Below are 55,637 nucleotides of genomic sequence, written 5' to 3' on the forward strand. Positions count from 1 at the left end.
GAACTCAGCAGTGAAACGATGCATCGCCGATGGTAGTGTGGGGTTTCCCCATGTGAGAGTAGGTCATCGTCAAGATTAAATTCCGAAACCCCTATCTGCGTATGCAGGTAGGGGTTTTGTTTTTGTCTGGAACAAAAGCAACTATTTGCAGCACAAATAGGCACAGTTATTTTCAGTTCAGGACACTAGAATAGGTCCAACTATTTCGGAGCCAGCGCCTTTATGCCAGATTCGGTTGACGCCCCCGGGCTGTCAGAATTACCGCTGGAAGACTTGGTAGCCTGTCATGAGTGCGACCTGCTGATGCGCAAGCCGCAGCTCGCCCATGGCGAGAAAGCGCTGTGTCCTCGTTGTGGCTATGAACTCTACGCGCACCGGCATAACGTCGTGCAACGCAGTCTCGCCCTGGTGATCGCCGCTCTTCTGTTGTTTATCCCGGCGAACTTTTTACCCATCATGGAGCTCAATCTACTCGGACAATCGTCGCAAGACACTGTCTGGAGCGGTGTTGTGGGGTTGTTCGACACCGGCATGCAAGGTGTGTCGGTCGTCGTGTTCCTGTGCAGCATGGCCATCCCGCTGCTCAAGTTGCTGTGCCAGCTGGCGGTATTGCTGAGCATCCGCTTTGACGTCGGCCGCAGTTACGGTTTGTTGCTATATCGCATTTATCACCATTTGCGCGACTGGGGCATGCTTGAGGTCTATCTCATGGGCGTCCTGGTTGCGATCGTGAAGCTGGCAGATATGGCAGCGATTACCGTCGGACTCGGTTTGGCATGTTTCATCAGTTTGTTGTTGGTTCAGGTCTGGCTGGAAGTGGTGATGTCGCCCCACCAGATCTGGCAGGCTCTATCAGGAGAGGATGCCCATGCGGGCGATTGATGCAGGCATTCTGATTTGCACCGAATGCCATGAGTTGAACAGGCAGGACGCTGACACCGACGAGCAGGTCTGTACTCGATGTGGTGCGTTGGTCCATGAGCGCCGTCCGAACAGCCTGGTGCGAACCTGGGCGCTACTGATTACTGCTGCGATTTTGTACATCCCGGCCAATATATTGCCCATCATGACGGTTACCTCCCTGGGGCAGGGCGATCCCAGCACCATCATGTCCGGGGTGATCCAGCTGGTTCAGCACGGCATGATCCCCATTGCAGCCGTGGTGTTCATTGCCAGCATCGTCGTGCCGACCTTCAAACTGGTAGGCATTGCATTGCTGTTGTTCTCGGTACAACGCCACCAGCCGCTGTCGGCCCGCCAGCGCATTCTGATGTACCGCTTTATTGAATTCATTGGCCGCTGGTCGATGCTCGATATCTTTGTGATCGCCATTCTCGTGGCGGTCGTGAATTTCGGACGGCTTGCCAGCGTCGAAGCCAATCTTGGTGCCATTGCGTTCGCCAGTGTGGTGATTCTGACGATGCTTGCTGCAGTTACTTTCGATCCCCGACTGATTTGGGATAACACGGAGTCGGACGACGACCATGACTGATTTGCCAACAGCTAAAACCCGACCGGCCTCGAACTGGTCGGCTATCTGGGTGTTACCCCTGATCGCCCTGATCATCGGCGGCTGGCTCGGCTGGCGAGCCTATAACGAGACCGGCATCGAGGTTCAGGTGCGGTTCGAAAGTGGTGAAGGCATTCAGGCCAACAAGACCGAAGTCGTCTACAAAGGCATGTCGGTGGGCAAGGTCAAGACCCTTAAACTCGACGACGAAGGCGCCTCCAAAGGCGTGATCGCCACCGTCGAGATGAACAAGGATGTCGAGCAATACCTGCGCACCAGCACCCGCTTCTGGCTGGTCAAGCCAAGCGTCACCCTGGCTGGTATTACCGGCCTGGAGACCCTGGTTTCGGGTAACTATGTCGCGATCAGCCCGGGCGAAGGCGAGCCCACTCGCAAGTTCAAGGCGCTTGCCGAAGAGCCACCGTTATCCGACGCCAAGCCCGGCCTGCACCTGACCATCAAGGCCGACCGACTGGGTTCGCTCAACCGCGGCAGCCCGGTGTTCTACAAGCAGATCAAGGTCGGCCAGGTGAAAAGCTACCTGTTGTCTGAAGATCAAAGCACTGTTGAGCTCAAGGTCTTCATTGAGCCTACTTACGCCAATCTGGTGCGTAAACATACCCGTTTCTGGAACGCCAGCGGCATCAGCATCGACGCCAATCTTTCCGGCGTGAAGGTGCGCAGCGAATCCCTGGCCAGCATCGTTGCAGGCGGTATTGCCTTTGCGACCCCGGAAAACCGCAAGGACAGCCCGGCAACCGATCCGAGCCTGCCGTTCCGGCTCTATGAAGATTTCGACGCTGCCGCAGCCGGTATCCGTATCAAGGTCAAGCTCAGTGATTTCGAAGGTTTGCAGGCCGGTCGTACGCCGGTCATGTACAAAGGGATACAGGTCGGCAACCTGAAGGCGCTCAAGGTCGATCCTGACCTGACGGCGGCCACTGCCGAGCTGACCCTTGACCCGCTGGCCGAGGATTATCTGGTCGATGGCACTCAGTTCTGGGTGGTCAAACCCTCGATTTCCCTCGCTGGCATCACGGGTCTGGAAGCGCTGGTGAAGGGTAACTACATCGCCATACGCCCCGGCGACAAGGGGGCGGCGCCGCAGCGTGAATTTGTCGCAAGACCCAAGGCTCCGCCTCTGGACCTGCGCTCACCCGGGCTGCACCTGGTCCTGTTCACCGAGAACCTCGGCTCGCTGGAAGTGGGCAGCCCGATTCTCTACAAGCAGGTGAAGGTCGGTTCGGTCCAGAGCTATCAATTCTCCAAGACCCGTAAACAGCTGGTGATTGGCGTTCACATCGAGAAGGAATATGAAGGCCTGGTCAATGCCTCCAGCCGATTCTGGAATGCGAGTGGCGTCACCCTCACGGGTGGGCTGACGGGTGGCATCCAGGTCAAGAGCGAGTCACTGCAAAGCCTGATGGCCGGTGGTATTGCTTTTGAGACCCCGCAAGCCAAGGCGCCGTTGCAGAAGCGTATCCCTCGGTTCCGCCTGTTCCCCAGCCACGACGAGGCCAACCAGAAAGGCACCCTGGTCACCATCAAGGTCGACCGCGCCGACGGTTTGCGCACCGGCACTCCTGTGCGGTTCAAGGGGCTGGATGTCGGCAAGATCGAGGACGTTGATCTCACCGATGACCTGCAGTCCGTGGTGCTCACCGCGCGAATTACCGAAGTGCCGGAGCGTATTGCCCGGGTCGGCAGTCAATTCTGGGTGGTCAAGCCGGAGTTGGGTCTGATCAAGACCGCGAACCTGGAAACCCTGGTAACCGGTCAATATATCGAAGTGCAACCCGCGCTGAAGAGCCAGGGGCCGCAGAAGAGTTTCGTGGCCTTGTCCAGCCCGCCAGAAATAGCCAAGGTGGAGCCTGGCTTGAGCCTGGTGTTGAGCGCGGCTCGTCGGGGCTCGTTGAAGATCGGCGTGCCGGTCACCTACCGGGAAGTGACGGTAGGCAAGGTGACGGGGTACGAGTTGGGGCAGACAGCGGATCGCGTGCTGATCCACATCCTGATTGAACCCAAGTACGCGCCGTTGGTGCGCAGCGGTACGCGGTTCTGGAACTCCAGCGGTTTCGGATTCGACTATGGACTGTTCAAGGGAGCGACGATGCGCACCGAGTCTCTGGAAACCCTGATTCAGGGTGGCATCGCGTTCGCCACCCCGGATGGCGAGCGCATGGGTAACCCTGCGCGAGCGGAACAGACATTCCCTTTATTTGATAAGTTCGAAGATGAATGGCTGACCTGGGCGCCGAAGATCGCGATCGGTAAATAATTATCGGCGGCGGTGCTGCCGTCATCGCGAGCAGGCCCTCGCATTCCCCAAGCAGCTTGGACAAAAAAGGCCGCGGTCCATTGGATCGCGGCCTTTTGTTTGGATCAGGCAAATTCAGACCGCATCCAGCTCCGGTTCATCGGCTGCCACATTGACCACAGGCTTCACTTCATCGTGACGGCGAATGTATTTCCAGTCCGCCTCGTCGATGTAAATCCCGTTCGGTCCGCTGCCGCCTTCCAGGTCAATGGCGACGCTGGCGCAAACCTGCGGTTTGACACTCGCCAGAATCGGCACGAAACCCAGTTGCAGGCTGGTTTCCAGCAAGGCTGCCTGGTTTTTCTCGTCGATGTCCGCCGCTTCGTCGAGGTAGTAGGGCAAGCGCACCCGGCCAGCCTGGTCGCGGTCCATCAAGTGCAACAACAGGTACATGTTGGTCAGCGCCTTGATGGTCATGGTGGTGCCGTTGGACGCAGCACCATCGATGTCGGTGTGGATGACGGGCTGGCCGTTGACCTTGGTGATCTCGAATGCCAGTTCAAACAGGTCCTTGAGGCCCAACTGGTTGTGGTTGGCAGCAACCAGGCGTGCCAGATACTCCTTGGCCTCCTCGTTCCTGTTGTCCTGATCGGCGCTCTGGCTGAGGTCGAATACCGAGAGGGTTTCACCTTCTTCGTACTGGCCGGCACTGTGGATGATCTGGTCAATGTGTTTCAAAGCTTCCTTGTTCGGCGCTAGCACGATGCGGAAGCTCTGCAGGTTGGACACCTGGCGTTTGTTGATCTCGCGGTTGAACAGGGCCAGTTGATGCTCAAGGCTGTCGTAGTCGCTGCGGATATTGCGCAGTGTCCGCGCGATGTCAGTGACCGCGGCGCGGCGGGCCTTGCCCAAGGTCAGCGCTTCGTCGGTGCGATGCGCGTAGGCATTGATCAGCAGTTGCAGGCGCCGCTCCATGTCGTCTTCGCTGTCGAACTTGGCAACACCCTTGAGACGCACCTGGGCGTAGAGTGCATCGATCTGTCCATCGCTGCGCAACAGTCCCTGCCAGCTGTCCTGGTAGTCATTGAGCAGCGGCAGCAGGTTGTCCATGGAATCGTCGATCGGGTCCATGAACGGCGTACCGAACGGCAGGTCTGCCGGCAGCAGTTGGCGGCGGCGCAAGGCGTCGTCGAGCGTGCGCTGCTTGGCTTCCATGTCGCCGATCTGCCGCCCTACCAGTTGCAGCTTGGCCGACAGTTGCTGGACTCGCTCGGTGAATGCATCGCTGGAGCGTTTTAATTCGTCCTGCGCGGCTTCCATCTGGGCCAGCTGTTCCAGCTTGTCGCCTTCTTCGGCGCTCAGGGTTTGCGAGCGACGGAAATCCTCCAGCGCCTTTTGCGCGTCCAGCACTTGCTGGTACAACGCTTCGGTCTGGGTCTTGCTCGCCGCGCGGTCGGCGGCCACGGCAGCTTGAGTTTTGAGTTGCTTGAGTTCTTTTTCCAGGCGCTCTTTCTGGTCGCGCAATGCGGCGCGGTCAGCCAGGGCTTGCAGGGCCGGCGGCTCGATGTGCGACATATCGATGGACAAGCCAGGCACTTCGAATCGCTCGCCCTTGAAGCTGTCCAGAATCAGCTCCATGGACTTGACCCACTGTCCGTCCTCATCCAGCGCAATACCGTGTTCACCCAGTGGCAGGCTGAACAGGGCACTGTTGAACAGGCGCATCAAGCGCTCGACGTCCTGTTGCGAGAACTCTTCGCGCAGTCGGGCGTAGCTGTTGTTGTCGGCATGATCGAGCTGCTGCTTGACCGACTTCAGGCGTTTTTCCAGGTCGCGCAGACGCTCTTCGAGGTCTTCGGCGCTGAATTGGCGGGACTGGGCCAGCGCACCGGCCAGTTCGTCGTGCGCATCCTTGGCCGCCAGCAGTTGCTGTTCCAGGACCTTGACGTCATCGACCAGGGCAAAGCGATTCTTCAGTACCGACAATTCCCCCAGCCAGCGCTGGATGCCGGAAATTTCCCGTTCCAGGCGCATCAACTCCTGAGTGCCGCCGCGCTGATCGTTTTGCAATGCGTCCTGTTCGTTGCGGTAGTGCTCGGCCTGGATGGTCAGCTCTTCCTTGCGCGCACTGGCATAGTCCGACCAGGTGCCCAGTAACGAGTCGAGCAGCGGCGAGATGCGGTGCAGTTTGCCGCGCAGGATATTGCGCTGGGTCACGCCGGCCGCAAGGGCTTCGACCAGCGGGCCGGCCGTGACCAGCGAATTGTAATCCTGCTCCATGCGGCGCACATCGCGGAACGCTTCTTCGCACGCCGCGATGTAGTCCACGCTGCCGGAGCGCAGACTGTGTTCGAACGCATCGAGGAACAGCTGCTTGAGCTTGGCCGCGGTGATTTCGCGCATGTGCAACAGGTTGATGAACAGCGCGCGGAACGTCTTCAGGCTTTGTTCGCTGGTGGAGCGCAGTGGAATCAGGGTCAGGTCCAGCGGAATCGATGTGTGACCGCCCACCAGCAAACGACGCAATTCATCCGGCTTGAGTTCGTAGGCTTTCAGGCCCTCGCGCTCAAGGTTGGTGAACAGCTCTTTCTGACGCAGGCAGGTGTCGTTCTTCTGGTAGTGCGCCAGGTCCAGTTTGCCGGCGTAGGCAAAGAACTGGTGACCAAAACCACCGCCCGGGCCGCGACCCACCACGCCGATCACGTGCGGGCCATGTGGCAGGGACACTTCAACGAGGATGTAACTGGTGTCCGAGGCGAAGTAGAAGCGCCGGGATTGTTCCAGGCTGTACTTGCCGAAACTCATGTCCGACATGCGCGCCAGGATCGGGAACTGGAGCGCGTTGATCGAGGCGGATTTGCCGAGGTTGTTCGCGCCGTAAACCGACAGCGGCTCTTCCAGCGGGAACAGACCGAGGCTGTAGCCGGCGGTATTCAAAAGGGCGAAGCGGCGAATGCCGTAGCGTTCCTTGCTCATGCGTCGGTCTCCTGTTCTTCGGCAATGGCGCGCGCCATGGCGTCTTCTTCGCTTTCTTCTTCGAAGTCAGTCAGATCCAGTGGATCATCGGTTTGCAGCAGCTTTTCATCGCTGTCGTCATCGATCAGCAATGGAACCGGCAGCGGCAACACGCTGTGCAGACTGGCCGCCAGGTCGCGGTCCTGCTGCACCGACAGGCAGACATCGAGGAAGCGGTGCATCGGCGGCAGGAAGCGATAGACGCCGTTTTCTTCGCCGGCGAAACCGAGTTGGGTCATGCGGCGCATGATTTTTTCTTCGAGCTCTTCGACAGTTTGCACTTCGGCCTGGATAAACAGGTCGCGGTACTTTTCCAGTAGCGACGGCAATTCATCGCGACCCAGGCTGCCTCCGTCAAGCACGGCGATCGGGTCCCGCCCCTGATCCGCCAGATGCTCGACCAGAATGAAAGTAAACAGCGCCAGGCGCTGGGCGGTCTTGTTCACCGCAGCGGCGGCGAGGTCCGGCACGAAGTAATAGAAGCCGCGGGTATCGCAGACCAGCTCGAACCCCAATGCCTTGAACAGCGTGCGGTACTGGTCCTGGAAGTTCGACAGTTGCGCGTACAGCTCCGGATCACGGCGGCTGACGTGGTAGCCCTTGAACAGCTCGCGGAATATCGGTGCCAGCTGGGACAGTTCGGATAGATCAAGATGCATGTGGGATGCTCGCGGAATCCTCGGCGGCGCTGTCGCGGGCCGAGAGCAGGGCGAAGGAGCGCAGGCTGACCTGGTGCTCATGAGTGTGGTAGTCGCGGCGTTCGAGACGCTCGCGCTGGAAACGTTTTTCCCGTGACAGGCGCGAGAACCAGTACAGCAACTCGTCGGTGGCGCCGTCTGGCTCCTGTTCCAGCAGCCAGGCCATCAGGTCCGGCATCGGCAGGGCGTCTTCGCAGCGTTCAAGCATTTCGCGAACGGTACGTGGCGCACGCGGGGCTTCGCCTTTCTGGGTTTTGTGAGCCTTGGGGAAACGCGCCGGTTTCGGCTCGAAACGGGCCAGTGCATACACGTACGCTTCGACCTGGCTGGCGCTGCCAAGGAAGGTGCTTTGCGGGCGGGTGAACATTGGCATGGCCGCTTGGGGGACCGCGTCCAGGCCTTTGCGCCGGATAGCCGACAAGGCCAGCGCCGCGCCACGGGTCACGGCATTGTGCCGACGGGCCTCTTCACGCAACGGCAGGAGCAGTTCGCGGGCGTGGCGCAGGGTCAACTGGGCGCTGGTCTGCATTTCGAGGATGCGCGCATGGGTGCGCAGCAGCATGTCGTCGTCGACCAGGTGGCCCAGCCGTTGCTGTTCGGTGAGCATCTTCAGCAGGACATTCTCGACCTTGCGTACGCCTTGCTCGAAAGCACCGTCGGCATTGACCAGCTGGATCATCGGCTCGACGTATTCGTCCCAGGTCGCCAGCACTTCGGCGTAACGCTGGCGCAGGGGAATCTGCCGGTCGCTGGTCTTGGCGCGCTCGGCGACGGCCACAAGAGCCTGTTCGTCGTTGGCAAGTTTCTTCAAAACGTCCCGTACGCGCATGTCCAGCAGGCGCAATTGACGTGCGAGGTCGTGGCCGTCGCGGATGTCGAACGCATCCTGGATGTAACCGGCCAGGCGCTCGAGGTGGCGCAAGTAGGCTTCGATTTCCAGACACAGACCCAGGCGGTGCTCACGGCGCAAGTAGGCGAGGAAGTCGTGAATCTGCGCATTGAGCTCGAAACGGTTCGGGCTTTTTGCCACAGGCACCAGGATGTCGAGGCGAATCCACACATCCAGCAGGCTGGTGATGTCCTGCGGCGTGCTGTCCAGTTGCTGGGCGCCCAATTGCGTGCGCAGTTCGTTGAGGCTCAACGTGCCCTGGTCGAAGTGCTCGCACAGTGGCTCCAGAAGTGCCCAGTGTTCAGCGAGGGCGCGCAAGACGCGCTTGGGTTCGATCATCGGAATGGCCGGCTGGTTGGCGATAAAAGCAGCGATTGTACTGCATCGCGCCCATTGCGATTAACTCTCGGGACGGACAGTCGGCTTTCTGTCGATCAAGCGCGGGCGATCTTGCGAGAAGGGCGGTAGAATCCACGCACTTTAGTTATCCACAAGTGGCCGACCTTTGCTTATCGAGTCCCGTCGCCGCGCTTATTTGACCGCCATGCAGGTGGTCAACTGGCTGCCGCGCACCGAATTGCCCTTCGCCGCGCCGTCGCGGCCCGAGCTGCTGGAGACACCGCAACCCGTGGTCGTCGCTCCGATAGCAACGGCCGCTGTGGCTGAGGCGCCCGTGCAGCCGCAGGCCAAGCCCGCCGAGCGGGTGAAGATCGAGGTGCCTCGGCCTTCGCTGGCCAGCACCCGCACGGATGCAAAAATCGAAGAAGTGGCCGCGCCAGTCGTGGTCAAGCCACCAGTAGTGCCGCCGCCGCGTTTCGCCCTGCAGTTGCTGCGCGCCGGTCGCTGCCTGCTGCTGGTCGAGTTACCCACAGGTGAAACCTTTCAAACCCGCGACCCTGCCTATCTGCTGCTCAAGGACATGCTGCGCGCCGCCGGCCTGCCGGACAGCCCACAGATAGTCGGTGACCCCGTGCGCTGGCCGCTGCTGGCCCGGGGCACCATGGATCAAGGCCCGGAAGCCGCTCGTGACTTCGTGCAGGGTTTCCTCTCGGCCCGACTGGAAGATGCACCGTGCGTCTGCGTATGGCTGATCGGTCTGCCGGCGGTACGTTTCGCTGGCGAGGAAAACGCCGAATCGTTCAACCGTGAACTCCAGGTCGAAGGCCTGGGCTCGGTCTGGGCCCTGCCGGGCCTGGAATTATTAATGGAAGAGCCACAGCGTAAGGCTGATGTCTGGCAAGCCATGCGTCGGCTGATGGCGCGCTGGAAAGAATCAAATGAGTGACGCTGTATCGTTTCGCCCCATGATCGAGGCGGACCTGGACGCTGTACTGAAGATCGAATACGCGGCTTACAGCCATCCGTGGACCCGCGGGATTTTTCTTGATGGGCTCGGCAAGTACCAGATCTGGCTGATGTTCGAAGGGCAGCAACAGGTCGGCCACGGCGTGGTACAGATCATTCTTGATGAAGCGCACCTGTTGAACATTACGGTCAAACCGGAGAACCAGGGCCGTGGCCTGGGCCTGACGTTACTGGAGCACCTGATGTCGATTGCCTACAAGGCCGAGGCACGGGAGTGCTTCCTGGAAGTAAGGGACAGCAATCGTTCGGCGTTTCGCTTGTATGAGCGGTACGGGTTCAACGAGATAGGGCGGCGCCGGGACTATTATCCGGCGGTTGGCGGCCGGGAAGATGCGGTGGTCATGGCCTGCACACTGGTGGATTGAACACAGATACCCCGTAGGAGCTGCCGAAGGCTGCGATCTTTTGATTTTATCCACACCAGGATCAAAAGATCGCAGCCTGCGGCAGCTCCTACACGGGAGAATTCCGTCAATCGGGTAGGTCAGCGATTCCCGTCCAGCGGATCACGCTGCGCCAGTTCCGCTTCATCCAGGCCATTGCCTCCGCCGATGTCATCTTCATCGACAATGCTCAAGTCCCAGTCTGCCTGACCTTCTTCGCCTGCTTCCAGGGCATCCCTTGCGCCGTCTTCGAGGATGAGCGTTTCCGGGCTCATGTCATCATCCGTGGGTTCGTGGTCTTTGGTGGAGGCGCCCGTCATGCCGGCCTCCCGCACCCGCTCAGGCGGCATCCGTTGTTCGCGCTCGTTGTCCGGCAGTTCGTCGCCAATCCGGGCGCCGGATTCGTCTTCGTCAAAGTCCAGTTCATGCATTGAACCCATGCGGTCTTCGTTGTCATCGATGGGCTCGGGTTGCGCCGCGTCGAAAGGACGTCGTGAATCAGTCATGGTATTTCCTCATACTGTGGGCCTTACTAGGGTGGACCCACAGGGCTGGCGAGAATTCCACCTGCCTTAGTTGCATCGATCGCGTGACCCCGACGGGTGGTTGTCTGTCATAGAAGCGCACCATTCTTGAGGCTCTACAGCATGAACGAATTACAAGATCTGATTGATAACAACGAACGCTGGGCTGAAGCGATCAAACAGGAAGATCCGGACTTCTTCTCCAAGCTGGCTCGCCAACAGACCCCCGAATACCTGTGGATCGGTTGCTCCGATGCGCGGGTGCCGGCGAACGAAATCGTTGGCATGCTGCCCGGCGACCTGTTCGTCCACCGCAACGTGGCGAACGTGGTGCTGCATACCGACTTGAACTGCCTGTCGGTGATTCAGTACGCGGTGGACGTGCTCAAGGTCAAGCACATCCTGGTGACCGGCCACTATGGTTGCGGCGGCGTACGGGCATCGATGCAGGACCGCCAGCTGGGCCTGATTGATGGCTGGCTGCGCTCGATTCGCGACCTGTATTACGAAAAACGCGAAGAGCTGGCGCTGTTGCCAACTGAAGAGGAGCAGGTGGACCGCCTCTGCGAGCTGAACGTGATCCAGCAAGTGGCCAACGTCGGCCACACCAGCATTGTGCAAAATGCCTGGCATCGTGGACAGAAACTCTCGATTCACGGTTGCATCTACGGCATCAAGGACGGTCGCTGGAAAAGCCTGAACGCAACCATCAGCGGCTTCGAGCAGTTGCCGCCACAGTACCGTCTGCGTCCGCTGTAGCGCTTTTCGCGTCTACAGCCCCTGGCCCGGTGCAACCGTGGTCGCCGAAGTTTTCAGCTGGCTGAGCTGGGACCTGATCGGTGCCGATGCACAGTTGGCGACGGCCTGGGCCGGGGGCAGGTTGCGAATCGAGGTATAGAACAGTTCGCAGGTTTTTTCCGTGCGAGTGACTTGCCAGGTCTGGGTACAGCTCTTCAATTGCGTCGCCGGATCCCTGCCGGGGGCGCTGCCCATGCCGGCCTGCCAACACGCAGCGCTCAAATCCTGGCCCATCACCTTCAGGCCTGCCGCGTCAGCCTGGGCCTGGGCATCCTTGCCGGAATAGGCGGCTGGATTGGCCGCGTACCAGATGTAGCTCGGGTGATTGGCGCCCAACACGGGTATTTTGACCCCGGCATTTGGGCTTATCGTCGCCAGCCCCAACACGCTGACGGTGGGGCCGTATTGCGCCTTGACCCAGCTGCGCACCGGCGCGCCAAACGCGATCATGGGTAATGCCGCGCCGCTGGCAGTGCGGCTGAGCTCCCTGACCATGGTGGTCTGATAGTCGGTGAAATAATTGTAAACGCCCTCCAGGTCCTTGCCCGCAGTCGCGGGTGCGGCAATCGGGGCGATGTCGATGATGGTCTGGTAAGCGGGTGTTTGCGCGGCTGGGATGCCGTTGGCGGTTAGCAGCGTGGCCCAACGATCAGTGGTGGCCGAGCGCAGGTAATCCTGGGCCTGGGTCAGCGAATAGTCCGGCGGAAAGTGCAACAGCTCGATACTTTTACGATTGTTCAGCGCCATGCCCAAAGGCAGGAACAGTGACCAGTTGTACGCCCACTTGCCGTCAGCGTTCAGTCTGTTTGCGCCGGACCAGGCCAGGTCTCCGGCGTCGAGCAGGGCTTGCAGTGGTTTGTGATAACCGGCAGGCACCCCGGTGATTTGCGCGTAAAGCTGATCGTTATCGGTTTTGACCCGCACCTTTGCCGTGGCGTAGCCATCGCGCTGCACGCTTTGGCCCAGGTAGTGCTCGACGGTTTGCTCCAGCGTCCAGTTGCGAAAGCACACGACGCCGCAGTTGTTGGGGTAGGCGAACAGACGCGTGACGCGTTCAGTGCTGCCCAGTTTCAGATCGACATCGGCGTGGGCGGCGGCACCCAGGGTGAGGGCCGCGAGGGTAAGTGCTGTGCGTTTGAACATGCTCAGATCCTTTTAAGCCTGTGATTGCGCAATTGTCGAAGGTTACTGCAGCCATCGCGCGTGCGATGTCAGCTGCAGCCTGTAATGGTGTCAGGAGATGGCGAACCGTGGGGTAGGAACAATCCACCGAACAACTCTGGATGCACCTGCTTGAACAGGTGCATCCAGCGACATTTATGGCATCACGGGCGGCGTGTAGGTCAGCGTCGTGCCCAGCGCCCACAGCAGAAACAGCACCAGTGGCGTGTGCACCAGCAACTGCACGAACGAGAATCCGATCAGGTCCCGGGCCTTCAATCCCAGTACGCCCAGCAGCGGCAGCATGTAGAAGGGGTTGATGAGGTTAGGTAACGCTTCGGCGGCGTTGTAGATCTGCACCGCCCAGCCCAGGTGGTAGTTGAGGTCGGTGGCCACCTGCATCACATAGGGTGCTTCGATGATCCACTTGCCGCCGCCGGACGGAATGAAGAAGCCGAGGATCGCCGAATACACACCCATCAACAGCGCGTAGGTGTCGTGGGAGGCGATGCTGACGAAGAAGGTCGAGATGTGGTGCGCCAGGGTTTGCGCATCGGTACCCTTGACGGTGGTCATCAGTGCGGCGATCGAACCATACAACGGAAACTGGATCAGCACTCCCGTGGTAGTCGGCACGGCTCGGGCGACTGCATCGAGGAAGCTGCGCGGACGCCAGTGCAGCAGGGCGCCGAGCATGATGAACAGGAAGTTGTAGGTGTTCAGCCCGGAGATCGCGCTGATCGCCGGCTTGGTCGAGAATTCATGGAACAACCAGCCGGCCGCCAGCAGGACCAGCAGGATGGTCAGCAGCGGGCTGTGTTCCAGCCACTCGCCAGGGCGGGTGCGCGGTTGCAGTGGCGGCAGATTGAAACTCGGGTCGATGCCGCAGGCTTTTGCGTCACGGGCCGTATTGGGGCCAGGGGCGGTGGCGTAGGCAATGATCAGAGAAATGATGATCAGCGCCAGCAGCAGTACGCCCGACTGCCAGAGAAAAATGGTTTCGGTGAAGGGAATGACCCCGGTAATCGACAGGATCGACGGCGGCAGGCTGGCCGGGTTGGCCTGCAATTGCGCCGCCGATGACGACAGACCCAAGGCCCAGACCGCACCCAACCCCAGGTAAGCAGCGGCGCCGGCAGCACGATAATCCATCTTCAGATCGGTACGGCGGGCGAGGGCACGCACCAGCAAGCCACCAAATACCAAGGACAGTCCCCAGTTCAGCAACGACGCGACCATGGAAATCAGCGCGACCCAGGCGACGGCGGAGCGGCCGTTTTTCGGGATGCGTGCCAATCGGTCGATCAGTTTCACAGCCGGTGGCGAGCTGGCGACGACATAACCGCCGATCACCACAAACGCCATCTGCATGGTGAACGGAATCAGGCTCCAGAAGCCATCGCCGAAGGCCATGGCGGCATCGGTGGGCTTGGCGCCCATTGCCATGGTGGCAAGGGCCACGATGATCACGGCCAGTGCCGCAAACACCCAGGAGTCGGGGAACCAGCGTTCGGCAAAGCTTGAGCAGCGCAGGGCAAAGCGGGCATAGCGGCTATCGTCGATATCAGCGGCCACGGGAGAACCTCGAATTTTATGTTTATTGTGGTCTTCAGGGCCTCGTGGGCCCGTCTGGACAGGTGCCAACAGTAAATCAAACGCTGTATTTTTTGTGACCAACTTTTACCGCTTTGGGACTTTGGTCTAACGGGTTGTCCGCAGACGGATTTGCGTAGACCATGGGCGCCTAGAATTTTTTGCCCGTGCCAGAGTGTTTTTTCATGACTGCCCAAACCGATGTGCGCCCGGCGCCGTTCACTCGTTCGGACTACAAGACCCTCGGCCTTGCCGCGTTGGGCGGGGCGCTGGAAATCTACGATTTCATTATTTTCGTATTTTTCGCCCTGACCCTCAGCCAACTGTTCTTCCCCCCGGAAATGCCGGAGTGGATGCGCCTGCTGCAAAGCTTCGGGATCTTCGTCACCGGTTACCTGGCGCGCCCATTGGGCGGCATCCTGATGGCGCATTTTGCTGACAGACTGGGACGCAAGAAGGTCTTCAGCCTGAGCATCTTGATGATGGCGTTGCCTTGCCTGCTCATCGGGATCATGCCGACCTACGCCCAGATCGGTTATTTTGCGCCGTTGCTGTTGCTGGCCCTGCGTATCCTGCAGGGCGCAGCGGTAGGCGGTGAGGTGCCCAGCGCCTGGGTCTTCGTCGCCGAACACGCGCCGGTCGGCCATCGCGGTTACGCGTTGGGATTCCTGCAGGCCGGGCTGACCTTCGGCTACCTGATCGGCGCGCTGGCGGCGACGTTCCTGGCGCAGGTCTTCACCCCGGAGGAAATCCTCGATTACGCCTGGCGTTATCCCTTCCTGCTAGGCGGGGTGTTTGGTGTGATTGGAGTCTGGTTGCGCCGCTGGCTCAGCGAAACCCCGGTATTCATGGCGATGCAGGCCAAGCGCGAAGCGGCGGTCGAGCTGCCATTGCGCACGGTCCTGCGCGAACATCGCCTGGCCATGCTGCCGGCGATGATCCTGACCTGTGTTCTGACCTCGGCGGTGGTGGTGTTCGTGGTGATCACCCCGACCATGATGCAGAAAACCTTCGGTATGAGCGCCAGCTACACCTTCGGGCTCAGCGCCCTGGGCATCGTGTTCCTGAATGTGGGTTGCGTGCTCGCCGGATTACTGGTGGATCGCATCGGCGCCTGGCGTACCGTTATGCTCTATAGCCTGCTGCTGCCAGTGGGCATTGCAGTGCTCTATAGCTGCCTGATCAATGGCGGGAGCTGGATTGGCCTGGCTTATGCCATTGCCGGTCTGTGTTGCGGCGTGGTGGGTGCGGTGCCGTCGGTGATGGTCGGGCTGTTCCCAGCGCATATTCGTGTATCGGGAATCTCCTTCACCTACAACATCGCCTACGCCGCATGGGCCAGTATCACGCCGTTGTTGCTGATCGGGCTAATGCCTTGGAGCCCCTGGATATGCGTAATATTCAGTGCAGTGATGGGCGTGGTCGGGGTCGCCAGCGCGGCGTATTTCGGTGCGCGCAGGACGGCGCGCAGAGGGTGGTCGACGCGGTCGGACAGTTCGCCAGTCAACTGGCGACCTGAGCAGGATTAACCCGTATCCCGCTACAATCAGCGTTTTCTCCTGGAGCAGACAGCATGCACGCTTCCCATCGCCGGCCCGTACCCTTGAACAAGGCTTATCGCCTGCTCAATCACGGGCCGACCGTACTGGTCAGCGCCGCCCACGATGGCCAGCGCAATATCATGGCGGCGGCCTGGGCTATGCCACTGGATTTCGAGCCGCCGAAAATTGCCGTGGTGCTGGATAAGTCCACCTGGACCCGACACCTGCTGGAAGCTTCGGGGACCTTCGTGCTGAACGTGCCCTGCGCCGCCCAGGCCGACATCGTCCAGACCGTCGGTTCTACATCCGGGCTGGAAATCTCCCGGGCGCCGGGCCAGGACAAGTTCCAGGCCTATGCACTGCAGACATTCAGCGGCGAGCAGGTGGCAGCGCCGATGCTCGAAGGCTGCGTCGCCTGGCTGGAATGTCGACTGTTGCCGGAGCCTGGTAATCACCAGCAATACGATCTGTTTCTCGCCGAAGTCATAGCTGCCCAGGCTGACGCGCGGGTGTTCAGCGATGGCCGCTGGCACTTCGAAGGGCACGACGAGCTGCGCACCTTGCATCACGTCGCGGGCGGGCATTTCCTGAAGATTGGTGATCCGGTGGACGGCAAGATTCTGCTGGTTTGAATCGGGTCCGCTGCCAGCCAACATTAGCCTGACCCGGATGCACTGCCTAAAAAAGGGCCTGCCACCCGGTAAGCCCTTTCCCACTCGCACAAAACGCTCAATCCCCCAACGCTTCCCCCTCGCGGCGCGGATCAGCACCGCCCGCCAATGTGACCTTGCCCTGCGCATCCTTGACCCGAACTATCGCCTGGGTGCCGCTGGTCATGTCGATCTCGTTCACGTTGTGCCCTTTGTCCTTCAACGTTTGAATCAGCTGTGTACTGAACTGCCCCCGTTCCAGTTCCGTCGGGCCGTTACGGCTGCCGAAGTTGGGCAGATTGATGGCGGCCTGCGGGTCGAGGTTCCAGTCGAGCAGGCCGATGGTCGACTTGGCGACGTACTCGATGATCTGCGAGCCGCCTGGGGAGCCGAGGGTGGCGAGGAACTCGCCGGTCTGTCGATCGAAGATCAGGGTGGGCGCCATGGAGGAGCGGGGGCGTTTGCCCGGCTCGACGCGGTTGGCGACTTTCCGGCCGTTTTCTTCCGGGATGAACGAGAAGTCGGTCATCTGGTTGTTGAGCAGGAAGCCTTGCACCATCAGGTGAGAGCCGAAGGCGGATTCCACGGTGGTGGTCATGGAGACCGCACCACCCTGGTCATCGACGGCCACCACTTGCGAGGTCGAGATGCGCAGAGGTGAACGGTCCGGTGCATAGGCCACCTGGATGCCCGGAGGTGTCCCAGGTGTGGCCGTGCCCATGCTGCGTTCGCCGATCAGGGCGGCGCGGCTGGCCAGATACGTCGGGTCCACCAGGCCTTTTACCGGGACGGGCACGAAGTCGCTGTCGGCGACGTACTGGGCGCGGTCGGCATACGCAAGTCGCTCGGCTTCGGAGATCAGGTGCACAGCTGCAGGCGCAGGTTCGATGCCGGCGGCTCGGGTGCTTTTGACCGGTTTCAGTGGCGCCAGGGCATAACGCGGGTCACGAGTTTCGAGGGCCTGCAAGGTGCCGAGGATCTGCGCCACGGCGATTCCGCCCGATGACGGCGGCGGCATGCCGCAGACCTGCCAGCGCTTGTAATCGGTGCACAGTGGTGCGCGTTCCTTGGCGGTATAGCCGATCAGATCGTTCAGCGACAGGCTGCCGGGATTGGCATGCCCCTGAACCTTGTCCACGATTTCCTGGGCGATGGGACCTCTGTACAGCGCATCGGCACCTTCCCTGGCGATCCGTTTGAACGTGGCGGCCAGCGCCGGGTTTTTCAGGGGAGTGCCTGCGGCTTTCGGGCTGCCATCGGCGTTGCGGAAATACGCCATCATGTCCGGCGAGCGCGGCATGGACGAATCCGACGCGATCAACTGATGCAGACGAGGTGAGATAGGAAAACCTTGCTCCGCGAGTCTGATCGCCGGCTCGAACAGCTGTGCCCAGGGCAGGCGCCCGTGTTTCCGGTGAGCCAGTTCCAGTGCCCGCAGCACGCCGGGTGTGCCCACCGAACGACCGCCAATCTGTGCCTGCGTGAACGGCATCGGTTGGCCGTCGGCTTGCAGGAATAGCTTCTCGGTGGCACCGGCGGGCGCGGTTTCACGACCGTCGTAGGTGCGCACTGTTTTGCCGTCCCAAAGTACGATCAAGGCGCCGCCGCCGATACCCGAGGATTGCGGCTCGACCAGCGTCAGCACCGCTTGCATCGCGATAGCGGCGTCAATTGCCGAACCGCCCTGGCGCAACATTGCTCGTCCGGCTTCGGCGGCGAGCGGATTGGCCGCTGCGGCCATATGCTTTGAGGCGTGCCGGGCCTGCAGGTCGGTGCGATAGCCCGAGGCCGCTTCCGGTGCGAGGGGTAATGTCGAAACGGGCGGAGCGTTGCACGCGGCAAGCGTTAGCGCACCGGCAATCAGCGAAAGGGCTGACAACCGATAGCGATTGCAGTTAAAGGCTGTGAACACGCGGGGCACTCCGTCCGTGGGAAAGGTCCGGGGACTTTATCGGCCTACAGCCAGTGACGCAAACCATAGGCGGTTTTAGTCCTTCATCCATTGACGGATTTTCTGTAGGGTCAAGGGCAGCAGACACGTCAGAAGATCAACAAGAGGCAGACATGCACACCGACTTCCCCACACAGCCAAGCTATGGCGCGCAGCGTCAACAGTTTCTGGCCGCAGCGAATGCCGCCGGCGCGACTGTGACCGAATATCCGCATCCCCTCAACGGCCCGTTCGGTGAACGGCTGAGTACCGATGTGGCGGTGCTCGGTGATCCGGGCGCCAAGCGCTTGCTGATCGCGCTAAGTGGCACTCACGGGGTTGAAGGCTTCTATGGCTCGGGCTGCCAGATCAAGTGGGTGCAGGAGTTGGGCAAGCGCGTGTTGCCCACCGATGTCGCGGTGGTGTTTGTCCATCTGATCAATCCCTGGGGCACAGCGTGGCTGCGCCGGGTCAACGAAGACAACATCGACCTTAACCGCAATCACCTGGATTTTGACGATTCGCTCCCGGACAACCAGGCCTATGCAGCGCTGCATGAAATCTATGCCTGTACCCAGCTGGCGGGCCCCGAGCGTGATCGCGCCGATGCGCTGCTTGACGAGCAGATCCACAAGCACGGCTGGCCGGCGGTGATGTCGATTGTCGAGGGCGGCCAACACAGTCATCCTGACGGCCTGTTTTTTGGCGGACGGGCACCGAGCTGGTCGAATCGTACGCTGCAGCAGATCCTCCAGGAGCACGTCGCCCACGCTGATGTCGCCATGTGCTTCGACTTGCACACCGGCGCGGGGGAGTACGGCCATCCAATGTTGCTGACCATCACCGAGTCCGCTTATCCAGCGTTGGCGGATGCGCAGGCAATCTACGGGCCGTGGCTCTACACGCTGCTGACCGGCGCCGACACCTTGAGCGAAACCGGCGTCGCCGCGACGGCCACCGGCTACACCTCACAGGCGCTGATCGACGCGCTGCCGCAAGTGCGATTGATGCCTTTTGTGATCGAGTGTGGGACTTATCCGGGGCCCGAAGTACATCGTCATTTGCGCGACGACCATTGGCTTCATCTGCACGGCAATCCAAGTGATGCGGTAGGGCGTGGAATCAAGCAGAACCTGCTGGAACAATTCTATCCCGCGGACGGCGACTGGCAGGCGATGGTCTGGCTGCGGACGTGGCAGATCTGGGAGCGGGGGGTGTCTGCGTTGGCGTCGATGCGGTGGTGATCCTGCTGGCGATAGCGGCCGCAAAATCGATCCAGGACTAGAGTATCTCCTTGCCGACAAGCCGCGCTCCTGCAGGATTTGTGTCAGCAGAGAAGCCTGCGTACTTTTCTCGAGGCATAAAAAAACGGCCTACCTTTCGGTAAGCCGTTTTTAGTACTTGGTGGCTACACAGGGACTTGAACCCCGGACCCCAGCATTATGAATGCTATGCTCTAACCAACTGAGCTATGTAGCCAAGTGGCGCGCATTATTCACCGGTAACGGGGATGCGTCAAGCGTAAATTTAAAATATTTCTCTACGCTTTCAACCGCTTATCCACATGGTGCTATAAAACGCGGCGGTGGAGGCTGTCAGCCGAGCTGAAACCTCCCGGTATTGGCGCTCAATGCCTTGCTGCCTTGGCTCAAGGTGTCCGCCGCAAGGTTTACGGCGCGGGCCCCTTCCAGCAGCCGCACTGCCGCCTGATCAACCTGCTGGATGTTGCCGCTGACCTCATCGGCGGTGCTGGCCTGTTCCTCTACCGCTGTCGCAATGTGCGCCAGGGTGTCGGTGACGCCTTGCACTGCGCTGGCAATTTCCCCGAGTCGTTGGCCCAGCCCGGTGACCGACTGCGCATCGTTCTGTGCCTGGCTGCAGGCCGCTTCCATCAGGCTCACCGCTTCATCCACCGTTTGCCGCAGGCTATCAACGGTCTGGGCTATCTGCGCGGTAGAGGACTGCGTGCGTTTCGACAAGCTGCGCACTTCGTCAGCCACCACGGCGAAGCCGCGGCCCTGATCGCCCGCGCGGGCGGCCTCGATGGCGGCGTTAAGGGCCAGGAGGTTGGTCTGCTCGGCCACTCCGCGAATGGTGTCCACTACCAGCTGAATCTGCTGCCCCTGTTCGCTCACCCGGCCGAGTGCCGCCGCGGTCTCGTTCAAACGCTGGTTAAGCTGCTGGATACTTGCCGTGGTGCGCTGGCTGTCGCGACTGCTGTCGGCAGCAATGCGCCGCGTGTGCTGGGCGCTGCCCGAGGCCTGTTCGCAGCTCTGGGCCACGCCTTGGGACGTGGCGGCCAGTTGGGTGGCCGCCGCGGCGATCTGGCTGATCTGCAGTTGTTGTGCCTCGACTTCGCCCAATGCGCCGCTGGAATGCTGGTTGAGCGCGCGCACGGCGTTGCTCAATTGCAGGGTCTCGTGATCCACCCCCAGCATGCTGTTGCGCAACTGCACCACCGCGACGTTTAGCGCGGTGCTGATAGCCGCCAGCTCGTCGCGACCCTGTACCGGCACCTGCAGGCTGAGGTTGCCATCGCGCAGCGCTTCGGCCAGCACTGTAATACCGCTGGCGCTGCGCCGGATGGACGTTTGCAGGCAGGTGAACAGATACAGCGCCGCCAGCAGCAGGCAGCCGAAAATCGTCGCCACACCGATGACCTGGCGCATCGCCGAGCCATGGTAGTTATCCAGGCGCTGATCCAGCGAGCCCAGGGACTGTTGGCGCAGGGAGGCGAGGTCGACCAGCAAGGCGTCCAGACCACGCTCAAAGTCTTCGTGCTTGAGCTTGATGCTACCGCCGAATACGCCGTCATCGAGAACTTTCAGCTCGGCATCCAGGTGCTTGAGGCTGTCCTGGTAGCGCCCTGACCAGGTTTGCAAGTCGCTGGGCAGGCGCGATTCCAGCAAGCCTGCGGTTTTCACAAGCTGCTCCCGGGCGTCGCCGATACGACTGCGCAGGTCTCGTAGCTGCAAGCGGCTTTGCAAGGTGAATTGCCCAGACACCACTGAGGCCTGACCGATGCTCGCCAGGCGTCCGACCCGTTCGATCAGGTCCGGCACGTGCTGAGTGGAGATCTGCGTCAGCAAATAGGTTTCCAGCCATGGCGCGAGGGTCAGCCGGTTGTCCATGGCAATTTGCTCGCGCAGGGCTTGCAGGGCGCTCAAGGCACCGGTGAAGCGATCGTAACCGTCGGGCCACCAACCGATGCTGCCGAGGCTTTTTGAATCCAGGCCTTCAAGGGCGGCCTGCAGGGCCTGGTAGCGCGCCAGTGTTTCATCCCGGGCACCTTCGGCAGCGAGGGTATTACCCAGCTCCACAGCCGCTTGGGCGATGGCTGGCTGGGCCTCGTCAAACGCAGCCATGGCGGCGAGCGTGGCGGGCGTGGGTTGACGATTGGTTTCCGTGGCTCGCCAGCGCGCGGCGCGATCCCGTTGGGCTGCGAGCAGATTGTCGAGCGCATCCAGTGACAGCAGTTGCCGAACCCCGGCACGCTCTTCGGAGATCAGATTCAGTTTGCTGCGGTAATCCTGCCCGATCATCCACAGGCTGCCCGCCAGCGGCAGAATGAACAGCAAAAACAACAGTTGAAACTTGCGTGCGAAGCCAAAGCGCCCCAGCAAGCCAATGCCCGGTGATAAAAAAGCCTGCATGCCCCGTGACTCCCCTGGGCACCACGCACCATTGGCGTGCGCCGAGGCCGTGTTGGCCGCGACTGGTGCCCGTTTAAAGGCCTCGAAAGTTCACCCTCGTCCGCTCTGTAGGCCGACTGCGTAGCGAAACTTCCCATTCTCGGTCCCCTTTGTAAGGGGCCGCGTCTAAAGGAAGTGGTAACGCAAGATTCAGACCATGGCGATGCGCTATTACCCGCATGGAAAGCATTCGTAAATGTCGTTAGCAGGCTAAGGGGATGGCGCTGATGCACTGAAAAATGGCACATTGACGCTCCTGCCCATTTGCACCCACCCGTTGTGCGGAAATTCTCATGGCTATCAGCAATGCCCAGACCGGCGCCGCGCCGGCATCAGCGACTTCACAAAGCAGCCCTTTGGTCATGCGCATCATCGGCGCCGTGGCGCTGGCCCATTTGATCAACGACCTGATCCAGTCGGTCTTGCCGTCGATCTATCCGATGCTCAAGGCCAATTACGGCCTGACGTTTACCCAGGTCGGCCTGATTACCCTGACTTTTCAACTGACCGCTTCGCTGTTGCAGCCATGGGTCGGCTATCACACAGATCGTCATCCCAAGCCGTGGCTGCTGCCGGCCGGGAGCGTATGCACCTTGATCGGCATACTGATGATGTCGGTGGTCGGCAGCTTTCCAATGATCCTGCTGGCGGCGGCGCTGATCGGTATCGGCTCTTCGACCTTTCACCCGGAGGCTTCCCGGGTAGCGCGACTGGCCTCGGGCGGGCGGTTCGGGTTGGCGCAGTCTACTTTCCAGGTTGGCGGCAATGCGGGCTCGGCGTTCGGCCCATTGCTGGCGGCAGCCATTATCATTCCGTTCGGCCAGGGGCATGTGGCATGGTTCGGCCTGTTCGCGGTGTTTGCGCTGTTTGTGCTGCACCGCATCAGCCGCTGGTACGCCAATCACCTGAACCTGTTCAAGCTCAAACAAGGGCAGGCGGCAACCCACGGTCTGTCGAAGGGGAGGGTGACCGGCGCACTGGTTGTGCTGGGGCTGCTGGTGTTCTCCAAGTACTTCTACATGTCCAGCCTCACCAGTTACTACACCTTCTACCTGATCGAGAAATTCGACCTCTCGGTGGCCAGTTCGCAACTGCATCTGTTTCTGTTCCTGGGGGCGGTGGCAGCCGGTACGTTCTTCGGTGGCCCGATCGGCGACAAGATTGGGCGCAAGGCCGTCATCTGGTTTTCGATCCTTGGTGTTGCGCCTTTCACCCTGCTTTTGCCTCACGTTGACCTGTTCTGGACCAGCGTCTTGAGCGTGGTGATCGGTTTCATCCTGGCGTCGGCATTCTCGGCCATCGTGGTGTACGCCCAGGAGCTGGTCCCGGGCAATGTCGGGATGATCGCCGGGATATTCTTTGGCTTGATGTTTGGTTTTGGCGGGATTGGCGCGGCGCTGCTGGGCTATCTGGCGGATGCCCGCGGGATTGAGTTCGTGTATTTCCTGTGCTCGTTCCTGCCATTGCTGGGGGTGTTGGCGATCTTCCTGCCGAGAACCAGAAAGGCCTGAAGATCAAAAGATCGCAGCCTTCGGCAGCTCCTACTGATGTGAGGTGTACACCCTCTAGGAGCTGCCGGAGGCTGCGATCTTCGAATAATCTGACAGGTACAAAAAAGCCGCGTATTGAACGCGGCTTCTTCTTGAGCGGGGAGTCTTACACGTTGAAACGGAAGTGCATCACGTCGCCGTCTTTAACAATGTAGTCCTTGCCTTCCAGGCGCCATTTGCCGGCTTCCTTGGCACCGGCTTCGCCCTTGTACTGGATGAAGTCGTCATAGGCGATGACTTCGGCGCGGATGAAGCCTTTTTCGAAGTCGGTGTGGATCACGCCAGCGGCTTGTGGTGCGGTCGCACCGACGCGTACGGTCCAGGCGCGGACTTCTTCAACGCCGGCGGTGAAGTAGGTCTGCAGGTGCAGCATTTCGTAGCCGGCGCGAATCACGCGGTTCAGGCCAGGCTCTTCCAGGCCCAGGGCCTCAAGGAACATGTCCTTCTCTTCGCCGTCTTCAAGCTCGGCGATTTCGGCTTCGATCTTGTTGCAGACCGGAACCACCATGGCGCCTTCTTCTTCGGCGATGGCCTTGACGATGTCCAGCAGCGGGTTGTTCTCGAAACCGTCTTCAGCGACGTTGGCGATGTACATGACCGGCTTGGTGGTCAGCAGGTGGAAGCCACGAATCACCGCCTTGTCGTCGGCACCCATGCTCTTCATCAGGGTCCGTGCAGGCTTGCCCAGGGTGAAGTGAGCGATCAGTTGCTCAAGCAATGCCTTTTGAACCACGGCGTCCTTGTCGCCGCCCTTGGCGTTGCGCGCGACTTTCTGCAGTTGCTTCTCGCAGCTGTCGAGGTCGGCGAAGATCAGTTCCAGGTCGATGATCTCGATGTCGCGTTTCGGGTCGACGCTGTTGGAAACGTGAATCACGTTCTCGTCTTCGAAGCAGCGGACCACGTGGGCGATCGCATCGGTTTCACGGATGTTGGCCAGGAACTTGTTGCCCAGGCCTTCACCTTTCGACGCGCCGGCCACCAGGCCTGCGATGTCGACGAACTCCATGGTGGTCGGCAGGATACGCTTCGGATTAACGATGGCAGCCAAAGCTTCCAGGCGCGCATCCGGCATCGGCACGATCCCGGTGTTCGGTTCGATGGTGCAGAAGGGGAAGTTCTCGGCCGCGATCCCGGATTTGGTCAGGGCGTTGAACAGGGTGGACTTGCCGACGTTAGGCAGGCCGACGATGCCGCAATTGAATCCCATGGTGTTTCCCCTCGGGTAAAAGTCAGGCCTTCTGGCTGTGCAGGTTTTTCATCGCGCGGTTCCATTCACCGGCGAGGATATCCGGCAGCACGCCGAGGGCAAAGTCGATGCTGGCATCGAGTTTTTCCTGTTCGGCGCGTGGCGCACGACCCAGGACGAAGTTTGAAACCATACTGGCTACGCCCGGGTGGCCAATGCCAAGCCGCAAGCGGTAGAAGGTATTCTGATTGCCCAGTTGCGCAATGATGTCGCGCAACCCGTTGTGACCGCCATGGCCGCCGCCCTGCTTGAGCTTGGCAACGCCCGGAGGCAGGTCGAGTTCGTCATGCGCCACCAGGATTTCTTCGGGCTTGATGCGGAAGAATCCTGCGAGTGCCGCCACGGCCTGGCCGCTGCGGTTCATGTAGGTGGTGGGGATCAGCAGACGAACATCCTGACCCTGATGCGAATAGCGCCCGGTCAGGCCGAAATATTTGCGGTCCGCCACAAGGTTCACGCCTTGTGCGTTCGCGATGCGCTCAACAAAAAGGGCCCCTGCGTTATGCCGGGTCTGTTCGTATTCAGCGCCTGGATTTCCCAGGCCAACGATCAGTTTTATGGCAGTCACGATAGGGGCCCTTCCTTGGAGTGGTGGTTAACATCGCCGAGTGCGGCGAAAGTGGACGACAAGTGCTCATTTACCATTATGTAAACTCCGCGTTCTCGCCCGCTTTCTCGCTACGTACTAGTCCGCGATGTTACCGGTCACTCCGGCGAACAGAGTGAAATTACTCTGCAGCGCCTTCTTCAGCAGCGTCTTCTTCTGGAGCAACACGTGGAGCGTGAACGTTGGCAACAGCCTTGTCGTCACCGTGTGCCAGAGCAACAAACTCAACGCCTTTAGGGGCTTTGAGGTCGGACATGTGAATGATGTCGCCGATTTCAGCGTTCGACAGGTCGACTTCGATGAACTCAGGCAGGTCCTTCGGCAGGCAGGTCACTTCGATTTCGGAAGTAACGTGCGAAACTTCGCCGCCTTTCTTGATCGGAGCTTCTTCGCCAACGAAGTGTACAGGCACGACAGCGGTCAGTTTCTGGCCAGCTACAACGCGTACGAAGTCAGCGTGCATCACGTGGCCTTTGGCCGGGTGACGCTGCAGAGCCTTGATGATCACGTTTTGCTTGGTGCCGCCAACGTTCAGTTCGATGATGTGGCTGTAAGCCGCATCGTTTTCGAGCAGTTTGGCAACTTCTTTAGCCAGCATGCTGATGGATTCAGGGGCTTTTTCGCCACCGTAAACTACAGCAGGTACCAGGCTTGCGAGACGACGCAGGCGGCGGCTCGCACCTTTCCCCAGGTCGGAACGCACTTCAGCATTCAGGGTAAATTCGTTCATGTTGTATCTCCAAAATAACCACATTCGCCCTAGCGTTTGCGACCAGCGCTAAAGGCGATATGGGCAAAAAAGCCCCGCCCCGACAGGAATGCCGGGGCGGGGCGCTTTTCGTCAACGAGATGTTCCAGAAGGGCAGGGCCCTTAACGGAACATCGCGCTGATCGATTCTTCATTGCTGATGCGGCGGACCGCTTCAGCAACCACCGGCGCGATATCCAGTTGACGGATACGCGAGCAGGCTTGAGCAGCAGCGGACAACGGGATGGTGTTGGTCACCACCAGTTCGTCCAGCATGGAATTCTCAATGTTTTCGATCGCCCGACCGGACAGCACAGGGTGTGTGCAGTAGGCGAAAACCTTGGCAGCGCCATGCTCTTTCAGGGCCTTGGCCGCGTGGCACAGGGTGCCGGCGGTATCGACCATGTCATCGACCAGAATACAGGTACGCCCTTCGACATCACCGATGATATGCATCACTTCAGAGTGATTGGCTTTCTCACGGCGTTTGTCGATGATCCCGAGATCCACACCCAGAGATTTGGCAACGGCACGTGCACGCACGACGCCACCAATGTCCGGAGATACGATCATCAGGTTTTCGAAGCGCTGATCTTCAATGTCATCCACCAGAACCGGGGAGCCGTAGATGTTATCTACCGGAATATCGAAGAAACCCTGGATTTGGTCAGCATGCAAATCAACCGTGAGAACACGGTCGATGCCGACTACGGTAAGCATGTCAGCCACGACTTTCGCGCTGATAGCCACACGTGCGGAACGCGGACGGCGATCCTGACGGGCATAACCAAAGTAAGGAATTACAGCAGTGATACGAGTAGCCGAGGAGCGGCGGAAGGCGTCAGCCATCACTACCAGTTCCATCAGGTTATCGTTGGTCGGAGCGCAAGTCGGCTGAATAATGAAGACATCTTTACCGCGGACGTTTTCATTGATCTCGGCAGTAATTTCGCCGTCGGAGAACTTACCGACAGAGATGTCACCGAGAGGGATATGCAGCTGACGTACGACACGCCGAGCCAGATCGGGGTTGGCATTCCCCGTAAAGACCATCATCTTGGACACGCGCAGTACCTAGAGGCTGAGGGTAACCTGGATGAGTATAGAAAATGGCAGGGGCGGCTGGATTCGAACCAACGCATGGCAGGATCAAAACCTGCTGCCTTACCGCTTGGCGACGCCCCTGTATCTGTTGCAACGAGTACCCAGTACTCGGTTCCTTTAGAGCAGACTCTGCAGCTTGCGATGCAACATCGAAACGTTGCTTCCTTTTGCTACAAACCCTGTAAGGGTCTCTGTAAGAAGGGCCGAGACTTTATCAGCTTCAGCTTTGCTTGGGAAGCCCCCAAACACACAACTTCCAGTTCCGGTGAGTTTTGCTTCGGTAAATTTACCTAACAAATTCAATGCGTTACGTACATCTGGATAACGCCTTGCTACTACCGGCAAGCAGTCATTTCGACTGTTTCCCTTGGGAACGGGGCGCACTTTAATGGGAGGAGTGTTACGTGTCAACAGCGGATCAGAAAAAATTTCTGCTGTACTTACAGATACTTGCGGTACCAGTACGAGATACCACGGTTCTTCGGGGTCTACAGGGGTGAGTTTCTCCCCCACGCCCTCGGCAAAAGCGGCATGGCCACGCACGAAAACCGGGACGTCTGCGCCCAGTGTCAGGCCGAGTGCGGCCAGGCGATCTGCGTCCCAGCCCAGTTGCCAGAGATGGTTCAGGCCGAGCAAGGTGGTGGCAGCATTGGAGCTGCCGCCACCGATGCCGCCGCCCATGGGCAGGACTTTATCGATCCAGATGTCGATCCCGAGCGGGCAGCCGGATTGCTCCTGCAGTTGTCTTGCAGCGCGAACGATCAGATTGCTGTCGTGAGGGACGCCGTCGAATTCGGTGTGCAAACGGATCACGCCGTCATCGCGAACGGCGAAGGTGATCTCGTCACCGTAATCCAGGAACTGAAAAATCGTCTGCAGCTCGTGATAACCGTCTTTGCGGCGACCAAGGATGTGCAGCATCAGGTTGAGCTTGGCCGGTGAGGGCAGCGTCAGGCGCGCAGCAGTCATGTTCACTGCCCCAGTTTGCGTGGTTGCCATTCCTTGATCACCAGCGTGACGTCAAGGTCGGTACCGTGCAGCTTGATGCGCTCGGGCAGCCAGAAACCGTTCTGCTCGGCATAACTCAGATATTCAACCTGCCAGCCATCCTGGTCGAGATTGGCCAGGCGGCTATCGGCGTCCAGGGTCAGGCGGCTTTTGCTGTCGGGAGCCGGGAGTCCGCGCACCCACCAGGCCAGGTTGGACACCGGCAATTTCCAGCCCAGCTGTTCTTCGAGAAGGATTTCCGGGTTCGGCGCGTCATAACGACCCTGGTTGGCGACTTCCAGCGACACCTTGCCGGGGCGACCGGTCAGGCGTGCAGCGCCCCGACCCAGGGGGCCAGACAGACGGATGTCGTAGTAATCCTGGCGTTGCAGCCAGAACAGGGTGCCGCTGCCCGAATCCTTGGGTGCGCGAATGCCGATCTTGCCGTTGATCTGCCAGCCATCCAGTCCAGTGAGCTGCTGTTTGTGCTCACGCCATTGGGCGGAATTACCGTGACCTTCGACGGATTCGCGAGCGCCGAAGCCCGCGCAACCGGCGAGCAGGGCGATGAAGCTGAAAACGATGAAATGGCGCAAAAACATAATCTTAAAGAGTCTCTGATCCGGTCAGGCGCTTGATGGTGCCGCGCAGTAGTGGGCTGTCGGGCTGATCCTTGAGGAATTTGCCCCAGATTTGCTTCGCTTCACGCTGTTTGCCGTTCGCCCAAAGGACTTCGCCCAGGTGAGCGGCGACTTCCTGGTCGGGAAAGCGCTCCAGGGCCTTGCGCAAATAGCGCTCGGCCTCGTCCAGATTGCCCAGCCGGTAGTTGACCCAGCCGAGGCTGTCGAGAACCGCCGGGTCCTCCGGGTTGATCTGGTGCGCCTGTTCGATCAGGGCCTTGGCTTCGGCGTATCGCGTTGTACGGTCAGACAGGGTGTAGCCGAGGGCGTTCAACGCCATCGCATTGTCCGGGTCGCGCTTGATGATCAGGCGCAGGTCTTTTTCCATTTGCGCCAGATCATTGCGTTTTTCCGCCTGCATGGCGCGGGTGTACAGCAGGTTCAGGTCGTCCGGGTATTGCTGCAACGATTTTTCGAGAACAGCCCAGGCCTTGTCCTGTTGCTTGTTGGCGGACAGGGTTTCGGCCTCGATCAGGTACAGCTGGATGGCGTAATCGGGCTGTTCGTCTCGCTGAGCGGCCAGGCGACTCTGGGCTTCGGCAGTCTTGCCGTTGTTCATCAGGATATCCGCCTGGCGCAATTGTGCCGGCAGGTAATCATTGCCCGGCCCTACCTGTGCGTATTCGGCCAGGGCGCCCTGTGGATCGTTGCGCTCTTCAGCGATACGTCCTAGGTTCAGGTGCGCCGAGTCGACATGGCTGTCCCGGGCAATGAGGTCTTCGAGGTAGCCCTTGGCCTCTTCCCAGGCCTTGGCTTCCAGGCAAACCAGTGCCAGCGAATAGCGCAGTTCGTCGTCTTCAGGGTATTGCTGGACCAGGCTGGAGAACTCGACCTTTGCGTCGTCCATGCGGTCCTGTTCCACCAGCATGCGTGCGTAGGTCAGGCGCAGGCGTTTGTCGTCGGGGTATTGCTTGATGCTTTTGCGCAGCAGCGGCAGGGCCTCGTCACCACGATCGAGGGACTGCAACAGGCGCGCCCGCAGCAGGATCGGGGCGATTTCGCCATCTTCCGGCGGATGGTCTTCGAGCAGGGACAAGGCGCCCTTGGCATCGCCGTCCTGTTGCAGCAACAGGGCCTTGCCGAAAATCAGCTGGCCGTTGTCGGGATGGCGTTGCAGCAAGCGGTCAAAACTTTGCATCAAACCGTTGCGCGTGTCCTGGTCGGTGTCGGCAGCGGACAGGGCGAGGAAGTCGAAGTGGGTGTCGCCTTTGCCTTGCAGGACCTTCTCCATGTACACCATGGAGTCGTCATAGCGCCCGGCACGAGCCAGTTGCACGGCAGCAGCCCGTTGCGCCTCGAGGTCGTCCGGGGCGTTTTTTGCCCAGATGAGCGCGGTGTCCAGGGCGGCCTGGTCGGCGCCCAGGTACTCGGCAATCCGGAACGCCCGCTCGGAGATCCCCGGATCCTGGGTGTTGATGGCCTGGGTCACGTAGTTGTCCAGGGCAATGTCGAAACGATTGCGCTGGCCAGCCAGTTCCGCGCTCAACAGGCTGAAGACGGTTTCTTCGCTGAAGGAGCTGTAGACCATGGGTTTTTCAGGGGCCGGAGTGCTGTCTTCGACCGGCGACGGATCGTCCGGAGACACGGGCGCCATGGCCTGGCAGCCGCTGAGGAAGACAAAAGCAAGGAGCAACGCGGAGGATCTATTCATATAGGAAGAGGACGACTAACCTGCGGTCGGATCATCATGACACAAGCCTTCGGCCAAACATAACCGAGTCTCGAAGGATGACTTTACAGAGTCAGGTGGTCAGGACGATCGTAGAAGCTGCCGCAGGCTGCGATCTTTTGATCTTGCCCTTACCTCACCTTTAAAATCTCAAAAGATCGCAGCCTTCGGCAGCTCCTACAGGGGCGATAGATATCGAGTAGTTGTTCTGAATCTGTCGAAGTAGGACAATTGCCGGCTTCACGTCACTATCAGCGACCTTGAATGGCCTTCCTTGCACTCGGTATTAACCACAAGACTGCTTCAGTAGACGTCCGCGAGCGCGTGGCCTTTTCCCCTGAGCAGCTGGTAGAGGCTTTGCAGCAGCTCTGCCGACTGACCGACAGCCGCGAAGCCGCGATCCTTTCCACCTGCAATCGCAGCGAACTCTATATAGAGCAGGATCACCTTTCGGCTGACATCGTGTTGCGCTGGCTGGCCGATTATCACCATTTGAGCATCGAAGAGCTGCGCGCCAGCAGTTATGTGCACGAAGATGATGCGGCAGTTCGTCACATGATGCGAGTCGCCTCCGGGCTCGACTCGCTGGTGTTGGGCGAACCGCAGATTCTCGGCCAGATGAAATCGGCCTACGCGGTAGCCCGGGAAGCCGGGACAATCGGGCCGCTGCTCGGGCGACTGTTCCAGGCTACGTTCAATGCGGCCAAGCAGGTGCGCACCGACACTGCCATCGGCGAGAACCCTGTGTCGGTGGCCTTTGCCGCAGTCAGCCTGGCGAAACAGATTTTCAGCGACTTGCAGCGCAGCCAGGCTTTGCTGATTGGCGCCGGCGAGACCATTACCCTGGTCGCCCGTCATCTGCACGAACTCGGGGTCAAGCGTATCGTGGTCGCCAACCGCACGCTGGAGCGCGCCAGCATCCTGGCCGAGCAGTTTGGCGCGCATGCGGTGTTGCTGTCGGATATCCCGGCCGAACTGGTGCGCAGTGACATCGTCATCAGCTCCACCGCCAGCCAGTTACCGATCCTCGGCAAGGGCGCGGTGGAAAGCGCCCTGAAGCTGCGCAAGCACAAGCCGATCTTCATGGTGGACATCGCCGTTCCCCGGGATATCGAGCCGGAAGTTGGCGAACTCGAAGACGTCTACCTCTATAGCGTCGACGACCTGCACGAAGTGGTCGCGGAAAACCTCAAGAGTCGTCAAGGTGCGGCGCAGGCGGCGGAAGAGATGGTCTCCATCGGCGCCGAAGATTTCATGGTGCGCCTGCGTGAACTGGCCGCGGTGGACGTGCTCAAGGCCTATCGTCAGCAAAGCGAACGCCTGCGGGACGAAGAATTGCAGAAGGCCCAGCGCATGCTGGCCAATGGCGGCAGCGCCGAAGAGGTGTTGATCCAACTGGCACGTGGCCTGACCAACAAACTCCTGCACGCCCCGAGCGTGCAGTTGAAAAAGCTCTCTGCCGAAGGTCGCCTCGATGCGCTGGCCATGGCCCAGGAACTCTTTGCCCTCGGTGAGGGCTCATCGGATAGCTTTTCGGATAAGAAACCGCAATGAAAGCTTCACTGCTCAATAAGCTGGACATCCTCCAGGACCGTTTCGAGGAACTGACCGCCTTGCTTGGCGACGGCGAAGTCATTTCCGACCAGACCAAATTCCGTACTTATTCCAAGGAATACGCGGAAGTCGAACCTATCGTGCAAACCTATAAGCAGTTGCTCAAGGTTCAGGGTGATCTGGAAGGCGCCCAGGCGCTGCTCAAGGACAGCGACCCGGACATGCGCGAAATGGCCGTGGAAGAAGTCCGCGAAGCCAAGGAGCAACTGCTCGAAATCGAAGCCAGCCTGCAACGTATGCTGCTGCCCAAGGACCCGAACGACGGCCGCAACGTGTTTCTCGAAATCCGCGCCGGCACTGGCGGTGATGAGGCGGCCATTTTTTCCGGCGACCTGTTTCGCATGTATTCGCGCTACGCCGAGCGCCGTGGCTGGCGGGTGGAGATCCTCTCGGAGAACATCGGCGAACACGGCGGCTATAAAGAAGTGATCGCCCGCGTCGAGGGCGACAACGTCTACGGCAAGCTCAAGTTCGAATCCGGCGTGCACCGGGTGCAGCGGGTTCCTGCCACCGAATCCCAGGGTCGTATCCACACTTCGGCCTGCACGGTGGCGGTATTGCCCGAGCCGGACGAGCAGGAAGCGATCGAGATCAACCCGGCGGATTTGCGGGTCGATACCTATCGCTCCTCAGGCGCCGGTGGCCAGCACGTCAACAAGACCGACTCGGCGATCCGCATCACTCACTTGCCGTCGGGCATCGTGGTCGAGTGCCAGGAAGAGCGTTCCCAGCACAAGAACCGTGCGCGCGCCATGTCCTGGCTGTCGGCCAAGCTGAACGACCAGCAGACCAGTGCCGCCGCCAATGCCATCGCCAGCGAGCGCAAGCTGCTGGTGGGCTCGGGCGATCGCTCGGAACGGATTCGCACCTACAATTTTGCCCAGGGCCGGGTCACCGACCACCGGGTCAACCTGACGCTGTATTCCCTCGATGAAATTCTCACCGGTGGCGTCGATGCGGTAATCGAGCCGTTGCTGGCCGAGTACCAGGCTGATCAATTGGCAGCGATAGGTGAGTAAATGACGATCATTGCCAGCCTGCTACGCGCCGCCGATCTACCGGACTCGCCCACCGCGCGCCTGGACGCAGAGTTGCTGCTGGCTGCGGCCCTGGGCAAGTCCCGGAGCTTTTTGCACACCTGGCCGGAGCGCATCGTACCAAGTGAAGCGGCGCTCAAATTTGCCGGGTACCTGCAGCGCCGTCGTGGCGGCGAGCCGGTGGCCTATATTCTGGGCCAGCAGGGTTTCTGGAAGCTCGACCTGGAAGTCGCACCGCACACCCTGATCCCGCGCCCGGACACCGAGCTTCTGGTAGAGGCCGCGCTGGAGTTGTTGCCGGTCGCCCCTGCCAGGGTGCTCGACCTGGGCACCGGCAGCGGCGCAATTGCCCTGGCCCTGGCCAGCGAGCGTCCGGCGTGGCAAGTCACCGCCGTGGATCGCGTGCAGGAAGCCGTCGCGCTGGCCGAGCGCAATCGCCAGCGCCTGCACCTGGACAACGCCACCGTGCTGAGCAGTCATTGGTTCAGTGCTTTGCAAGGTCAGCGCTTCGAGCTGATCATTAGCAACCCGCCTTATATCGCCAGCGCCGATCCGCACCTGGCCGAGGGCGATGTGCGCTTCGAGCCTGCCAGTGCGTTGGTCGCCGGCATCGATGGTCTCGACGATCTGCGCCTGATCGTCGACCAGGCCCCGAACCACCTCGATGCCGGTGGCTGGCTGATGCTCGAACACGGTTACGATCAGGCTCTCGCCGTGCGCGATTTGCTGATGACCCGTGGCTTTGAAGAAGTCCACAGCCGCACCGACCTGGGCGGCCACGAACGTATCAGCCTTGGACGCCTGCCGTGCTGAATGATCAGGAATTGTTGCGCTACAGTCGGCAGATTCTGCTGCAGCACGTCGATATCGATGGCCAATTGCGGCTCAAAGCCAGCCGGGCGCTGATCATCGGCCTGGGCGGTCTCGGCTCGCCGGTAGCCCTTTACCTGGCGGCGGCGGGCGTGGGCGAATTGCACTTGGCGGACTTCGACAGCGTCGACCTGACCAACCTGCAGCGTCAGGTTATCCACGACACAGACAGCGTCGGCGTGAGCAAGGTCGACTCGGCGATCCGCCGACTGAGCGCGATCAATCCCGAAATCCAGCTCAAAGCCCTGCGCACCGCCCTCGACGAAGATTCCCTGGCCGCCGCAGTGGCTGCGGTGGACCTGGTGCTGGACTGCTCGGACAATTTTTCCACCCGCGAAGCCGTCAATGCCGCCTGCGTACTGGCTGGCAAACCCCTGGTGAGCGGCGCCGCCATTCGCCTCGAAGGACAATTGTCGGTGTTCGACCCAAGACGTCCGGACAGTCCCTGCTACCACTGCTTGTATGGCCACGGCAGCGAAGCCGAACTGACGTGCAGCGAAGCCGGGGTCATCGGCCCTCTGGTGGGCCTGGTCGGCAGCCTGCAAGCACTCGAAGCGCTCAAGCTGCTGGCCGGGTTCGGCGAACCGCTGGTGGGGCGACTGTTGCTGATCGATGCCCTGGGCGCGCGCTTTCGTGAACTTCGGGTCAAGCGCGATCCGGGCTGCGCGGTCTGTGGTCCTGCCCGTGCGTGAGGCGCCGATTGGCGTATTCGATTCCGGTGTCGGCGGGCTATCGGTACTGGCCGAGATCCAGCGCCTGTTGCCCGACGAGACTCTGCTGTACGTTGCCGATTGCGGCAACGTCCCCTATGGCGAGAAATCGCCGGAGTTCATCCGTGCGCGCTGCAGCGTCATGGCGCGCTTTTTTCAGCAACAGGGCGCCAAGGCGCTGGTGCTGGCCTGCAATACCGCCACGGTGGCAGGCGTGGCCGATTTGCGCCGTGACTACCCTCAGTGGCCCATCGTCGGCATGGAGCCCGCAGTAAAGCCCGCAGCGGCCGCGACCCGCAGTGGTGTGGTCGGTGTACTCGCCACTACCGGTACGTTGCAAAGCGCTAAATTCGCCGCGCTGCTCGACCGTTTTGCCACCGACGTACGAGTGATCACCCAGCCATGCCCGGGCCTGGTGGAGCTGATTGAGGACGGCGACCTGCACAGCCCGGTGCTGTGCAAGCTGTTACTCGGCTACGTGCAGCCCTTGCTCGACGCCGGCTGCGACACGATCATTCTTGGCTGCACCCACTATCCCTTCCTCAAGCCGCTGCTCAAGCAGATGATCCCGGCGCACATCAGCTTGATCGATACCGGGGCTGCAGTAGCACGCCAGCTTCAGCGTTTGTTGGCCGAACGCGAGCTGCTTGCCGCAGGCCCGGCGCGGGCTGCGCAGTTCTGGACCAGCGCCAATCCACAGCATTTCAGTAATATCTTGCCATTACTCTGGAATTCCCCCGGCGTAGTGCGTAGTTTCGACTTGTAAAAAAAATGTGAAATGTATCGGAATAGTCTGAACTTCTGAGTAGGCGCAGACTTCTATAGCTGTGATTAATGGCGACACCAAAAAAACCATACGAATTCGTTCGGAAAAGGATGTTTCTAGTGAAGCGACTATTCTGCTTGGCTGCGCTTGCGGCCACACTATTGGGGCACAGTTTTACCGCACAGGCGGCAGGCGTGGAGTTCGGGGTCGGAGCGACCAGCGATTCAACCATGACCTATCGGCTGGGCATGCAGTTTGATTGGGACAAGAGCTGGTGGCAGACCGACGTTGGTCGACTCACCGGTTTCTGGAGCGGCGCGTATACCTACTGGGAGGGTGACAAGACTTCCAGTAACAACAGCCTGTCGTTTGCACCCGTGTTCGTCTACGAGTTTGCCGGCCAGAACGTCAAGCCGTACATCGAAGCCGGGGTAGGTGTGGCGTTTTTCTCCGACACCCAGCTTGAAGACAACAACATTGGCCAGTCCTTCCAGTTCGAAGACCGCATCGGTTTCGGCCTGCGCTTCACGGGCGGTCATGAGGTCGGGATTCGTGCCACGCACTATTCCAATGCCGGCCTGAGCAGCCATAACGACGGTGTCGAAAGCTACGCCCTGCATTACACGATGCCCCTGTAACGGCGGGATTAATTCATGCGGGAACGGGCTTGCCGGTTCCCGCATGAATCTGCGTTCAACGATACGCCGTGGTAATGCCCCGGCGTTCCTCGATGCACTCCGGTGCCCCCATCTCGAATTCCCGGCAGATCAACGGACGCTTCTCGTAGATCGTGCACATCATGGTGTTGCGATCCAGCGCCGCACACCAGCCGTCATCCAGACGCAGCATGACTTCCCCACCCCAATCATCGGTGTCGATAAAACGCTCGGGCACGCCCGTGTCGGTAATCAGCATGACTTCGAGCTGGCAGCAGCAGGCTGCGCAAGTCGAGCAGGTGACCGCAGGCTCGGCAACGGGTGTGAGGGGAATGGTTTTCATGGTGCGCAGTGTAAGGCAGTGGGCTGCACGAGTGTGAAAGCCCTGACAGACGTTTAGTGTGGAGTGTTCGCCGCCAGCCGTCGGGCCATGAAATGCAGTGCCGGAAACAGCAGCGCCCAGAGCAGGCCGATGCCCACCAGTGTCGGCCAGGGTCCATAGGGAAACTGCACGCCGGCCAGTTGGCTGCCGGCGTAATACGACAGCGGCCCGCCAAGGCCGCCCAGAATGCTGGCAAGCCACCACGGTTTGGCACTCCAGGCCAGGCAGTGGCGCAAGGTCGTGGCCAGCAGTGCCCAGAGCAACATCAGCCACAGGGGTATCAATGGCGCGACGTCGGTGAAGTCGAACACCCCCAGCCAGCGCAGTGTGCTGTCCACTGTAGTCCCCAGCAGGACCACACTGAGAATCAAGTGACCTTCATCGCTCCAGCGACTTATCCACAGCAGATGGATCACCAATGCCGCCAGTGGCACCAGTAACCACAAACTGTCGCCACCCATTACGCAAGCGAACCAGCCCATCTGGAAGAGCACGCCATTGGCAAAGCGCTCACGCATGAAATCGACCCAGCAGCGGCTCAGTGATTGCCGCCGGTTTGGCCAGCAGCATTTGCGCGGTACCGATGGTGCGTTCCAGGAAACCACCTTCGCAGTAGCACAGGTAGAACTCCCACAGCCGCAGGAAGTGATCGTCGTAACCCATTTCGCTCAGGCGGTTGTGCGCCCGACGAAAATTCTCGTGCCACAGGCGCAGTGTCTTGGCGTAGTGCAGGCCGAAGTCTTCCATGTGCAGCAGGTTCATGTCGGTGTCGCGGCTGACGATTTCGAGCATTTTCTGCACGCAGGGCAGGGCGCCTCCGGGGAAAATGTAGCGCTGGATGAAGTCGACGTTGCTCTTGGCCTGCTCGTAGCGCTGGTCGCGAATGGTGATAGCTTGCAACAGCATCAGGCCGTTGCTCTTGAGCAACTGCGCACATTGCTTGAAGTAAGTCGGTAGAAAGCGGTGGCCGACGGCTTCGATCATTTCTATCGACACCAGCTTGTCGTACTGGCCAGTGAGGTCGCGGTAGTCCGACAGCAGCAGCGTGACCTGATCTTGCAGCCCGAGCGCCTCGATCCGTTGCGCGGTAAATGCAAACTGCTCTTTGGACAGTGTGGTGGTGGTGACCTTGCAGCCATATTGCTGCGCTGCGTACAGCGCCATGCTGCCCCAGCCCGTACCAATCTCCAGCAGGTGATCGGTCGGCTTGAGCGCAAGCTTCTGGCAGATTCGTTCCAGCTTGTTCAACTGCGCCTGCTCGAGAGTGTCCTCGGGCGTGAGGAACTGTGCCGCCGAATACATCATGGTCGGGTCGAGAAACTGTTCGAACAGCTCATTGCCCAGGTCGTAATGCGCGGCGATGTTCTTCTGCGAGCCCTTGCGCGTGTTGCGGTTGACCCAGTGCAAACCTCGCACCAGCGGCCGCCCCAGCTTTGCCAGGCCGCGTTCCAGGGCGTCCAGCACGTCAAGATTGCTGACGAAGACCCGCACGACGGCAGTCAGGTCCGGCGAACTCCAATAACCATGGATGAACGCTTCACCGGCGCCGATCGAGCCGTTGCTCGCCACCAGGCCCCAGGCCGCGGCGTCGAGAATGTGGATTTCACCGAGCAAATGGCTGCCTGGCGTGCCGAACATCTGACGCTCGCCGTCTTCAACGACCACCAGCTGTCCATGTTTGAGGTGCGCCAGTTGCCGCAGTACCCCGCGACGCAATAACAGGCCTGTGATGCCATTGGTATTGAACAACGGGGCCTTGGCCGAAACGCTAGAGGATTTCATGGCGGCAGTCCTTGGGGACAACAGTGGCGGTTTGAACGCTGCCATCGGCAGGTTGATGAGCAAAAACGGGGGTGCCCTTGAACAGCAGGCGTACGGCTTGCCAGTAGATTGCCAGGCAGGTTTTCCCGGTCATCCATGGAAAGCGACGCAAGTATCGGTGCAGGCTGGTGCGATCGAGGGCTTCGCGCTCCAGGTTGAGCGTGGCGTCGAACAGCTTCAGCTCGCCTTGCCAGTCCGCCATGTGCACGCCCAGTTTTGCTGCGGCAGGACTGAAGCTCATCCGGTACTCAAGGTCCCGGGGTAAAAAAGGCGATACATGAAAGGCCTTGGCCACCGCGAAATGCTGATGGAAATCCGCAAGGTTTTCCGGCGGTCTGGCCGGCAACACGTAGTGATAGCGTTCACGCCAGGGGGTATTGGTGATTTCGCAGAGAATCGCCGCCAGTTGGCCATCGGCTTCGTGGCAGTAGAAAAAACTGACCGGGTTGAACGCCAGGCCCCAACTGCGTACCTGGGTCAGCAGGCAGATCGACCCTTGCGGCTCATGGCCGATGGCCTGGCCGACCTGTTGGCGCACCGCGTCGATCAAGCGCATGCCGGTACCGGTAAAGGCCTTGAGATAATCACCTTCACGAAACGAGAACGGCGCCAGGCGGCTGCGACCCGCCAGCGGCGACAGCGCGAGTACCGCGTCCTGCTCGTCGAGGTCCAGGTAGAGCAAGCCGATCCGGTAGCGAAATTGGTGCTGCCGCGGACTGAACCGTCGGTGAGCAATCCAGCCACTGTAGAGGGCGCTGTTCACAGGGTTTCACCCAACGCGCCAGCCACGCGCAGTGCGCTGACCACGCCATCTTCATGAAATCCGTTGCCCCAATAAGCCCCGCAGTACCAGGTATGGTTCGCACCGTTGAGCTCTTCCCAGCGAGCCTGGGCGGCGACCGCAGACAGGCTGAACTGCGGATGAGCGTAAGTGTATTTGGCCAGTACCTTGAATGGGCTGATGCCTGCGCTCTGGTTCAGGCTGACGCAGAACCGGGTAGGGCTGTCGATGCCCTGCAGCAGGTTCATGTCGTAGGTGACGGCCGCTGACGTGTGCCCGGGCCCTCCAAGCCGATAATTCCAGGCCGCCTGGGCGAGTTCGCATTCGGGTAGCAGGCGAGTATCGGTGTGCAACACCACTTCGTTATCGGCGTAGGGCATTGCACCGAGGATCGATTGCTCGGCGGCACTCGGGGCGGACAGCAGTTTTAGCGCCTGATCGCTGTGACAGGCGAACACCACTTTATCAAAGCGCTCGACGCCGGCAGCACTGTGGATAACGACGCCGTCGGCGTCACGCTCGACTCGCGTGACCGCACAGTTGACGCGGATCCGGTCAGCCATCGGCGCGATCAAAGGTGCCACGTAGGCACTCGAGCCGCCCTCGATCACCTGCCACTGCGGGCGGTGAGTCACGGACAGCAGGCCGTGGTTCTTGAAAAACCGCACGAACGCCTGCAGTGGGAAAGCCAGCATGTCAGCCATGGACATCGACCAGATTGCCGAGCCCATGGGCACGATGTAATGCAGGATGAATCGTTCGCCGTATTTGCCGGCCTTGAGGTATTGATCCAGGGTGGTGTCAGCGCTGATCCGTTGTTCTTCCAGGTCGCGCAGCGCCTCTTTGTTGAAGCGCACAATGTCGCGCAACATGCCCCAGAACCCGGGGGACAGCAGGTTTCTGCGCTGGGCGAACAGGCTGTTGAAGTTGTTGCCGTTGTATTCCAGGCCGCTGTCCGGGTCCGTTACGGAAAAGCTCATGGTGGTGGGTTTGAAGCGCACACCGAGCAAACCGAGCAAGCGAATGAAATTGGGATAAGTCCAGTCGTTGAACACGATGAAACCCGTGTCCACGGCGTAATTGCGCCCATCCACGGTGACATCCACCGTGTGGGTATGTCCGCCGATCCAGTCGCTGGCTTCGAACAGGGTGATCTCGTGGCTGCGGTTGAGCAGGTGGGCGCTGGTCAGCCCCGAAATGCCGCTGCCAATGATGGCTATTTTCACGGGATGTCCTGTATCGGTGGATTGCTGCGCACCATGCGTTTGCCGATCGCCAGCTTGACGCAGTTGGGCATCTTCGACAGTGGCCACAGGGCCGCCATGAACAGCGCCGGGAAGGCGATTTCCAGTGGTCGGTTATTCAGCTTGGCGAAAATATGCCGGGCGGCTTTATCCACAGGCCAGCTGAGGGGCATCGGAAAATCGTTTTTGGCGGTCAGCGGTGTATCGACAAAGCCCGGGCTGACCACGGTGACTTCGATGCCTTCGCACGCCAGGTCGATGCGCAGGGATTCGAACATGTAGCGCAAACCCGCCTTCGATGCGCCGTAGGCCTCGGCCCGTGGCAGCGGCAGGTAGGTGACCGAACTGGCCACTCCCACCAGGTGCGGCGCGGTGCCCGCGCGCAACAGAGGCAGCGCGGCTTCAACGCAGTAGGCACTGGCGAGCAGGTTGGTGCGCACCACGTATTCGATGATCGAGGCATCGAACTGCTGGGCGTCGACATACTCGCAAGTGCCGGCATTGAGGATGACGGTGTCCAGCGACCCCCATTGCTCGGTGATCTGCTCGCCGATCTCGCGGACCGTCTGGCTGTTGGTCAGGTCGCCCGCCACGACCAGGACTTGACCGGGATACCGTTGCGCCAGCGCTTTCAACGGCGCCGTCGAGCGCGAGCTGACGGCCAGGTGCGCGCCAGTCTTGAGGATCTCTTCGGCCAATGCGGCGCCAATGCCGCTGCTGGCGCCGGTCAACCAATAACGGCGTGCAGGTGTAAGGCTCATCCCATTCTCCTTTGCAGCCCGGCGATCACCGGGCCCAGTGCAAACTGTGTGGCAAGGCTCACTGCTACATCATGCATGGCCGCCTCCTGCGTCCTGCCTCGACGGCAGGTTCTTGAATGCAGCCAGCGCCCGTTGGCGCGAGGTGCTCAAATTGACGATCGGCGATGGATAGTCGGCAACGCCGAACAGCCCACCAAGATCGGCCGGGTTGTGCACTTCCTTTTTATTCAACCCATTCAGTTCCGGTACCCACTGCTTGATGAACAGGCCTTCAGTGTCGAATTTTTCCGACTGACTCAGCGGATTGAAGATGCGGAAATAGGGGGCGGAGTCGGTGCCGGTGGAGGAACTCCACTGCCAGCCACCGTTATTCGCCGCCAGGTCACCGTCGATCAGATGGCGCATGAAGAAGCGCTCGCCTTCACGCCAGTCGATCAGCAAGTTCTTGGTCAGAAACATGGCCACTACCATGCGCAGCCGGTTGTGCATCCAGCCGGTTTCAAGCAACTGGCGCATGGCGGCATCTATGATCGGCAAACCGGTGCGTGCCTCCTGCCAGGCGAGTAGCTCTTCAGGCGCGTCGCGCCAGGCCAGGGCCTCGGTTTCCGGGCGGAACGCCCGGTGGCGAGAGACCCGCGGGTAGCCGACCAGAATATGTTTGTAGAACTCGCGCCACAGCAGTTCATTGATCCAGGTGACTGCCCCGACCTTGCCGCTCTCGAATTCGCCTTGATTGCTTTGCAGGGCCGCGTGCAGGCATTGGCGCGGGGAGATCACGCCGGCTGCCAGGTAGGCCGACAGCTGGCTGGTACCGGGTTTGGCAGGGAAGTCCCGCTCGCTTTTGTAGTAGTCGATCTGGGCATCGACGAAGGCGTCCAGGCGGCGCCGGGCTTCGGCTTCACCCGCCGGCCAAAACGAACGCAAGTGTTCGCCAGGCGCTTCGAAGCCTTCTACCTGGGCCGGGACTTTGTCGCTCTCGATGTCCAGCGCGGTTTGTGGCGCGGGTGCCGGTACTTGGCCCGGCAATGAGCGGTGCAGGCGTTCGTAGCAGACCTTGCGGAACTGGCTGAAGACCTGGAAGTAAGTACCGGTCTTGGTCAGCACGCTGCCTGGCTTGAAGAACAGTTGGTCGAGATAGCTATGCCAACCGATGTTTTTGGCCTCGAGCGCCTCGGCCACCGCAGCGTCTCGAGCGGTTTCGTTGACGCCGTACTCCTCGTTGACGTGTACCGCTTCGATCTGCAGTTGCTGGCACAGCTCGAGCAGCACTTGTGGCGCTTGATGCCAGTGGGTGGCGGTACGGATCAGCAGGGGTATGTTCAGTTCGCCCAGCGAGTGGCTGAGCACGGCCAGGTTGCGCAGCCAGAAATCCACCTTGCACGCGGCATCGTCGTGCTCCAGCCATTGCTGCGGGCTCAGCAGGTAGACGGCCACGCACGGGCCACGGGCAGCAGCGGTCGAGAGCGCGGTGTTGTCGTGCAGGCGCAGGTCGCTGCGCAGCCAGATCAATTGCATGCGGGTGTCCGTTGAGCTCATCAGATGACCCCCCGCAGGACCAGTTCCTGGTGCGCCGACAGGGGATCTTCGGCCAGGAACAGCTCGGGAATACCGGAGGTTTTTGCGGACAACTCGACGTGGTGAATGCAGACGGTCGGTCCGGCAATCAATTTTGGGCAACCGATGCCATTCAAAAGTTTCGGTAGCTGACCCAGGTTCATCGCTTTACTGGAATACAGCAGCACGCCACGGGCTTGCAGGTGTTCAACCGCCAGGGCCAGCTCCCCGTTCGGTAGCGGCCAGTCGAACACTTCGACGGGGCAGTCGGCGCTGCTGATGAGCCAGGCGGTCAGCCACAGGTGCGGTTCCAGTGGCAGGTCTGACTGATTGACCAGCAGCACAGGTGCGCTGCGTAATTGCCGGTTGTTGTGGTAAATGCGCGCGCCGAACTTGCTGCGTAACCAGGAGTAAAGGAAACCTCGCTCCATCTGCGCGCCAAATTGGCCCTGCCAGCGTTGTTCCAGCTCCTTGAGCAGCGGCAGCAACAGCTGCTCGCACAAGGTTCGCGGTGGGTACAGCGCCATCGCCTGATTGACGGCGTCGTCGAGGGCACGTTCATTCAGTCCGGTGACTGCCAGCAGCAAGGTCTGGCGCAGCACATGCCAATCGTTTTCGATCGGTTCGCTGGTGACTTGTGGAGTGTCGAGCAATTGCTTGACCTGGCTGACAGCCACGCCACGATTGAGCCAGGTGAGGATGGTCAGGATACGTTGCACATGTTCAGCCGAGAACAGCCGATGCCCCTTGGGCGTGCGCTGCGGCACGATCAAACCGTAACGCCGTTCCCAGGCTCGCAAGGTCACGGCATTCACGCCGGTTTGCCGAGCCACTTCACGGATCGGCAGCCAGCCTTCGTCCAGGGCTTTCTTGAAATCGTCGCCGAGGTCTTCGCTGGCGCTGGTGTCGAGTGGGTTAGTCATTAAATCGCATTTCGCAGGCTGAGGTTTTCCGGGTGCGGTTGCAGGTAAACCTGTTGCGCGATGTAAGGGTCCGGGTGTTGGCGGAAGTGGTGCTTGAGCAGGGTCATGGGCACCACCAATGGCACGATGCCGTGGCGGTATTGGCCAATAACGTGCTGCATTTCCTGTTTGTCTTCGGCACTTATCGCCTGTTTGAGATAACCGCTGATGTGCTGCAAGACATTGCTGTGGGTGCGCCGCGTGGCGCATTTTTTCAAGGCTGCCATCAGCTCGCTGAAATAGCGCGGGCCGATGGTGTCGGGCTCTGTCTGACCCATGGTGCCCAGCAGGTTGCCCAGGGTTTTGTACTGCACCGGGTTATGAGCCATCAGCTGGTATTTGTAGCGTGAGTGGAATTCGGTGAGGCCGCGACGGCTCAGCCCTTCGCGCAGTAATTGTTGCCAGGCGCTATAGGCGAACACCCGAGTCAGGAAGTTTTCCCGCAGTACCGGATCGTTGAGCCGGCCGTCTTCTTCCACCGGCAAGTCCGGATGACGCTCGCAAAAGGCCTGGGCATAGATGCCGCGTCCGCCGCCGTCTACCGGTGCACCGTTGGCATGGTAGACCTTGACCCGGTCAAGGCCGCAGGAAGGCGACTTCTGCATGAAGATGTAGCCACAGATATCGCCCAGTTCAGCGGCCATTTGTTCGCCATAGGCGGCCAGCGGCTCAGTGACATTGAGGTCCGGGTTGACCGTGCCGACCGCTTGAGGATGTTCAGGGTCGCCAATCAGGCGAATCGGTTGGCGCGGGATACCCAGGCCTATCGCCACTTCAGGGCAGACCGGTACAAACTCGAAGTAATCGGTGAGAGTGCGACTGCACAGCCGCGATTCCTTGTGTCCGCCGTTGAAGCGAACTTCGGCGCCCATCAGGCAGGCGCTGATGGCAATTTTCGGTTTCACGGCGGAGTTGGACATCAGGGCACCTCGAATCCAGACCTGTACAAACCCGAAGATATGTACAACATGACTTCATCATAGATTCGAAGCTGTACAAGTCAAATCATTTGTACAGGTTTTGTGAGGAGCTTGTGCATGCCCTGCCGGCGGGGGTTGCCACGGGCGGCGTTTAGACTGCCAGGACTCTGCAGGAGCGAGCTTGATGACGAGGGTGGTGAACGAGGACGTGGGGAATCTGGATGAACGCGACGTCTGGGATTTCTTCGCGAGCAAGCTCGCGCCTGCCGGTGGTTAATTCCAGCCCAACTTCCAGGCGTCGCTGTTTTTCAGGGCTTGCCAATCCATGCGTTGATTGCGTTTGGTTAATACCGCCTGCAACTCAATTTCCAGCACCACACCTTCCTCATCACGGAACAGCTCGGTCACCATAAAGTGTTTTTCGCGGTGTTGCGGTTGGGCTGCTGTCCATTTCGACAGCAGCAGTTTACTTGGGTTGATGCGATTCATTGCAAGTGCTCGTGCAGACGACGGGCAGCTTCCTGGCCGCTGAGCCAGGCGCCTTCGACGCGGCCCGACAGGCACCAGTCGCCACAGGCATAGAGTCCCAGATCGGCGTCAGCCAGGGTGCCCCATTCATGGCTGCTGGCTGGACGGGCGTAGAGCCAGCGGTGGGCCAGGCTGAAGGTGGGCGCCGGCATGGCGCTGTGCAGCAATTCGGCGAATGCGCCGTGCAATTGTTCGATCACGGCTTCCTTGGGCAGGTCGATGTGTTGCCGGCTCCAGGCACTGGTCGCGTGCAGCACCCAAGTGTCGAGCGCGGTGTCACGCCCGGGTTTGCTGCGGTTGCGCGCCAGCCAGTCGAGCGGGCTGTCCTGCACGAAACAACCTTCCATAGGTGTGTCCAGCGGCTGGTCGAACGCCAGTGCGATGGCCCAGGTCGGGTCCATTTTTACCCCGGCGGCGGCACCGGCGAGCTTAGGCGCCGAGGCGAGCAAGGCAGTCGCCTGCGGGGCGGGGGTGGCAATGACCACGTGGCTGAATGGGCCATGGGTAAAGCCTTCGGCGTCCTGCAGGTGCCAGTGCTGTTCACCGCGGTAGACCTCGGTAATCCGGCAACCGAACTGCACTTCCAGGTCGCCCAGCAGGCCGCGAGTGATGGCGCTCATGCGCGGTGTGCCAACCCAACGGGTCTGTTCATCCGGCGAAAGGTTCAGTTGGCCACCGTGGAAGGTGTACAGCTGTGGCGTCCACTCGGCGACCCAACCCTGGGCTTGCCAGCGCTGCACTTCCGTGGAGAAGCGGCGGTCACGGGCAGTGAAATACTGCGCGCCCATGTCCAGAGCCCCCGCATCACTGCGCTTGCTCGACATGCGACCGCCACTGCCGCGGCTTTTATCGAAAAGTTGAACAACATGCCCGAGCTCTGTCAGGGCTTGGGCGGCGGAGAGCCCGGCGATGCCGGTGCCGATGATTGCGATAGGTACAGTCATAGGGGCCTCGTTTACCTTTCTGTACAGACTACGCCGTGGTTTAAACCTGTACAATATTGTTTTTTGGTATAACTTTTAGCGTTCTAGTTCTGACAGGTTGGCCTATTGTTTAAACAGACACTGCCCGATACCAAAGATCCCTGCTTATAAAAATAGACTAGTGAGCAGGATAAAAGGCCACGCGAGGAAGAAGTCATGCACATATTGCTGACCGGCGGTACTGGGTTGATAGGGCGCCAACTCTGCCAACACTGGTTGAGCCAGGGACACACGCTGACCGTCTGGAGCCGCCAACCGGAAAAGGTCGCGAAAATATGCGGCGCCCAGGTCCGTGGAATTGCCCGGCTGGAAGACCTCGGGCAGGCACCTTTGGATGCCATCATCAATCTGGCAGGCGCGCCCATTGCTGATCGACCCTGGACATCCAGACGCAAGGCACTGTTGTGGAGCAGCCGCATCACCCTGACCGAATCCTTGCTGGCCTGGCTGGAAACCCGTGAACAGAAACCGGCGCTGCTGATCTCCGGTTCTGCGGTCGGCTGGTATGGCGACGGAGGCGAGCGCGAGTTGACCGAGGAGTCGGCACCGGTGATTGACGATTTTGCCAGTCAGCTGTGCATCGCCTGGGAAGAAACTGCCCAGCGTGCCGAGGCCTTGGGCCTGCGCGTCATCCTGATCCGCACCGGGTTGGTGTTGTCGGCCGATGGCGGCTTTTTGTCGCGCCTGTTACTGCCTTTCAAACTCGCGATGGGCGGGCCTCTGGGTAATGGTCGGCAGTGGATGCCTTGGATCCATATCAAGGATCAGGTCGGCCTGATTGATTTTCTTCTGCACCAGAACACCACCAGCGGTCCTTATAATGCCTGCGCGCCGAAACCGGTGCGCAACAGCGAGTTTGCCAAGACCCTGGGTGCGGTGCTGCATCGTCCAGCGTTCATGCCAATGCCGAGCCTGGCATTGAAAGTGTGCCTGGGGGAAATGTCCCTGTTGTTGCTGGGTGGCCAGAAGGCCATGCCGGTCCGCTTGCTGGAAGCGGGTTTCACCTTCCAGTTCACCGATTTGCGTGCGGCTTTGGACGACTTGTCCAGCCGCCTTTGAAATAGGACGTTGCATGACCGATCACGCATTGCTTCTGGTCAACCTTGGCTCCCCGGCCTCCACTTCGGTGGCGGATGTGCGCAGTTACCTCAATCAATTTCTGATGGACCCGTATGTAATCGACTTGCCTTGGCCGGTGCGACGCCTGCTGGTCTCGCTGATCCTGATCAAGCGCCCGGAACAGTCGGCGCACGCCTACGCTTCGATCTGGTGGGAGGAGGGCTCGCCGCTGGTGGTGCTCAGCCGTCGTCTGCAGCAGGCCATGACTGCGCACTGGACCCAGGGGCCGGTTGAGCTGGCCATGCGTTACGGCGAGCCGTCGATCGAGTCCAAACTGTTGCAACTGGTTGCCCAGGGCCACAAGCGAATTACCCTCGCACCGCTGTATCCGCAGTTTGCCGATAGCACCGTGACCACGGTGATTGAAGAGGCGCGGCGGGTCGTGCGCGAGCACCAGCTGGATGTGCAGTTCTCGGTGCTGCAGCCTTTTTACGATCAGCCGGAGTACCTCGACGCGCTGGTTGCCAGTGCCAAGCCATACCTGGAGCAGGATTACGATCACCTGTTGCTGAGTTTTCACGGCTTGCCCGAGCGCCACCTGACCAAGCTGGATCCCACGGGGCAGCACTGTTTCAAGAATGAAGACTGCTGCAGGAACGCTTCGCCAGAAGTGTTGGCCACCTGTTATCGGGCCCAATGCCTGCGCAGCGCGTCGGAGTTCGCCAAACGGATGGGGCTGCCGGACGGCAAGTGGTCGGTGTCATTCCAGTCGCGCCTGGGTCGGGCGAAGTGGATCGAACCCTACACCGAAGCCCGCCTTGATGAGTTGGCCGGAATGGGGGTTAAGAAGGTGCTGGTGATGTGTCCGGCGTTTGTCGCCGATTGCATCGAGACCCTGGAAGAGATCGGCGACCGCGGGCTGGAGCAGTTCCGTGAAGCGGGGGGAGAGGAGTTGGTGTTGGTGCCGTGCCTGAACGATGACCCGCAGTGGGCTAAGGCGTTGAGCACGTTGTGCGAGCGAGCGCCTTTGGCGCTGTAAAAGCATCGCGGGCAAGCCTAGCTCCCACAGATTTCATGTCAGTGCGCATCCATGTGGTTCGACTGAGGATCTGTAGGGGCAAGGCTTGCCCGCGATGGCGATTTCAAACCTGGCTTACAGCAGAGGCTCATCCGCCTTCTTGTGCTTCCAGCTGTCATTCCCTGGCAGCAGCAAGTTAAGGGCAATGGCCACCACCGCGCACAGCGCAATGCCTTTGAGGCCGAAATCGTCCGGCCCTGTGCCAGTGCCGACCAGCACCCCGCCAATCCCGAATACCAGTGTCACCGACACAATCACCAGGTTGCGCGCTTCGCCCAGATCGATCTTGTGGCGAATCAACGTGTTCATCCCCACTGCCGCGATCGAGCCGAACAACAGGCAGAGAATCCCGCCCATCACCGGTACCGGAATGCTTTGCAGCAGCGCGCCGAATTTGCCGACGAACGCCAGGCTGATGGCGAAGACCGCCGCCCAGGTCATGATCTTCGGGTTGTAGTTCTTGGTCAGCATCACCGCGCCGGTCACTTCGGCATAAGTGGTGTTGGGCGGGCCGCCGAACAGGCCGGCTGCCGTGGTTGCAATGCCGTCACCCAGCAGGGTGCGATGCAGGCCCGGCTTCTTCAGGTAGTCACGACCAGTCACGCTGCCAACTGCAATGACACCGCCGATGTGTTCGATCGCTGGCGCCAGGGCCACCGGGACGATGAACAGGATCGCCTGCCAGTTGAACTCCGGTGCGGTAAAGTGCGGGATCGCGAACCAGGGCGCGGCAGCAATCTTCGCGGTGTCGACCACGCCGAAATAGAACGCCATGGCGAACCCCACCAGCACACCCGAGATGATCGGCACCAGGCGGAAAATGCCTTTGCCGAATACCGCCACGATCAGGGTGGTGAGCAGGGCGGGCATCGAGATCAGCATTGCCGTCTGGTAAGGAATCAGCTCGGCACCGTCGCCGGCCTTGCCCATCGCCATGTTGGCGGCAATCGGCGCCATGGCCAGGCCGATGGAGATGATCACCGGGCCAATCACCACCGGTGGGAGCAGGCGGTCAATGAAGCCGGTGCCCTTGATCTTCACGGCGAGGCCGAGGAAGGTGTAGACAAAACCTGCTGCCATCACGCCGCCCATGGTTGCCGCCAGGCCGAACTGGCCTTTGGCGAGAATGATCGGAGTGATGAAGGCAAAGCTCGACGCCAGGAATACCGGGACCTGACGACCGGTGACGATCTGGAACAGGATCGTCCCCAACCCTGCGGTGAACAGCGCCACGTTAGGGTCCAGACCCGTAATCAAAGGCATCAGAACCAGGGCGCCAAAGGCCACGAACAGCATCTGCGCGCCGGACAGCACCGTGCGCCAGAGCGGATCGTTGAACTCATCCTGCATGCTCAAGCGTCCTTCTGCTTGGTGCCAAAGATCTTGTCACCGGCATCGCCCAGGCCCGGGATGATGTAGCCGTGTTCGTTCAGTCTTTCGTCGATCGAAGCGGTGTAGATGGTCACGTCCGGGTGAGCCTTTTCCACAGCGGCAATGCCTTCGGGCGCCGCAACCAGCACCATGGCGCGAATGTCGCGGCAACCGGCTTTCTTCAGCAGGTCGATGGTCGCAACCATGGAACTGCCGGTGGCCAGCATCGGGTCGATGATCATCGCCAGACGCTCGTTGATCTCCGGAACCAGTTTTTCCAGGTAGGTGTGAGCCTGCAACGTCTGTTCGTTGCGGGCCACGCCCACGGCGCTGACCTTGGCGCCCGGGATCAGGCTGAGTACGCCTTCGAGCATACCGATGCCGGCGCGCAGGATCGGTACCACGGTGATTTTCTTGCCGGCGATTTTCTCGACCGACACGGTGCCGCACCAGCCTTCAATGTCGTAGGCTTCCAGGGGCAGGTCTTTGGTGGCTTCATAGGTCAGCAGGGCACCGACTTCCTGAGCGAGCTCGCGAAAGTTCTTGGTGCTGATGTCTGCACGGCGCATCAGGCCGAGTTTATGACGGATCAGCGGATGGCGGATCTCGAGGATGGGCATGGGAAAAGCTCCGGCGGCGGGCAAAAAAACCGGCTTAGATTAATCTATCCGAGGGTGTTGTCCTATAGACATAGAGTACGTTAGTCCACAAACGCTTGATCTGGCCTGGCTTGATGCGTACCTTTGCCCGCTTTTCCCGAATCCGCCACCCTTGGAGAGCGCCATGTCCGCTGATCTCGAGCATATCCGTCAAATCATGCGAGAGGCTGACTGCCTGTACACCGAAGCTGAAGTCGAGGCGGCCATCGCCCGCGTCGGTGCGCACATCAATGAGCAACTGGCTGAGAGCAATCCGGTGGTGTTTTGCGTGATGAACGGCGGCCTGATTTTCGCCGGCAAGCTGCTCACTCACTTGCAGTTCCCGCTGGAAGCGTCCTACCTGCACGCCACCCGTTATCGCAACGAAACCAGCGGCGGCGATCTGTTCTGGAAAGCCAAGCCGGAAGTGTCGTTCATCGACCGTGACGTGCTGATCATCGACGACATCCTCGATGAAGGTCATACCCTGGGAGCGATCATCGACTTCTGCAAGCACGCCGGTGCGCGCAAGGTGCACACCGCCGTGCTGATCGACAAGGACCACGACCGCAAGGCCCGCCCGGACCTCAAGGCCGATTTCGTCGGCCTGCCGTGCATCGACCGCTACATCTTCGGTTACGGCATGGACTACAAGGGTTACTGGCGCAACGCCAATGGGATTTTTGCCGTCAAGGGGATGTAAGCAATGACCACGCCGAGCTTTCTTGATAACACGCTGTTCGCTGAACTGGCCGAGAAAGCGGCGGCGAATCCGCGCGGGCGCCAGCATCATAACTTTCATCAGATGGAAGATGCCTGCCACCGCATGGCGGTAGGTCTGCAGCCGAGCACATACATTCCGCCTCACCGGCATTTGGGTGACAACAAGGCGGAAACCCTGCTGGTACTCAAGGGGCGTCTCGGGCTGTTGATCTTTGATGAGTCCGGAGCGGTGGTGAGCAAGCGTATCCTCCAGGCGGGTGGCGACAGCATTGGCGTTGACCTGCCCACGGGCGTGTTTCATGGCCTGGTGGTGCTGGAAGCCGACAGCCTGATGTTCGAGTGCAAGGCCGGCCCGTATCGCCCGGTAGGTGAAGGCGAACTCCCGGATTGGGCTCCCCGCGAAGGCGAGCCCGGTGTGGCCGAATACCACGCCTGGATGCGCGCGCAGTTCGATTGATCTTCGATCCCTGTGGGAGCGAGCCTGCTCGCGATAGCGGTGTGTCAGCCGCGAAGATGTCGCCTGGCCTGACGCTATCGCGAGCAGGCTCGCTCCCACAATGAATGATGTTGGCGCATGCTAAAGTGCTGGCCTCTTCTTCGGAGCCCGTCATGAGCCTTTTGATTCGCAGCTGCGCCGTCCTGTTACTGACCGCAAGCCTGCCCCTGGCGGCAGCGCCTGCTCCGATGCACTCGCAGTTCCTGCCCCCCGATGACCTGAACGTGCGTGACGCCGAACCTGAGCAACAGCAATTGCTCCAGGTCACCGAGTACTCGGTGGTGGTGGGCAGCCAGCGCCAGTCGAACCAGCAGCCCATTCCCGTCACCTCGCCGCTGATGATCCGCCTCAAGGGCAAGTCCCTGAACAAAGGTGCGACCATCAATCAGGTGCTGGTCAATTTCGACGGCGAAAGCAAAAGCCTGAAGAAGCCGACCTACGACAGCTCAAGCAAGACCCTGACGCTTTTCTACCCAATGGCGCAATACCGGGTGGTGATCGACTTGTTGCGCAACGACACCGTGTATTGCCAGTTCCTCAGCTACGCCAACGGCCACGTTTGGGCCGACCTGCACACGGGCAGCGTTCGTCCGCGTTGAGTACGGCGCCAAGTGAGGGGTAAACTGCCCGCCCCGTGAAATGTCTGCGAGCTGGAGTCGGCAATGCGTAAAGATAAGAAGCAAGTGATTGGTGACGAGATCGGCGATGAGCAGATCAAGTTGTTCCTCGATTTCGAGCCGGTCGACGCCACTTCGCCGTCGCTGCACAAACTGATCAAGGCCTACCGCGGCTTGCGCATCGATGATTTCGAGCGATTCCTGACGTTTTTCGTCGAGGCCGGGCATGACCTCGATGGCAAGGATGAGCAGGGCAATGACTTCGTTGCGGTGATCAAGGATCAGCGCAACGCGGCCGAATACATCGAGCTGATCAAAAAAGCTCGCGGTTAAGATCTTTACCAACAAAAAACGCCCCAATGGGGCGTTTTTTTGTGAGGCCGAATCAAGCGTAGCTTTCGGTCTCGTTACTGGCTTCAACCAGTTCCAGCGCAACGTTGTTGTGCGCATTGATCTTGCGATACAGCGCCGCGTCGGTTTCCAGAACCTTTTCCCGAGCCGGGAAAATTTCCGCCAGCTTGGCCGCCCATTCACCGGACGCCTTGTTCGGGAAGCACTTCTCGATCAGCTCGAGCATGATCGAAACAGTCACCGATGCGCCCGGCGAAGCACCCAGCAGTGCTGCCAGGGAACCGTCCCTGGCCGCAACCAGCTCGGTACCGAACTGCAGGACGCCGCCTTTTTTCGGGTCCTTCTTGATGATCTGCACCCGTTGGCCGGCCACTTCCAGGCGCCAGTCTTCGGCTTTCGCTTCAGGGTAGAAGCGGCGCAGGGATTCCAGGCGCTGTTCCATCGATTGCATCACTTCGCTGACCAGGTATTTGGTCAGGTCCATGTTGTTCTTCGCCACGGCCAGCATCGGGCCGATGTTGCCGGCGCGAACCGACAGCGGCAGGTCCATGAAGGAGCCGTGCTTGAGGAACTTGGTGGTGAAACCGGCGTAAGGTCCGAACAGCAGCGACTTCTTGCCGTCGACCACGCGAGTGTCCAGGTGCGGCACGGACATTGGCGGCGAACCCACGGCAGCCTGGCTGTAGACCTTGGCCTGGTGGTGCTTGACCACTTCCGGGTTGTCGCAACGCAGCCACTGGCCGCTGATCGGGAAGCCGCCGAAGCCTTTGCTTTCCTCGATACCGGACGCCTGCAGCAACGGCAGGGCCGCGCCGCCCGCGCCGAGGAAGACGAATTTGGCGTCGACTTCACGGGTGCTGCCGCTGTTGACGTCCTTGATGCTGACGGTCCAGCCGCCGTTATTACGCTTGAGACCGGTAACGCGCTTGCAGTACTTGACCTGGGCATCGGGGGCGCTGGTCAGGTGCTTGAGCAATTGATTGGTCAGGGCGCCGAAGTTGACGTCGGTACCATTCATCACGCGAGTGGCGGCAAGCACTTCGCCGGCTGGACGGCCGGGCATCATCAGCGGCATCCACTCGGCCATGGTGGCCTTGTCTTCGGTGTATTCCATGTCCGAGAACGCGTGGTGCTTACTCAGGATATTGAAACGTTCCTTGAGGAAAGACACGCCGCTGTCACCCTGCACGAAGCTCAGGTGAGGGACCGGGCTGATGAACGATTTGCACGAGCCGAACGTGCCTTTGCGGGTCAGGTAGGACCAGAACTGCTTCGACACCTCGAACTGGGTATTGATGTGCACGGCTTTCTTGATGTCGACGGTGCCGTCGGCGGCCTGCGGCGTGTAATTAAGCTCACACAGCCCGGCATGACCGGTACCGGCGTTGTTCCACGGGTTGGAACTCTCCGCGGCACCGGAATCCATCAGCTCGACGACTTCCAGCTTGATCGCAGGGTCGAGCTCTTTGAGCAGTACGGCCAGGGTGGCACTCATGATGCCGGCCCCTACCAGTACTACGTCGACTGCTTCGTTATGCGCCATTTAACGCGTCTCCAAAATCTGCAGCACCAAATTGTCGGCATGGCTGCCAGGTGTTCCGGGGCGTGTCAGTGATGCCCCAGGTACTCATGGCCAGGATCTCCATGTCCGAATCTTCGCAATTTATCGCAACTTCGACGGACGCTACCGGCCGGGCCTATGAGCTACATGAACTCATTTCAGCGCGCGGGAGGCAATTCGACTTATGGTCGATACATCCGTTTGTGCAACCAAATCCGTAGCGGACAGGCTTCAGGCTCCGGTGTTCGAGGAGTACTCGGTCCTGTGTCGTTGGGCTGTTTCAGACGCTAATGGTGCATATTCAGACGCAAAACTATTCATTTGCTCGCCACACTCTTGTGAAGTTGTGAAAACCCGTTTTTTTCACGCTCTTTTGAAGACGTGAACCTCAAAAAGGGCTGTCCCAGCCTGGCACCGTGCCCGGATGGATCGCCTTCATGGAGTGCATGACAGGCAAAACGGGCAAACAGCTCAGTGACCGAGCGTAACGACAGCTCTGCAGATTCGCGAAAAGTAGGGGTTTTGCTCAGGAAACAGCAAGCACGCCAGCTTCACTCGATCTGTGTGGGCGGCTCTCTGTGGGCGATGTCGAGGGTCAATACAGGCGCATTGACAATGTTGCGGGGCCCGATCAGGAGACGTCCTTATAATCGGGGGGAGATTGTAGCGAAGAAACGCAGGGAAATGGTCGTGTTTTATGACTTTTGTTCGGCGTCCGGTCAGGTGGTCAACATACGCGGCGCCCGCGCACGTGGCTGGCGCTGGATCACCCGGGCACTTTGAGGCAGTGGCTGGTGCAACCAGTTGAGGCGGATCTCGTCGATTTCGACCCAGCCGTCCCCCATTGGCTGGAGGCTGCACTGCTTGAACGCCTGGCAGCGACCCTGGCGGTCGAGCAGAGCAAAACAGCGGTGCAGGGGGCGGGGGGCGAACAGCGAAATGAGAAAGCGCATGGCAAGATTCCTCCTGAGGTTGCCTGAAGGTTGGCATTGAGCGGTGACGGGACGGTGTATGAGCGATGACAGGTGTGTGACAGACAATAATTCCTAAATGCACTTCAGGCTTTTCCTTATTTGTGGCGCTGGTTCCCTGTCGTGGCGCACAGCTATACTGCGACCTTGTTTGTGCCTGATTCTGGAGAGAAGAGCATGTTGCAACGCTTGTTGTTCGGTTTGATCGCTGTGACCAGTTTGACCCTCGTCGGCTGCGCCCACAGCCCGCAACAACTGAGCCCGGAGCCGAAGCTGACCACGCAGCTCGCGCCCGTTGGCCATGGCCAGCAGGTGGTGGTGCGGGTGGTGGATGGCCGTCCTTCGCCAACCCTGGGTACCCGCGGTGGCATGTACCCGGAGACCAGCGCGATCACCGTGCAAAGTGCGCAGATCCTGCCGAAGCTGCAGGCCCAGGCTGAAGCAGCCGTGCGTTTGCTGGGCTTCACCCCGGTTTCCAGCGCCAATAACGCGCCGCAATTGACTGTGACCCTGGCCGAGCTCAAGTATCAGTCGCCCAAGGAAGGCATGTACGTGACCGAGGCTACCATCGGCGCCACGTTCCGCT

53 protein-coding genes, 2 tRNA genes, 1 rRNA gene and 1 pseudogene (1 of these 57 running past the window's edge) are annotated in these 55,637 nt (G+C 60.3%); 24 read left to right on the plus strand and 33 right to left on the minus strand.

What is annotated here, in order from left to right:
- From rrf to UB23_RS10205, 4 genes are all read left to right on the plus strand, one after another.
- Positions 1-75: ribosomal RNA gene (gene rrf / locus UB23_RS30710) — 5S ribosomal RNA — on the plus strand; the annotation flags it as partial.
- Positions 76-222: 147 nt separating this feature from the next.
- Positions 223-882, plus strand: coding sequence for a paraquat-inducible protein A (locus UB23_RS10195; protein ID WP_045059200.1), 660 nt, complete (start codon positions 223-225; stop codon positions 880-882).
- Positions 869-1,492 carry a paraquat-inducible protein A gene (locus UB23_RS10200; RefSeq protein WP_045059201.1) on the plus strand — a complete coding sequence of 208 codons (624 nt, stop codon included), beginning with the start codon at positions 869-871 and terminating at the stop codon, positions 1,490-1,492. The genes UB23_RS10195 and UB23_RS10200 overlap by 14 nt, the downstream gene beginning before the upstream one ends.
- Complete coding sequence (locus tag UB23_RS10205) at positions 1,485-3,788, plus strand: PqiB family protein (RefSeq protein ID WP_045059202.1); 2,304 nt, start codon at positions 1,485-1,487, stop codon at positions 3,786-3,788. The genes UB23_RS10200 and UB23_RS10205 overlap by 8 nt, the downstream gene beginning before the upstream one ends.
- 114 nt (positions 3,789-3,902) lie before the next feature.
- Here the strand turns inward: UB23_RS10205 and mksF are convergent, their stop codons facing one another.
- From mksF to mksB, 3 genes are read right to left on the minus strand one after another with little or no spacing between them, the layout of a single operon-like run.
- Positions 3,903-6,743, minus strand: a complete 2,841-nt coding sequence (gene mksF / locus UB23_RS10210) for an Mks condensin complex protein MksF (protein ID WP_045059203.1) — start codon at positions 6,741-6,743, stop codon at positions 3,903-3,905.
- The gene (gene mksE / locus UB23_RS10215) at positions 6,740-7,441 is read right to left on the minus strand and encodes an Mks condensin complex protein MksE (protein ID WP_045059204.1); all 702 of its coding nucleotides are present in this window, start codon (positions 7,439-7,441) and stop codon (positions 6,740-6,742) included. Before mksE ends, mksF begins: the two co-directional genes overlap by 4 nt.
- A complete protein-coding gene (mksB, locus tag UB23_RS10220) occupies positions 7,431-8,708 on the minus strand; it encodes an Mks condensin complex protein MksB (RefSeq protein WP_045059205.1) in 1,278 nt (425 codons plus the stop codon). Before mksB ends, mksE begins: the two co-directional genes overlap by 11 nt.
- A gap of 205 nt (positions 8,709-8,913) precedes the next feature.
- Here mksB and UB23_RS10225 point away from each other — a divergent pair, with 205 nt between their 5' ends.
- On the plus strand, positions 8,914-9,654 hold the full coding sequence (locus UB23_RS10225) for a hypothetical protein (RefSeq protein ID WP_045059206.1): 741 nt from the start codon (positions 8,914-8,916) through the stop codon (positions 9,652-9,654).
- Positions 9,647-10,099, plus strand: coding sequence for a ribosomal protein S18-alanine N-acetyltransferase (rimI, locus tag UB23_RS10230; protein ID WP_007942632.1), 453 nt, complete (start codon positions 9,647-9,649; stop codon positions 10,097-10,099). The genes UB23_RS10225 and rimI overlap by 8 nt, the downstream gene beginning before the upstream one ends.
- A 119-nt stretch (positions 10,100-10,218) precedes the next feature.
- Here rimI and UB23_RS10235 read toward each other — a convergent pair whose 3' ends face one another.
- Positions 10,219-10,623 carry a hypothetical protein gene (locus UB23_RS10235; RefSeq protein ID WP_045059207.1) on the minus strand — a complete coding sequence of 135 codons (405 nt, stop codon included), beginning with the start codon at positions 10,621-10,623 and terminating at the stop codon, positions 10,219-10,221.
- A 141-nt stretch (positions 10,624-10,764) separates the two neighbouring features.
- Between UB23_RS10235 and can the strand changes: the two genes are divergently transcribed.
- Positions 10,765-11,400 (plus strand): carbonate dehydratase, encoded by a 636-nt coding sequence (gene can / locus UB23_RS10240; RefSeq protein WP_045059208.1) that lies wholly within the window; start codon positions 10,765-10,767, stop codon positions 11,398-11,400.
- A 12-nt stretch (positions 11,401-11,412) separates the two neighbouring features.
- On the opposite strand, the gene UB23_RS10245 is transcribed toward can, so the two are convergent.
- Together UB23_RS10245 and UB23_RS10250 are read right to left on the minus strand one after the other, a co-directional pair.
- Positions 11,413-12,582, minus strand: coding sequence for a hypothetical protein (locus UB23_RS10245; protein WP_045059209.1), 1,170 nt, complete (start codon positions 12,580-12,582; stop codon positions 11,413-11,415).
- Between the two features lie 174 nt (positions 12,583-12,756).
- Positions 12,757-14,175 (minus strand): short-chain fatty acid transporter, encoded by a 1,419-nt coding sequence (locus tag UB23_RS10250; RefSeq protein ID WP_045059210.1) that lies wholly within the window; start codon positions 14,173-14,175, stop codon positions 12,757-12,759.
- A 203-nt stretch (positions 14,176-14,378) separates the two neighbouring features.
- Between UB23_RS10250 and UB23_RS10255 the strand changes: the two genes are divergently transcribed.
- Both UB23_RS10255 and UB23_RS10260 read left to right on the plus strand, forming a co-directional pair.
- Entirely contained in the window at positions 14,379-15,722 is a 1,344-nt protein-coding gene (locus tag UB23_RS10255) for an MFS transporter (RefSeq protein ID WP_045059211.1), read from the plus strand.
- Between the two features lie 44 nt (positions 15,723-15,766).
- Positions 15,767-16,366, plus strand: a complete 600-nt coding sequence (locus tag UB23_RS10260; protein WP_045059212.1) for a flavin reductase family protein — start codon at positions 15,767-15,769, stop codon at positions 16,364-16,366.
- Between the two features lie 97 nt (positions 16,367-16,463).
- Here UB23_RS10260 and ggt read toward each other — a convergent pair whose 3' ends face one another.
- The gene (gene ggt, locus UB23_RS10265; RefSeq protein WP_045059213.1) at positions 16,464-18,296 is read right to left on the minus strand and encodes a gamma-glutamyltransferase; all 1,833 of its coding nucleotides are present in this window, start codon (positions 18,294-18,296) and stop codon (positions 16,464-16,466) included.
- Positions 18,297-18,448: 152 nt separating this feature from the next.
- On the opposite strand from ggt, the gene UB23_RS10270 reads away from it, so the two are divergent.
- The gene (locus tag UB23_RS10270) at positions 18,449-19,558 is read left to right on the plus strand and encodes a DUF2817 domain-containing protein (protein ID WP_045059214.1); all 1,110 of its coding nucleotides are present in this window, start codon (positions 18,449-18,451) and stop codon (positions 19,556-19,558) included.
- Between the two features lie 158 nt (positions 19,559-19,716).
- On the opposite strand, the gene UB23_RS10275 is transcribed toward UB23_RS10270, so the two are convergent.
- The 3 genes and pseudogenes from UB23_RS10275 to UB23_RS30720 form a co-directional block, all read right to left on the minus strand.
- Positions 19,717-19,793: transfer RNA gene (locus UB23_RS10275), tRNA-Met, on the minus strand.
- 116 nt (positions 19,794-19,909) lie between these two features.
- Positions 19,910-20,752 (minus strand): methyl-accepting chemotaxis protein, encoded by an 843-nt coding sequence (locus tag UB23_RS30715; RefSeq protein WP_414704631.1) that lies wholly within the window; start codon positions 20,750-20,752, stop codon positions 19,910-19,912.
- 18 nt (positions 20,753-20,770) lie between these two features.
- Positions 20,771-21,967, minus strand: a pseudogene (locus UB23_RS30720) (methyl-accepting chemotaxis protein); the annotation flags it as partial.
- Between the two features lie 332 nt (positions 21,968-22,299).
- On the opposite strand from UB23_RS30720, the gene UB23_RS10285 reads away from it, so the two are divergent.
- Positions 22,300-23,517: an MFS transporter gene (locus tag UB23_RS10285; protein WP_045059216.1), complete on the plus strand. Its 1,218-nt coding sequence runs from the start codon at positions 22,300-22,302 to the stop codon at positions 23,515-23,517.
- A gap of 145 nt (positions 23,518-23,662) precedes the next feature.
- Here UB23_RS10285 and ychF read toward each other — a convergent pair whose 3' ends face one another.
- The 8 genes from ychF to UB23_RS10325 form a co-directional block, all read right to left on the minus strand.
- Positions 23,663-24,763, minus strand: a complete 1,101-nt coding sequence (ychF, locus tag UB23_RS10290; protein ID WP_045059217.1) for a redox-regulated ATPase YchF — start codon at positions 24,761-24,763, stop codon at positions 23,663-23,665.
- Positions 24,764-24,785: 22 nt separating this feature from the next.
- Positions 24,786-25,370 (minus strand): aminoacyl-tRNA hydrolase, encoded by a 585-nt coding sequence (gene pth / locus UB23_RS10295; RefSeq protein ID WP_008037207.1) that lies wholly within the window; start codon positions 25,368-25,370, stop codon positions 24,786-24,788.
- Between the two features lie 160 nt (positions 25,371-25,530).
- The gene (locus tag UB23_RS10300; protein WP_045059218.1) at positions 25,531-26,139 is read right to left on the minus strand and encodes a 50S ribosomal protein L25/general stress protein Ctc; all 609 of its coding nucleotides are present in this window, start codon (positions 26,137-26,139) and stop codon (positions 25,531-25,533) included.
- A 141-nt stretch (positions 26,140-26,280) separates the two neighbouring features.
- A complete protein-coding gene (locus tag UB23_RS10305; RefSeq protein ID WP_003208392.1) occupies positions 26,281-27,222 on the minus strand; it encodes a ribose-phosphate pyrophosphokinase in 942 nt (313 codons plus the stop codon).
- Between the two features lie 45 nt (positions 27,223-27,267).
- Positions 27,268-27,342: transfer RNA gene (locus UB23_RS10310), tRNA-Gln, on the minus strand.
- Positions 27,343-27,378: 36 nt separating this feature from the next.
- Positions 27,379-28,230, minus strand: a complete 852-nt coding sequence (ispE, locus tag UB23_RS10315) for a 4-(cytidine 5'-diphospho)-2-C-methyl-D-erythritol kinase (RefSeq protein WP_045059219.1) — start codon at positions 28,228-28,230, stop codon at positions 27,379-27,381.
- A 2-nt stretch (positions 28,231-28,232) separates the two neighbouring features.
- The gene (lolB, locus tag UB23_RS10320) at positions 28,233-28,850 is read right to left on the minus strand and encodes a lipoprotein insertase outer membrane protein LolB (protein ID WP_045059220.1); all 618 of its coding nucleotides are present in this window, start codon (positions 28,848-28,850) and stop codon (positions 28,233-28,235) included.
- Positions 28,851-28,854: 4 nt separating this feature from the next.
- Complete coding sequence (locus UB23_RS10325) at positions 28,855-30,579, minus strand: tetratricopeptide repeat protein (protein ID WP_045059221.1); 1,725 nt, start codon at positions 30,577-30,579, stop codon at positions 28,855-28,857.
- A gap of 282 nt (positions 30,580-30,861) precedes the next feature.
- Between UB23_RS10325 and hemA the strand changes: the two genes are divergently transcribed.
- The 6 genes from hemA (at position 30,862) to UB23_RS10355 (ending at position 36,232) form a co-directional block, all read left to right on the plus strand.
- A complete protein-coding gene (hemA, locus tag UB23_RS10330; protein WP_045059222.1) occupies positions 30,862-32,151 on the plus strand; it encodes a glutamyl-tRNA reductase in 1,290 nt (429 codons plus the stop codon).
- Complete coding sequence (gene prfA, locus UB23_RS10335) at positions 32,148-33,230, plus strand: peptide chain release factor 1 (protein WP_045059223.1); 1,083 nt, start codon at positions 32,148-32,150, stop codon at positions 33,228-33,230. Before hemA ends, prfA begins: the two co-directional genes overlap by 4 nt.
- Positions 33,231-34,061 carry a peptide chain release factor N(5)-glutamine methyltransferase gene (gene prmC / locus UB23_RS10340; protein WP_045059224.1) on the plus strand — a complete coding sequence of 277 codons (831 nt, stop codon included), beginning with the start codon at positions 33,231-33,233 and terminating at the stop codon, positions 34,059-34,061.
- Positions 34,055-34,810 (plus strand): molybdopterin-synthase adenylyltransferase MoeB, encoded by a 756-nt coding sequence (locus UB23_RS10345; RefSeq protein ID WP_045059225.1) that lies wholly within the window; start codon positions 34,055-34,057, stop codon positions 34,808-34,810. Before prmC ends, UB23_RS10345 begins: the two co-directional genes overlap by 7 nt.
- Complete coding sequence (gene murI / locus UB23_RS10350; protein ID WP_045059308.1) at positions 34,803-35,594, plus strand: glutamate racemase; 792 nt, start codon at positions 34,803-34,805, stop codon at positions 35,592-35,594. Before UB23_RS10345 ends, murI begins: the two co-directional genes overlap by 8 nt.
- A 119-nt stretch (positions 35,595-35,713) precedes the next feature.
- Positions 35,714-36,232: an acyloxyacyl hydrolase gene (locus UB23_RS10355; RefSeq protein WP_045059226.1), complete on the plus strand. Its 519-nt coding sequence runs from the start codon at positions 35,714-35,716 to the stop codon at positions 36,230-36,232.
- Between the two features lie 55 nt (positions 36,233-36,287).
- Here UB23_RS10355 and UB23_RS10360 read toward each other — a convergent pair whose 3' ends face one another.
- From UB23_RS10360 to UB23_RS10410, 11 genes are all read right to left on the minus strand, one after another.
- On the minus strand, positions 36,288-36,593 hold the full coding sequence (locus tag UB23_RS10360) for a YkgJ family cysteine cluster protein (protein ID WP_045059227.1): 306 nt from the start codon (positions 36,591-36,593) through the stop codon (positions 36,288-36,290).
- A gap of 53 nt (positions 36,594-36,646) precedes the next feature.
- Positions 36,647-37,150 (minus strand): DUF2878 domain-containing protein, encoded by a 504-nt coding sequence (locus UB23_RS10365; RefSeq protein ID WP_045059228.1) that lies wholly within the window; start codon positions 37,148-37,150, stop codon positions 36,647-36,649.
- Positions 37,143-38,414 (minus strand): SAM-dependent methyltransferase, encoded by a 1,272-nt coding sequence (locus UB23_RS10370; RefSeq protein WP_045059229.1) that lies wholly within the window; start codon positions 38,412-38,414, stop codon positions 37,143-37,145. Before UB23_RS10370 ends, UB23_RS10365 begins: the two co-directional genes overlap by 8 nt.
- Positions 38,401-39,216, minus strand: a complete 816-nt coding sequence (locus UB23_RS10375) for a DUF1365 domain-containing protein (RefSeq protein WP_045059230.1) — start codon at positions 39,214-39,216, stop codon at positions 38,401-38,403. The genes UB23_RS10370 and UB23_RS10375 overlap by 14 nt, the downstream gene beginning before the upstream one ends.
- Positions 39,213-40,460, minus strand: coding sequence for an NAD(P)/FAD-dependent oxidoreductase (locus UB23_RS10380; protein WP_045059231.1), 1,248 nt, complete (start codon positions 40,458-40,460; stop codon positions 39,213-39,215). Before UB23_RS10380 ends, UB23_RS10375 begins: the two co-directional genes overlap by 4 nt.
- Entirely contained in the window at positions 40,457-41,239 is a 783-nt protein-coding gene (locus UB23_RS10385) for an SDR family NAD(P)-dependent oxidoreductase (RefSeq protein WP_045059232.1), read from the minus strand. The genes UB23_RS10380 and UB23_RS10385 overlap by 4 nt, the downstream gene beginning before the upstream one ends.
- A gap of 69 nt (positions 41,240-41,308) precedes the next feature.
- A complete protein-coding gene (phrB, locus tag UB23_RS10390) occupies positions 41,309-42,754 on the minus strand; it encodes a deoxyribodipyrimidine photo-lyase (RefSeq protein WP_152644261.1) in 1,446 nt (481 codons plus the stop codon).
- A gap of 20 nt (positions 42,755-42,774) precedes the next feature.
- On the minus strand, positions 42,775-43,716 hold the full coding sequence (locus UB23_RS10395) for a MerR family transcriptional regulator (protein WP_045059234.1): 942 nt from the start codon (positions 43,714-43,716) through the stop codon (positions 42,775-42,777).
- Positions 43,716-44,675: a YbgA family protein gene (locus tag UB23_RS10400; protein ID WP_045059235.1), complete on the minus strand. Its 960-nt coding sequence runs from the start codon at positions 44,673-44,675 to the stop codon at positions 43,716-43,718. The genes UB23_RS10395 and UB23_RS10400 overlap by 1 nt, the downstream gene beginning before the upstream one ends.
- 273 nt (positions 44,676-44,948) lie before the next feature.
- Positions 44,949-45,164 (minus strand): TIGR02450 family Trp-rich protein, encoded by a 216-nt coding sequence (locus tag UB23_RS10405; protein WP_045059236.1) that lies wholly within the window; start codon positions 45,162-45,164, stop codon positions 44,949-44,951.
- Positions 45,161-46,147, minus strand: a complete 987-nt coding sequence (locus UB23_RS10410; RefSeq protein ID WP_045059237.1) for an NAD(P)/FAD-dependent oxidoreductase — start codon at positions 46,145-46,147, stop codon at positions 45,161-45,163. Before UB23_RS10410 ends, UB23_RS10405 begins: the two co-directional genes overlap by 4 nt.
- A 195-nt stretch (positions 46,148-46,342) precedes the next feature.
- On the opposite strand from UB23_RS10410, the gene UB23_RS10415 reads away from it, so the two are divergent.
- Positions 46,343-47,245 (plus strand): TIGR01777 family oxidoreductase, encoded by a 903-nt coding sequence (locus UB23_RS10415; RefSeq protein ID WP_045059238.1) that lies wholly within the window; start codon positions 46,343-46,345, stop codon positions 47,243-47,245.
- A 13-nt stretch (positions 47,246-47,258) separates the two neighbouring features.
- A complete protein-coding gene (gene hemH / locus UB23_RS10420; protein ID WP_045059239.1) occupies positions 47,259-48,284 on the plus strand; it encodes a ferrochelatase in 1,026 nt (341 codons plus the stop codon).
- Positions 48,285-48,398: 114 nt separating this feature from the next.
- Here hemH and UB23_RS10425 read toward each other — a convergent pair whose 3' ends face one another.
- Together UB23_RS10425 and upp are read right to left on the minus strand one after the other, a co-directional pair.
- Entirely contained in the window at positions 48,399-49,673 is a 1,275-nt protein-coding gene (locus UB23_RS10425; RefSeq protein WP_045059240.1) for a uracil-xanthine permease family protein, read from the minus strand.
- Positions 49,674-49,675: 2 nt separating this feature from the next.
- The gene (upp, locus tag UB23_RS10430) at positions 49,676-50,314 is read right to left on the minus strand and encodes a uracil phosphoribosyltransferase (RefSeq protein ID WP_045059241.1); all 639 of its coding nucleotides are present in this window, start codon (positions 50,312-50,314) and stop codon (positions 49,676-49,678) included.
- Positions 50,315-50,477: 163 nt separating this feature from the next.
- Here upp and UB23_RS10435 point away from each other — a divergent pair, with 163 nt between their 5' ends.
- From UB23_RS10435 to UB23_RS10450, 4 genes are all read left to right on the plus strand, one after another.
- The gene (locus UB23_RS10435) at positions 50,478-51,035 is read left to right on the plus strand and encodes a hypoxanthine-guanine phosphoribosyltransferase (protein WP_007905841.1); all 558 of its coding nucleotides are present in this window, start codon (positions 50,478-50,480) and stop codon (positions 51,033-51,035) included.
- A gap of 3 nt (positions 51,036-51,038) precedes the next feature.
- Positions 51,039-51,512, plus strand: a complete 474-nt coding sequence (locus UB23_RS10440) for a WbuC family cupin fold metalloprotein (RefSeq protein WP_045059242.1) — start codon at positions 51,039-51,041, stop codon at positions 51,510-51,512.
- 152 nt (positions 51,513-51,664) lie between these two features.
- Complete coding sequence (locus tag UB23_RS10445) at positions 51,665-52,150, plus strand: hypothetical protein (protein WP_045059243.1); 486 nt, start codon at positions 51,665-51,667, stop codon at positions 52,148-52,150.
- A 63-nt stretch (positions 52,151-52,213) separates the two neighbouring features.
- Complete coding sequence (locus UB23_RS10450) at positions 52,214-52,501, plus strand: PA4642 family protein (protein ID WP_045059244.1); 288 nt, start codon at positions 52,214-52,216, stop codon at positions 52,499-52,501.
- 52 nt (positions 52,502-52,553) lie between these two features.
- Here UB23_RS10450 and mqo read toward each other — a convergent pair whose 3' ends face one another.
- Together mqo and UB23_RS10460 are read right to left on the minus strand one after the other, a co-directional pair.
- Positions 52,554-54,062 carry a malate dehydrogenase (quinone) gene (gene mqo, locus UB23_RS10455; protein ID WP_045059245.1) on the minus strand — a complete coding sequence of 503 codons (1,509 nt, stop codon included), beginning with the start codon at positions 54,060-54,062 and terminating at the stop codon, positions 52,554-52,556.
- Positions 54,063-54,799: 737 nt separating this feature from the next.
- On the minus strand, positions 54,800-55,033 hold the full coding sequence (locus UB23_RS10460; RefSeq protein ID WP_045059246.1) for a hypothetical protein: 234 nt from the start codon (positions 55,031-55,033) through the stop codon (positions 54,800-54,802).
- 195 nt (positions 55,034-55,228) lie between these two features.
- Here UB23_RS10460 and UB23_RS10465 point away from each other — a divergent pair, with 195 nt between their 5' ends.
- Positions 55,229-55,637 carry the 5' portion of a YajG family lipoprotein gene (locus UB23_RS10465; protein WP_045059247.1) on the plus strand. It continues 176 nt past the right edge of the window, so only the first 409 of its 585 coding nucleotides appear in the window; it begins with the start codon at positions 55,229-55,231; its stop codon lies beyond the right edge, outside the window.

Origin of the sequence: Pseudomonas sp. ES3-33, assembly GCF_000952175.1 — a bacterium.
Classification (GTDB): Bacteria; Pseudomonadota; Gammaproteobacteria; order Pseudomonadales; family Pseudomonadaceae; genus Aquipseudomonas; species Aquipseudomonas gregormendelii.

Excerpts from the sequence above, each read along its gene's own strand:
- UB23_RS10195 (WP_045059200.1), top strand. The coding sequence starts at position 223 with ATGCCAGATTCGGTTGACGCCCCCGGGCTGTCAGAATTACCGCTGGAA.
- UB23_RS10200 (WP_045059201.1), top strand. The coding sequence starts at position 869 with ATGCGGGCGATTGATGCAGGCATTCTGATTTGCACCGAATGCCATGAG.
- UB23_RS10205 (WP_045059202.1), top strand. The coding sequence starts at position 1,485 with ATGACTGATTTGCCAACAGCTAAAACCCGACCGGCCTCGAACTGGTCG.
- mksF (WP_045059203.1), bottom strand. The coding sequence starts at position 6,743 with ATGAGCAAGGAACGCTACGGCATTCGCCGCTTCGCCCTTTTGAATACC.
- mksE (WP_045059204.1), bottom strand. The coding sequence starts at position 7,441 with ATGCATCTTGATCTATCCGAACTGTCCCAGCTGGCACCGATATTCCGC.
- mksB (WP_045059205.1), bottom strand. The coding sequence starts at position 8,708 with ATGATCGAACCCAAGCGCGTCTTGCGCGCCCTCGCTGAACACTGGGCA.
- UB23_RS10225 (WP_045059206.1), top strand. The coding sequence starts at position 8,914 with ATGCAGGTGGTCAACTGGCTGCCGCGCACCGAATTGCCCTTCGCCGCG.
- rimI (WP_007942632.1), top strand. The coding sequence starts at position 9,647 with ATGAGTGACGCTGTATCGTTTCGCCCCATGATCGAGGCGGACCTGGAC.
- UB23_RS10235 (WP_045059207.1), bottom strand. The coding sequence starts at position 10,623 with ATGACTGATTCACGACGTCCTTTCGACGCGGCGCAACCCGAGCCCATC.
- can (WP_045059208.1), top strand. The coding sequence starts at position 10,765 with ATGAACGAATTACAAGATCTGATTGATAACAACGAACGCTGGGCTGAA.
- UB23_RS10245 (WP_045059209.1), bottom strand. The coding sequence starts at position 12,582 with ATGTTCAAACGCACAGCACTTACCCTCGCGGCCCTCACCCTGGGTGCC.
- UB23_RS10255 (WP_045059211.1), top strand. The coding sequence starts at position 14,379 with ATGACTGCCCAAACCGATGTGCGCCCGGCGCCGTTCACTCGTTCGGAC.
- UB23_RS10260 (WP_045059212.1), top strand. The coding sequence starts at position 15,767 with ATGCACGCTTCCCATCGCCGGCCCGTACCCTTGAACAAGGCTTATCGC.
- UB23_RS10270 (WP_045059214.1), top strand. The coding sequence starts at position 18,449 with ATGCACACCGACTTCCCCACACAGCCAAGCTATGGCGCGCAGCGTCAA.
- UB23_RS30715 (WP_414704631.1), bottom strand. The coding sequence starts at position 20,752 with ATGCTGGGGGTGGATCACGAGACCCTGCAATTGAGCAACGCCGTGCGC.
- UB23_RS10285 (WP_045059216.1), top strand. The coding sequence starts at position 22,300 with ATGGCTATCAGCAATGCCCAGACCGGCGCCGCGCCGGCATCAGCGACT.
- ychF (WP_045059217.1), bottom strand. The coding sequence starts at position 24,763 with ATGGGATTCAATTGCGGCATCGTCGGCCTGCCTAACGTCGGCAAGTCC.
- UB23_RS10300 (WP_045059218.1), bottom strand. The coding sequence starts at position 26,139 with ATGAACGAATTTACCCTGAATGCTGAAGTGCGTTCCGACCTGGGGAAA.
- ispE (WP_045059219.1), bottom strand. The coding sequence starts at position 28,230 with ATGACTGCTGCGCGCCTGACGCTGCCCTCACCGGCCAAGCTCAACCTG.
- lolB (WP_045059220.1), bottom strand. The coding sequence starts at position 28,850 with ATGTTTTTGCGCCATTTCATCGTTTTCAGCTTCATCGCCCTGCTCGCC.
- UB23_RS10325 (WP_045059221.1), bottom strand. The coding sequence starts at position 30,579 with ATGAATAGATCCTCCGCGTTGCTCCTTGCTTTTGTCTTCCTCAGCGGC.
- hemA (WP_045059222.1), top strand. The coding sequence starts at position 30,862 with ATGGCCTTCCTTGCACTCGGTATTAACCACAAGACTGCTTCAGTAGAC.
- prfA (WP_045059223.1), top strand. The coding sequence starts at position 32,148 with ATGAAAGCTTCACTGCTCAATAAGCTGGACATCCTCCAGGACCGTTTC.
- prmC (WP_045059224.1), top strand. The coding sequence starts at position 33,231 with ATGACGATCATTGCCAGCCTGCTACGCGCCGCCGATCTACCGGACTCG.
- UB23_RS10360 (WP_045059227.1), bottom strand. The coding sequence starts at position 36,593 with ATGAAAACCATTCCCCTCACACCCGTTGCCGAGCCTGCGGTCACCTGC.
- UB23_RS10365 (WP_045059228.1), bottom strand. The coding sequence starts at position 37,150 with ATGCGTGAGCGCTTTGCCAATGGCGTGCTCTTCCAGATGGGCTGGTTC.
- UB23_RS10370 (WP_045059229.1), bottom strand. The coding sequence starts at position 38,414 with ATGAAATCCTCTAGCGTTTCGGCCAAGGCCCCGTTGTTCAATACCAAT.
- UB23_RS10385 (WP_045059232.1), bottom strand. The coding sequence starts at position 41,239 with ATGAGCCTTACACCTGCACGCCGTTATTGGTTGACCGGCGCCAGCAGC.
- phrB (WP_152644261.1), bottom strand. The coding sequence starts at position 42,754 with ATGCAATTGATCTGGCTGCGCAGCGACCTGCGCCTGCACGACAACACC.
- UB23_RS10395 (WP_045059234.1), bottom strand. The coding sequence starts at position 43,716 with ATGACTAACCCACTCGACACCAGCGCCAGCGAAGACCTCGGCGACGAT.
- UB23_RS10400 (WP_045059235.1), bottom strand. The coding sequence starts at position 44,675 with ATGTCCAACTCCGCCGTGAAACCGAAAATTGCCATCAGCGCCTGCCTG.
- UB23_RS10405 (WP_045059236.1), bottom strand. The coding sequence starts at position 45,164 with ATGAATCGCATCAACCCAAGTAAACTGCTGCTGTCGAAATGGACAGCA.
- UB23_RS10410 (WP_045059237.1), bottom strand. The coding sequence starts at position 46,147 with ATGACTGTACCTATCGCAATCATCGGCACCGGCATCGCCGGGCTCTCC.
- UB23_RS10415 (WP_045059238.1), top strand. The coding sequence starts at position 46,343 with ATGCACATATTGCTGACCGGCGGTACTGGGTTGATAGGGCGCCAACTC.
- hemH (WP_045059239.1), top strand. The coding sequence starts at position 47,259 with ATGACCGATCACGCATTGCTTCTGGTCAACCTTGGCTCCCCGGCCTCC.
- UB23_RS10425 (WP_045059240.1), bottom strand. The coding sequence starts at position 49,673 with ATGCAGGATGAGTTCAACGATCCGCTCTGGCGCACGGTGCTGTCCGGC.
- upp (WP_045059241.1), bottom strand. The coding sequence starts at position 50,314 with ATGCCCATCCTCGAGATCCGCCATCCGCTGATCCGTCATAAACTCGGC.
- UB23_RS10435 (WP_007905841.1), top strand. The coding sequence starts at position 50,478 with ATGTCCGCTGATCTCGAGCATATCCGTCAAATCATGCGAGAGGCTGAC.
- UB23_RS10440 (WP_045059242.1), top strand. The coding sequence starts at position 51,039 with ATGACCACGCCGAGCTTTCTTGATAACACGCTGTTCGCTGAACTGGCC.
- UB23_RS10445 (WP_045059243.1), top strand. The coding sequence starts at position 51,665 with ATGAGCCTTTTGATTCGCAGCTGCGCCGTCCTGTTACTGACCGCAAGC.
- UB23_RS10450 (WP_045059244.1), top strand. The coding sequence starts at position 52,214 with ATGCGTAAAGATAAGAAGCAAGTGATTGGTGACGAGATCGGCGATGAG.
- mqo (WP_045059245.1), bottom strand. The coding sequence starts at position 54,062 with ATGGCGCATAACGAAGCAGTCGACGTAGTACTGGTAGGGGCCGGCATC.
- UB23_RS10460 (WP_045059246.1), bottom strand. The coding sequence starts at position 55,033 with ATGCGCTTTCTCATTTCGCTGTTCGCCCCCCGCCCCCTGCACCGCTGT.